Here is a 57,671-nt window from a genome sequence, read left to right as displayed (position 1 = left end):
GAGGATGTCGGCACGCAGGGCATTCAGCCCACGCACCGTGAACTGTTGGATTGGCTGGCCGTCGATTTTATGGAAACCGACCGCTGGAGTGTCAAAAAATTACTGAAGAAAATCGTGGTTTCGGCCACCTACCGCCAACGTTCCGACGTGTCACCGGCGCTGCTGGCCAAAGATCCCTACAACAAACTGCTGGCCCGCGGGCCACGGGTCCGGCTGGGAGCCGAGCAGGTGCGGGATCAGGCGCTGGCGGTTACGGGCCTGTTGAGCAACAAGTTATACGGCCCCAGCGTGATGCCGCCCCAGCCCGATGGCATCTGGCAATCGCCCTACAGTGGCGAGTCCTGGAAGTTGAGTCAGGGTGAAGACCGGTATCGACGGGCGTTGTACACCTACTGGAAACGGACGGCCCCGTATCCGTCGATGATTACCTTCGACAGCCCGAGCCGGGAGTTCTGCCAGCTCCGCCGACTCCGCACCAACACGCCTTTGCAGGCCCTGGTGACGCTCAACGATCCGGTCTATGTGGAAGCCGCTCAACGGTTGGCCGAGACGATGATCTTGCAGGGAAAAACACCGGAACAGCAAATCCAGGCCGGTTTCCGGCTGATTATGCTCCGGAATCTGACGCCGAAAAAGCTGGCGATTCTGACTAAACTTTACCGAAATACCGAAACGTATTATCGCCAGCATCCGGAAGATGCCCATCAATTAGTGTCCTGTCAGGAAGCGACGCCCCAACTGGCGGCCCTGACCGTGACGGCCAATACGATGCTGAACCTGGATGAAGTGATTACGAAAGAATAAAATCCGATGAACAAACTCCTTAAAGAACTCCAGGAAGCAGCTTTGCAGCGCGAAACCCGGCGGCATTTTTTGCACACCTGCACGACCGGACTGGGCGCTATGGCGCTGGGTTCAACCCTGACCAGTTGCGGTTTTTTCGGTAAAAACGACGATAAAACGGCGCTCAACAACGCACCAGCCTCCCCGGGCGAGCCCATGACCCCGCGCCCGTCGCAATTTTCGCCGAAAGCGAAGCGGGTGATCTACATCCACATGGCGGGTTCGCCGTCGCAGCTGGAGCTGTTCGATTACAAGCCGGAACTGGTCAAATACAACGGCAAAGATTGTCCGCAGGAGTTGCTGGAGGGGAAGAAATTTGCCTTCATCCGCGGTGTGCCGAAGATGCTCGGGCCGCAGGGCAAGTTTGCGCAATACGGTCAGTCGGGGGCCTGGCTGTCGGATTACCTGCCGCACCTGCAAACCGTGGCCGACGAGATCACGTTCATCAAATCGATGCACACCGACCAGTTCAACCACGCCCCCGCGCAGTTGCTGATGCACACCGGCGCGGCCCGGCTGGGACGGCCCAGCATTGGTTCGTGGGTAACCTACGGTCTGGGGTCGGAAAATGATAATCTGCCCGGTTTTATCGTGCTGGCGTCGGGCGGAAAGCAGCCAGATGCGGGCAAGTCGGTTTGGGGGAGCGGTTTTTTGCCTTCGGTGTATCAGGGCGTTCAGTGCCGCACCGACGGCGACCCGGTTCTGTACGTTTCCAATCCGCAGGGCATGAACCGCGATATCCGGAAACAAACCATCGATGCGATCAACGAAGTCAATCAGCAGCAGTATGACGACGTGAAAGATCCGGAAATTCTGACCCGCATTTCGCAGTATGAGATGGCGTTCAAAATGCAGATGTCGGTGCCCGATGCGATGGATATTAAAAGCGAACCCGACTACATTCTGAATGCCTACGGCGTTGATCCGAACGTTGGTTCATTTGCCCGCAATTGCCTCTTGTCAAGGCGGTTGATTGAACGGGGTGTGCGGTTTGTCCAGCTGTTCGACTGGGGGTGGGACACGCACGGAACCAGCAAGGACGGGTCGATTGAAACCGGATTGCGGGATAAATGCAAACAGTCGGATCAGGCCGTTACGGCTTTGCTGAACGATCTGAAACAGCGCGGACTGCTCGACGAAACGCTCGTGGTGTGGGGTGGCGAATTTGGTCGGACGCCGATGCAGGAAAACCGCGACGGCCAGGAGATGCCGTTCATGGGTCGCGACCACCATCTGGATGCGTTCACGGTCTGGATGGCGGGTGGTGGCGTCAAACGCGGTTTTAGCTACGGCGAAACCGACCCGATTGGTTATTACGCGGTGAAGGATAAAGTCCACGTTCACGACCTGCAGGCCACAATTCTACACCTGCTCGGCTTCGACCATTCCAAGCTGACCTACCAGTTTCAGGGGCGCCCCTTCCGGTTGACAGACGTAGCCGGAAAAGTGATAAAACCGGTTTTAGCGTAACGAATAAGAATATAATATAGGAACGCGGATTTAACGGATGGAACGGATTTACACGGATTAATAGCCGTTTTGATCAGTCCAATCCGTTGAATCCGCGTTCCTATTTCTATGCTTCTGGATTCCCTGTTGAAAAAATTAAATTATTTATAGAGTTTAGATAGACACAAAGCCAAAACACGGTATCATTGTGTCGAAAATACATATTAAAAGGAGGTCCGATTGTTCGACCAGCCGGCCAATCCGTTTCACTCAATTGTATATTTTACCAGAATCACCATGAATCGCAGAAATTTTCTTGGAACCTCATTAGGACTTAGCGCCTTGTCGGTGCTGGGCTTAAACGCTTGCGCGGCCAAAGCGAAAAACGTTGGCTTGCAATTGTATACGCTCCGGGACGACATTCAGAAACAGGGCATTGAAACCATCCTGGAGCAGGTGGCCAAGTTGGGATATAAAGAAGTGGAAAATTTTGGGTACGGTGGTGGAAAATTCTTTGGAAAAACGCCAGCCGAATACCTTAAAATACTGAAAGATAATGGGTTGTCGGCCCCCAGTGGACACACGCTGACCGCCCGTTCAACCCAAATGGGCCCGATGGACGGCCTGACTAAAAACTGGCAGCAGGTGGTGGATGATGCCAAGGCTGTTGGTCAGGAATACCTCATCATTGCGTATCTGGCCCCCGACGAGCGCAAATCGGATGATTACAAACAACTGATCGATCTGCTGGGAAAAGGCCAGGAAACGGCGAAAAAAGCCGGACTCACGCTGGGCTATCACAACCACGATTTCGAATTTAACGAACGCGTAGACGGTCAGATGCCGTATGAGCTGATTCTGAAAAATACGACGGTGCAGATGGAAATGGATTTGTACTGGATTTCCAAAACCGGGCAGAAGCCGACGGATTATTTCGCCAAGTATCCCGGTCGTTTTCCGCTCTGGCACGTGAAGGACATGGCCAAAACGCCGGAGCAGGAATTTGCCGAAGTGGGCACGGGTTCCATTGACTTTGCGGCCATTTTTGCAAAAGCCGGCGAAGCCGGGATGAAGCATTATTTTGTCGAACAGGACGTTTGCAAGCGCCCACCGCTGGAAAGCATCAAGATCAGCATCGACAATATCCAGAAAGCAAACTGGGGTTAAGAAGCAGTCTGCGGTTTTTCGGTTGCCTGGCGACCGAAAAACCGCGACCCAATGAAAGGTACCAACCAAAACCGTTCCATGATTCGTCATACCGTTGCCTTCAAACTCAATCATCCCGCCGGTTCGGAGGCAGAACAAAACTTTCTGGACGAAGCCCGGAAACTGGCCGCCATTCCCGGCGTACAGAATTTCGAATGTTTGAAACAAATCAGCCCGAAAAATCCGTATGACTTTGGCTTGTCGATGGAGTTTGCCAGTCAGGAACGGTACGATCAGTATACGAACCATCCCGACCACGTTCAGTTCGTCCGGCAAGTCTGGAAGACTAACGTAGCCGAATTTCTGGAGATCGATTATACGCCCTATGCGGAATAATCATCAAAAACAAGTCTGCTAAGGCCACAGTGTCTGTTGCGATCAGGGCCCTGTGCAGTAGGCCATTTGCGATGGAATACCCACGCTTCAGGAAGGGTTTACTAAAAAAAAGCCCGAATTGAGGTCCGGGCTGTTCGAATAGAGATGGTAAGTAGAACCGAATGGCTTGGGTATCCGGCGCGTCCCCATCCTTCGACGGGCTGGGTTCGCAACGCTAAAAGCTGCGGTGAATTAATTCCTACTGACCCGGGTTAAAATTCGGCCAAAGCGACCGGATTGAGCGGCAAATAGACGTGGAAACTGGCCCCCTGATCGGGCTCGCTCGTGGCGATGATGGCTCCGCCGTGATTCTCGGCTACTTTTTGGCAAATTGCCAGGCCAATGCCCGTGCCTTCAAACTTACTGCGGGGGTGCAATCGCTGAAACATTTCGAAGATGCGATCGGCGTTTTTAGGCTCGAAACCAATCCCGTTATCGGACACACTGATTTGACAATACCGGGTCTTCCGGAGTTTCGTTTTTACCGATTCGGGTAATTCATGGGCTTCGATTACCAGACAGGTAATTGCAATAACGGGCGGAATGGTCGGGCGACGGAATTTAAGCGCATTGCTGAGCAGATTTTGAAACAATTGCCCTAATTCCAGTTCGTCGCCGGTAATCACGGGCAGGGTTTCGACATCAATAGTCGCGCTGGTTTCCTGAATGATCAGATCCAGATCTCCGATCACCCCGCTGATTACGTTGGAAAGCGAAACCGATTTTTCCTGCCGCGGTTGCGTCGTGATACGCGAAAAAGCCAGCAGGTCGTGGACGAGGGTTGCCATGCGCCGGGTAGCGATCTTCATGCGCTGAAGGATATCGAGCGCTTCCGGTTTTAAATCCGTTTGGTAGTCATTGGTCAAGATATCACTGAAAGCCTGTAGTTTCCGCAAGGGTTCCTGTAAATCGTGGCTGGCAATGTAGGCAAACGATTGCAGGCTTTGATTGGAACGCTCCAGTGCTTCATTCTTCTGCTGCAGTTCACTTTCAATTTTCTTCTGTTCGGTAATGTTCATAAACGTAACCACGACCCCATCGCCCTGCTTGACTGCCGACACTTCAAACCAGCCTTCGAGACCCACATCATCCCGGTAATACCGGGTGCTGCGCTCCGGTTGACCGGTTTCCGTAACGCGGACGTAGAGGGCAAAAAAGCCGTTTTCAACATTTCCCGGAAAGACTTTCAACAGCGGCTGGCCTTCCACCTGATCGGGTGTTCGTTTCGTACTCTGCATCACTGCCTGATTGGACATTACCATCAGAAAATCAACGATTTGGCCTTGCTCGTTTCGGATGGCCGTCATGTAAAAAATACTGCTGATGGAAGCATCCAGGGTGGTTCGCAACTGCAGGGCCTGGGCCTCGAAGGTGAGCTGGCTCCGTTTGAATGCGGTAATGTCGTTGTAGGTTAAAACGAGCGCATTGCCATATTTGCTGACCCGCAGATCGAACCAGGCGTTGATGCCATCGGTATAACACGCTATTTCGGGTAAGTGAAGATCCTGACCGGTTTCCAGCACCTGACGGTATACGTTCCAGTAACTGATGCTTTCAGCCTCAACAAAATGAGCCAGGTAAGGATGACCGGTGAGTTGCTCCGGAGTTTTCCCCAGAATGGCGGCCCCCACCCGATTGATAAAGACAAACCGGAAGTCGAGAAATTCGCCGGCATCATCCCGAATGGCTTCAAATACGATAACACCCGTCTGGCTATTCGCAACGATCTGATAAAAAAGAGGGGAAGTTTCACCGTAACTCGTATAAGAAACGATCATATTATCAAGAGGCTGATTTTCGGTGCTACAACTCCCGTACTAACCTTTTTGTTAGCAATGGAGGGCGGATAATATTTTCCACCCATTCCCGGCGTTGGCAGTGCACGTTTTTAAGCCTTCGTTCACCGAAAAAACGGCTGACTTTGGGCCGTTCAGTTCGGTGAAGAGTTGTGATTCCGTGGCCCGGATAAAAGCACAAACGCCGGGCCTGTCCAACGCCCGAGATCGCGAAGAATCTGAAACACGGTTCGGTCGATTTCCGGAAACAGTCAGGCCGGGCACGAACGGTCTTCTACGTTCGTGCCCGGCCTGTTCAGTTACCAAAAGCGGTTTTTCGGAAAATAGAGTTCGGACTGTTTAGTAACCGGGATTTTGCGGAAAAGCCGTCAGATCGTTGTGGACGTCGATTTCGCGCTGGGGAATTGGGTAGAGCAGCCGATTGGCGGTCAGAACCGGCGTCGTTAACCCGTATTCAGTCGCCAGATGCGTTTGCAGGATCGACAACGCCTTTGGATTCCGGACCAGATCGAACCAGCGGTCGTTTTCAAACGCCAGTTCCACGCGCCGTTCCTTGAAAATCGCATCCCGCACCGCACCCTGATCCGGTAAATCCGCAGCGGTTTTGGCCGTCAATCCGGCCCGAATCCGGACTTTATTTAAATAGCCAAGCGCACTGCCCTCCGCCGTTGCGGCCGAATAACTCTGCTCGTTGAGTGCTTCGGCCAGTAGCAGCAGCACATCGGCATACCGCAAAACCGGGAAGCTGTTGCCTTCATCGCCGGTGGTTGCGGGCAGATCGAAGTATTTTTTGACGTAATTCCCCTTGACAACGGTCGTGGCCGTCCGGTTATACAGCGTGTCCATCGAGGCCGCAAACCGCTTGTCACCCGGTTCGTAGGCCTTCGCGATGCTGGCGGTCGGGCGGTTATTGCCCGCTCCGGAATAGGATGTGCCATTCACAAAAATGAGCGGCATCATGTCGTTGAAATACAGGTTTCCTTCCGACGGGCTTTGGCCTTTCCGGAAGCGAACGGCAAAAATCGTTTCCGCCGTAATTGGATTTTCGGCTTTGAACAAATCGGCATAATTAGGAAGCAGCGAATACGTGGGCAGCACGGTTTTCAATACCGTTACGGCATCGGCCCATTTTTTCTCCGTCACATACACCTTCCCCAGCAACGCATTGGCACTCCCGCTGGTGGCCCGGCCCAGATCCGTGGCTGCCGTGTAAGAAGCCGGCAATAAACCAGCCGCCGTTTTGAGGTCGGTTTCAATTTGGGTGTAAATCTCGGTTACCTCATTCCGTTTGTCATTCAGCGTTTCGTTGGGCGTTTCCGTTTTGATCACCAGCGGCACTTTTCCGTATAACCGCACGAGGTTGAAATAGGCCAGCGATCTCAGAAACAGGGCTTCGCCTTTAAATTGTTTCTTCGCCGTTTCGTCGATGGTGGCCCCGTCAATCCGATCCAGCACCGCATTGGCGCGGGCAATGATGACGTAGGAACCGGCGTAGGCATCGAGCACAAACGGATTGCTCGTAATTTCCGTAAACAGATCCACCTGCGAAGCCACCCCGGCATTCGCGCCCCGGTCGCCAATATCGGTGTTGTCGCTGCGAACTTCCATCAGGTAATAATAGGCTTTTCCGTACGTCTGCTGGCTTTGCAAACCGTCGTAAATGGCATTGACACCTTGCTGAAAATCAGAGGCCGACTTGAAAAAAGTGGCGCTGGTCTGGTTGGAAATGGACGCCAGGTTAATGAAATCGTCTTTGCAGGAACCCAGCATTCCGGCGGTTCCGATCAGCAATAGCAGGCGAATGAGTTGGGTATAGTTCATGATCGGTTTCGTTAGAATGATAGATTCAGGCCCAGCGTATAGGTTCGCGACAGCGGGTAGGTTCCGTAATCTTCGCCCTGCGACAGCGGACTTTCCGGGCGGGCGTTCACTTCCGGATTGTAACCGGTGTATTTGGTCCAGGTGTGCAGATTCTGGGCGGTGAAATAAAGCCGCGCCGTGCTGATCTTGTTGGCGAACCATTTCCGGTTGAGGTTGTAGCCCAGCGTTACATTCCGCAGCCGGACGTACGAGCCGTCTTCAACGTGGAACGAACTGATCTGGCCGCTGTTGGCGTTGGTCACCCGGTTGGCCCGCGTCGTGTTGCCGTCGCCCGGATCGGTCGGCGATTTCCAGTAGTTCTGCGCTTCGACCATCTGGTTGGCGTTGCCTTCCAGGTTGTAGATATACCGCCGTTGCAGGTTCAGGATTTTGCTGCCCTGAACGGCTTGCAGCGATACCGACAGATCGAAGCCTTTGTAGCGGAAGTCGTTGGTCAGGCCCCAGATAAATTTGGGAAAATAACTGCCGATGATGGTCCGGTCGTTGGCGTCGATTTTGCCGTCGCCGTTCACGTCGATGAACTTCCGGTCACCCGGTTTGGCCGTCGCGTAGTGCGGATAGGCGTCGATTTCGGCCTGACTTTTAAATACCCCGCCGTTGACGTAGCCGTAATAATTGCCGATCGGTGAGCCGATTTGCGTAATGAAAATACTCGCCACCCCGCCGTCGGAGATGATCGGTGCCCCGTTCGGGCCGAGTTGCAGAACTTTGTTGCGGTTGGCCGAAATGTTGAAATTCGTGTTCCACTTCAACGCACCTTCCAGGTTGTGGGTGGTCAGACCCAGTTCAATACCGGTATTCTGAACGCTGCCCACATTGCGCAAAGCCGTTGCAAAACCGGAACTCAGTGGTACGTTGACCGACAGCAGCAGGTCTTTGGTGACGCTTTTGTAGAAATCCGCCGACAGGTAAATTCGGCCCCGGAACAGCCCTAAATCGAGTCCGGCGTTGAATTGGGAGGTTTTTTCCCAGGTCAGATCCGGATTGGCGGGCTGCGACAAGCCAACGCCGTTGTTGGTGGTTCCCGTACCGGCACCCAGCACGTAATTATTGGCGCTCAGCAGGTCGAGCGAGCCGTAGTTGGCAATCTGGAAATTGCCCGTCAACCCGTAGCTGGCCCGCAGTTTCAGCTCGGTAATGACCGGAACGTTGAAGAATTTCTCCCCGCTGATCAGCCAGGCCCCCGAAACCGACGGAAAATAGCCCCATTTGTTGTTAGCCCCAAACCGCGACGACCCATCCCGGCGCAGGCTGGCCGACAGAAAATACCGGTCCGAAAAATTGTAGTTGATACGCCCGACATACGACAGCAGCGACCATTCGGACGCCGAAGAGGTTCCGCTGGTGATGGTCGCGGCATTGATCGTCTGAACCGCATCGTTGGGAAAACCCGTGCCGTCGACCTGGCTGGCGTCCGTCCGGTTTTTCTGGGAGGTATACCCCAGCAGAAGGTTGAATTTGTGAGCGTCGTTGAGGGTGAAATTATACGTCAGCGTATTCTCCCACAGCCAGTTCCGGGCGCTGGCGTTCTGCGCCGAGCCTTTGGGAATGGTGGGGGCGTTTTGCTGAATCGGGCGGTAGGCGCCGAGCGTGGACGGGCGGTAGTAATTTCGGCCGAAATAATTGAGATCCGTTCCGAAATAGGTCTTGAGCGTCAGCCCGTTGCTAATTTCGTATTCTCCGAAAATATTCCCCAGCAGCCGCACGTGGTTGAGTTTGTCCTTGATCTGCGTAGCCAGCGCAACCGGGTTTTCACCACCGGAAAAACCGTAGGCAATGGCATTTTGCTTGTTGATGGCAACCGATCCGTCGGGATTATACACCGGGAAAATGGGCGCGGCTTTCAGCGCATTGTCGATAATGCCGTCGTAGATAAACGGCCCTTCGGTGTTCACCAGGTCGTAATGATCGACCGTCGGGTTGAAACCCAGGCCCACTTTTAGTTTGGGCGTCAAATTGGCCGTCAGGTTGGTGCGGACGCCGTAGCGTTGATAACCGGACGCGATGACAATGCCCTTCTGATCAAAATAATTACCCGAAATGTAATACTGAACTTTGTCACTGCCGCCCGTCGCCGACAGCGTGTGGTTCTGGATGGCCGCGTTCCGAAAAATGGCGTCCTGCCAGTTGGTGTTGGTCAAACCGGGTGTTTTAGACAAATAGGGGAGGATTTCTGGCGGAATCTGGTACGTACTGTTGTTCCGGACGGCATTGTCATCGTTGATGCTGGCTTTGGGAAACGCATCCAGATAGGCGTTGTTTTTGCCATCCAGAACGAGTTGCGACCACTGGTAGGCATCCATCAGTTTGATCTGGTGACTCGCCTGCTGCACCCCGCCGTACGAACTGTAACTGAACGACGGTTTTCCGTCCTTTTTGCCCCGTTTGGTAGTCACCAGAATAACACCGTTGGAGGCTCGGGAGCCGTAAATCGACGCCGAAGACGCATCTTTCAAAACCTCGATCGACTCGATGTCGTCGGGGTTGAGCGTGCTCATCGGGTTCGGCGATTTCTGGAAAGACGAGATCCCGGAAATATTGATCAGATCCGTGCTGCCCTGGAGGTTTTTCAGGTCGTTGGAGATCGGAAAACCGTCGATCACGTACAACGGATCGGTGCCCGCGGAAATGGAATTGAGTCCCCGAATCCGGATGCTCATGCTGCCGCCGGGCGCACCGGAATTTTGCAACACCTGCACGCCCGCCAGTTTCCCGGCAATGGCCTGTTCGAGGTTGGCAACGGGCTGGTCTTTCAGTTCGGCGGCTCGCACGGAGGCAATGGCGCCGGTAATTTCGCGTCTCCGCTGGCTGCCGTAGCCGATAACGACGACCTGTTCCAGAACAGAGGCCGATTCTTTGAGCCGGATGAGGAGTGGCGTGGTCGTGCCGGGCCTGACATCCGCCAATCGCTGGGTTTCGTAGCCGATAAAGGAAATGACCAGGTTATACGACTCGCCAAAAATTAAGTTGTTGATTTTGAACACGCCATCGGCATCACTCAGCGCGCCCGCGGTCAAACTGGTCTGATTGCTTTTGGCAACAACCGAAGCGCCCGGAATAACATCGCCTTTTTCGTCCCGGATGACGCCCGAGAGGGTGCGGGTTTGGGCCTGAACCAGTAGCGGCAGTAGCCAGGCTACCAAAAACCAGAACTGCCTGGGGAATACACGTCGTTTCATAAGTAACAGGGTTATAAATGGATATAGAGTGCCAGTAAGTCAAATTCCGGGTTTACTATTTAATTTCTATTGACTTAATGGATTAGCAAATAAAAGTGAACTTCCTGTAAATGACTAAATCAAATGCATACAAACTACTCACCCGCTCCACATTGTTGCTTTTCTCTTACTTATTCTTGCCAATGTATAACGTCTCGACCCGTTTTTCCACTCGTCGTTTTTTCCGTTCCATCGGGGTGCATGGCCGGCTTCCATCGGGCTGCGATTGCTGCTTTCTGCTTCCATTAAATTATCCATCTTTTCCCAAATAAACTCTATGGTTTATCTTATATGAATTTGTGTTTTTTGCATGATGATTAAGCGTCCCGAGTACTGGAAAACCGCTTGGTCAGGTACGCAATGCAGAAAAACAGGTTGCTTCTTCTGGTATTTTCGATTGGAAGCTGGTTGGCCAATCCCACGCAGGCCGTTAGTCAAAATAAACTTTCGCTGGCCGGAGAGTGGCAACTTCGTCTGGATCCGGACAATCTGGGCCTGCGGGAACATTGGTGGCAGGCGGCCTATCCTGACCGGGTCAAGCTACCGGGTTCACTGACTGAAAACGGCAAAGGCAACGACGTAACGCTGCAAACACCCTGGGTGGGCGACGTCATCGACAGCACGTATTTTTTCGCCGACAGCTACAAAAAATACCGGGAGAATCCAATCAAAATACCGTTCTGGCTCAAGCCCGTCAAGTATTACGCCGGTCCGGCCTGGTACCGTCGCCAGGTCGATGTGCCCGCGAACTGGGCGAAAAAACGGGTCACGCTGAATCTGGAACGTTGTCACTGGGAAACCATGGTCTACGTCAACGGCCAGTATTGCGGCACCCGCAACAGCCTGGTGGCTCCTCATCAGTTCGATCTGACTAAATACCTGCGCCCCGGCAGCAATACCATCGCCATCCGGGTCGATAACCGCTACAAAATTCACGTCGGCCCCAACTCCCACAGTGTTGCCGATCATACGCAAACCAACTGGAACGGTCTGGTGGGCGACCTGTCGCTGACCGCCGAAGCATTGACGTATATCGACGACGTGCAGGTGTTTCCGAACCTCGCTGCCCGGGCCATTAAAGTCGCGCTTTCGCTCCACCAGCCCCGGCGACAGACTTTTCGGGGAAAGATTATTTTACAGGCCCGCAGTCGGCAAAAAGGCGGGGCGGTTCTGCCAGAACTCGAACAGCCGGTTCGTCTCACCGCCGAAGAAACCACGATTACGCCGACCTACGCCGTGGCAAATCCGCAGCTTTGGGATGAATTCAATCCGAATCTGTATAGCCTGACCGCCCGGTTGGTCGATGAGCAGGGGCAGTTGCTGTCGGAAAAGGAAGTAGCCTTCGGGATGCGCGAAATGAGCACGATTGGAACCCGCCTGGCCATCAACGGGCGGCCCATTTTTTTGCGGGGCGATGTCGAATGCGCCACATTTCCGCTGACGGGTTATCCGCCAACGACGGAACCGTACTGGGAAAAAATCATGAAAACCGCCCGGCAATACGGCCTGAATCACCTCCGGTTTCACTCGTGGTGCCCGCCCGAAGCGGCTTTCGACGTGGCCGACCGGCTTGGGGTGTATCTGTACGTGGAGAGTCCGCTCTGGGCCAACCAGAGCAGCGCCGTCGGAACCGGTGGCGTGGTGGATGATTTCATTTATCAGGAATCGGAGCGTATCCTGAAAGCCTACGGCAACCACCCGTCGTTCTGCATGATGTCGTACGGCAACGAACCGGCCGGACCCGATCAGAACGAGTTTCTGGGCCGCTGGGTCGACCACTTCAAACAAAAAGACAGCCGACGGCTCTACACCAGCGGAGCGGGCTGGCCGATGATTCCCGAAAACCAGTTTCATATTCACTCCGACGCCCGCATTCAGCGGTGGGGCGAAGGGGTAAAAAGCATTATTAATCAGGGCACTCCGCGAACGAGCTACGACTGGCGGGAGATCACCAAAACGTCGACGGCGCCCTACGTCAGTCACGAAATTGGACAGTGGTGCGTTTATCCGAATTTCAAGGAAATTGCCAAATACACGGGCGTGGTTCGGGCGACCAACTTTGAGATTTTCCGGGAAACACTGGAAGCCGCGGGCATGGGCGATCAGGCGGAAGCGTTTCTGCATTCATCCGGTCGTTTGCAAACGCTCTGTTACAAAGCCGATATGGAAGCCGCGCTGCGTACGCCCGGTTTTGCCGGGTTTCAGTTGCTGGGCCTGCACGATTTTCCGGGACAGGGTACGGCGCTGGTTGGTGCGCTGGATGTTTTCTGGGATTCGAAAGGGTATACGACCCCGGAAGAATACCGCACGTTTTGTGGTCCGACGGTGTTGCTGGCGCGGATGGACAAGCTCCTTTACGAAAACAACGAAACGCTCCGGGCGGCTCTGGAAATGGCCCATTTTGGCGCGGGCGAGTTGACCAACCAAACCGTCGTCTGGCAGGTACTGGATGCCGCCGGAAAGGTCAAACGCAGCGGGTCGCTGGCGAAAGATAAAGTAGTCCTTGATAATCTCCAGTCGATTGGGAATATTCAAATACCGTTAGCGGGTTTCAAAAAGCCGGAAATGCTCACGCTGAAAGTAATGTTGAAAGGAACCGATATTACGAATTCCTGGAATTTCTGGGTGTATCCGGCGGGCGTCGATGCCGATGCGGCAGCGGGCAAAGTCATTGTGGCCCACACGCTGACGCCCGATGTTGTGAATCAACTGCAAAATGGAGCCAACGTGCTGCTGTTGCCGTATGGACACGTCAAAAAAGGCAAAGGCGCGGAAGTGGAGATCGGGTTTTCCAGTGTTTTCTGGAATACATCGTGGACCAAAGGCCAGGCTCCCCACACGCTGGGTCTGGTTTGCAATCCCGCGCATCCGCTGTTTGCCGCCTTCCCGACTGAAGCGAGCAGCAATTACCAGTGGCAGGATCTCGTCAGTCATTCCCAAACCATCATCCTGAACGAGTTTCCGAAAAACCTCCGTCCGCTGATTCAACCGATCGACACCTGGTTCGAAAACCGCCGGTTGTCGCTGGCTTTCGAGGGCCGGGTCGGCAAAGGGAAACTGATGATTTGCAGCGTTGATCTGGAAACCGATCTGGCCCGGCGACCCTCGGCGCGGCAGTTGAAATACAGCCTGCTGACGTACATGAACAGCAACCGGTTTCAGCCCGCCAGCGAACTGAACATCGATCAGGTGAAAAACCTGTTTCAGGAAGAAACGTCGATGATTGTCCCGGCCGGCAACCACTAAAAGCCTTGAGTAACTACCACCATCTATGATAAAACAGGTATGAATTTGCAGGAAGTAAGCGTTTGGGAGGAAAAAGTTTTCATTCCGACCTACGGCGTGGGGGCCCCCGAAAAGAATCCGATGTTTCTGGAAAAACGGGTTTATCAGGGCAGCAGCGGAGTGGTATATCCGCACGCCGTGATTGAAAAAATTGAAGACCACAAGGAAGATCGCCCGTATCAGGCGCTGTTTCTGGAAAATCGTTACCTGAAAATCATGATCCTGCCCGAGTTGGGCGGACGGATTCAGATGGCGTATGATAAAATCAAAAACCGCCATTTTATCTATTACAACCAGGTGATCAAACCGGCGCTTGTGGGGCTGACGGGGCCGTGGATTTCGGGCGGTATTGAGTTTAACTGGCCCCAGCACCACCGACCGAGCACGTTTGAGCCGGTGGATTTTACGACCGAAACGCATCCTGATGGCTCCAAAACGGTTTGGGTCAGCGAAGTCGAGCGGATGTTTCACACCAAAGGCATGGCCGGTTTTCGGCTCTATCCCGACAAAGCCTACCTCGAAATTCAGGGCGTTTTGTACAACCGGACTCCGCTTCCCCAGACGTTTTTGTGGTGGTCTAATCCGGCGGTAAAGGTCAACGACCAGTACCAATCCGTCTTTCCACCGGATGTCTACGCGGTTTTTGACCACGGAAAACGGGATGTATCTTCGTTCCCGATTGCCACCGGAACGTACTACAAAGTGGATTACTCGCCCGGAACGGACATTTCGCGGTATAAGAACATTCCGGTGCCGACGTCGTATATGGCCATTGCGTCGAAGTACGATTTCATGGGCGGCTATGAACACGACAGCCGGGGTGGTTTGCTGCACGTGGCCAGTCACCATGTGTCGCCCGGCAAAAAACAGTGGACCTGGGGAAATGGCGAATTTGGCTACGCCTGGGATCGCAACCTGACCGACGAAGACGGACCGTATATCGAGTTGATGACCGGTGTTTTTACGGATAACCAGCCCGATTTTTCGTGGATCATGCCCAACGAGGAACGGACGTTTGTGCAGTACTTCATGCCGTACAGCGAAATTGGGATTGTTAAAAATGCTACCAAAGAAGCCGCTGTTAATCTGGAAGTTACCGAAAATGCCATCAAACTCAGTGTGTATTCAACCGCCCAGTATGCCCGAGCGGCCATCCGGTTAACGAACGATAATACGGTTATTTTTGAGCAACGGGTCAACCTTGCGCCGGAGCAGCCGTTTCTGCACGAGGTGTCGTCTCAAATTGACAATCAAACCCAGCTCCGCCTGAGCGTAGAAACCGCCGACGGCCTTGAACTGGTGGCGTATCGACCCGACCAACCCGCCGAAACCACCGTTCCGGAACCGGCGCAACCTGCCCGAGATCCGGCCGATGTTGAAAATAACGAGCAATTGTATCTGACGGGTTTGCACATCGAGCAATACCGCCACGCGACCTACGCGGCCACCGATTATTACCGGGAAGCCTTGCGTCGCGATCCCGACGATGTTCGGTGTAACAATGCGCTGGGGCTGTGGTACCTCAAACACGGGCAACTGGCGCACGCAGAGCCGCATTTCAGACGGGCCATTCAGACGCTGACCAAGCGCAACCCCAATCCGTACGATGGCGAACCGCATTACAACCTCGGACTGTGTTTACAACTGCTGGGGCGGTATGACGAAGCGTTCGACGCGTTTTTCAAAGCCACCTGGAATGCCGCCTGGCAGGACACCGGTTTTCTCGAACTGGCCCGGATTGCGACCCGGCGGAAGGCCTACGCGCAGGCCGTGGAGCTGGTCGGGCGGTCGCTGGTGCGCAACTGGCACGGCCACTCGGCCCGCCATCTGAAGGTGGCGCTGCTCCGTAAAACCGGTAAAACCGACGAGGCCTGGCGGCTCATCGACGATACGCTGGCGATTGACCGGTTTCATTTTGGCTGCCTCTTCGAAAAATCGCTCATCGAGCAAACCGCCGACCCGGCAACTGCGGCCCAGACGCGGCAGGAGCTCAACCGGTTGATGCGGCATTACGTCCATAATTACCTGGAATATGCGCTGGATTACAGCCGGGCCGGTTTGTACGACGAAGCCATCGACCTGTTGACGGAACTGCTGCAACCCGGCAAAGCCGTTTATCCGATGGTGTATTATTTTCTGGCCTTCTTCCACGCGCAGTCCGGCCGGGCTGATTCCGCGACTGATTTTCTCAGAAAAGCAACGGAGGCCAGTCCGGATTTCGTGTTCCCCAACCGTCTGGAAGAGGTAGCGGTTTTGCAATGGGCGGTTTCGTATCATCCCGAAAATCAGACTGTTAATCATTCGCACACCTGGTATTTTCTGGGTAATTTCTGGTATGCCAACCGGCAATATCCGGAAGCCATCGACGCCTGGGAGCAGTCGGTTCGGCTGGACGATACGTTCCCTACGGTGCACCGGAACCTGTCGCTGGCGTATTACAACAAGCTGCAACAACCCGACAAAGCGCGGACGGCCCTGGAAAAAGCGTTCGCGCTCGATCCCGGTGATGCGCGGGTGCTGATGGAGCTGGACCAGTTGTACAAAAAGCTGAATTATCCCCACGCCGGGCGGCTGGCATTGCTGGAAAAACACCTCCGCATCACCGAAGACCGCGACGACCTTTATTTAGAGCGGGTTACGCTGTATAATCAGTTGGGGGATTACGAAAAAGCCCGGCAGCTGCTGGCCGCCCGGCAGTTTCATCCGTGGGAGGGTGGAGAAGGCAAAGTGGTGAGTCAGTACCTGATTTGCCACCTCGAACTGGCGAAACAGGCGCTGCTCGAAACCAGGTATCCGGCAGCACTGGCGCTGCTGACGGCCGCCGAAACGTATCCGGTGAATCTGGGCGAGGGCAAACTTTTCGGGGTGCAGGAGCCCGATATTTTTTACCTGAAAGGACTCGCCTACGAAGGCCTGGGGGAAACGCAAACCGCCCGGGCGTGTTTTGAACGGGCATCGGTGGGACTGGATGCGCCGGTGCAGGCGGTTTTTTACAACGATCAGCAGCCCGACAAACTGTTCTATCAGGGCCTGGCCCGCAAGAAACTGGGGCAGACACAGCGGGCCGAACGCATTTTCAACCAGTTAATTGAGTACGGAGAAACGCACCTGAACGACGTAGTCAAGATCGATTATTTCGCGGTATCGCTGCCCGATCTGCTGGTTTTCGATGCCGACCTGAACGAGCGGAACCGCATCAGTTGCCAGTACTTAATGGGACTGGGGCATCTGGGTTTGGGGAATGGGCATATCGGGCGGGCAATTGCCTGTTTCGATGCCGTGCTGGCGAGCGACCACAACCACCAGGGGGCGGCTTTGCATCGAAAAATGGTCGAGTTTCTAACGACGCAGGAAGTGTCGGGTTAAGATTTCCGGAGCTTGCGGAAGTCGCGCGGAGAAACGCCCATGACGTTGGAAAAAACCCGGCTAAAATGGTACGGGTCGCCATAGCCGATCTGATAAGCGACTTCCTTGATGCGTAAGCGGGTGTTTTCGAGCAACCGACACGCTTCCTGAATCTTTAAAAACGTAAAAAAATTGATGGGCGCACTCTGGACTTTGGTCCGAAAAACCGTCGAATAATGCGAAGCCGACATCCCCGCGACCTGCGCCAGTTCCTCCAGGCTGAGGGTTTTGCTCAGGTTCTCTTTCATGAACGCAATGGTGCGGCTAATGGGGTCGTTTTCGGGTTCGGTGAGTGGGTTGGGATTGTAAACCGCGTTGTTGAACGTGGCCAGAAACCGGGATAAACTGCTGTTGGCGTAGACGATGTTATCCAGGTTGAACGACATCTCCACGTGCGACAGAATGTCGTCGAAGAGTTGAAAACGTTCGGGCTGGGGCGACACCGTCACCGGCGAAGAATCGGCCTCCTGCCGGATAAAGTCCAGAAAATGGTGCGCCCGGGAGCCGGTAAAATGCAGCCAGTAAATGGTCCACGGATTCTGGGCGTCGGTACCGTAGCGGTGGGCAACATCGGCCGGCAGAATAAACGCCTGGTTGGGCTTGACGACGTATTTCCGGTCGTTGAGAAAATACCAGCCTTCGCCCTGGATGCAGTAAATAAGAATGTGTTGCGGGCTGCCTTTCCGGCGTTCCCGGTCATGAAAGGCGGCTTTCGGATAATACCCAATATCGGTAATGTATAACGACTCACAAAGCGGATGAACGGCAATCACTTTTTTCAATTCACCGGGGAGCACATAACTGCGCTGTCCCGCAAAGCCTTCTTTCTTTTTGAGCATATCGTATTTTTATCTAGGTAATGCGAAAAAACCGATGCGTAAACATACGCATCACTCCCGTTTTTATTCAATAAAACACTCGAATACTTTACGAAAACCGTCATGGCAACAACTGGGCTTAACGCCAACTACATTTTCGGTATTGCCTTTATTTCGGCATTGGGCGGTTATCTTTTTGGCTTCGATTTTGCCGTCATCTCGGGTGCCCTCCCTTTTCTGCGGGGGTATTTTGGACTGAATGCCTGGTGGGAAGGATTCCTGACCGGCTCGCTGGCCCTGGGTTGTATGGTGGGCTGTGTCCTGGCCGGAAACCTCGCCGACCGCTACGGCCGAAAGCCGGGGTTGATGGTGGCCGCGCTTATTTTTGCGCTCTCCTCGCTGGGCATGGCTTTCTCCAACAGCTTACCGGTTTTCATCGCGATGCGGTTTGTCGCCGGGATCGGCGTTGGCATGGCGTCGACGCTGAGTCCGCTCTACATTGCCGAAATTTCGCCCGCTGAAGTCCGGGGGCGCAATGTTTCCATTAACCAGTTGACCATCGTGATCGGGATTCTGATTACCAATCTGGTCAACTACACCCTGGCCGACAACGGCCCCGATGCCTGGCGCTGGATGTTCGGTCTGGGCGCGGTTCCGGCGGTCTGTTTCCTGCTCGGCGTGTTCTGGTTGCCCGAAAGCCCGCGGTGGCTGGTGCAAACCGGAAGGGTTGCGGAAGGGGAGACGATTTTGCGCCGGATTGGGGGCGAATCGTTTGTGAAACAGACCGTTACTGCCATAAACCGGTCGATGGAAGGGGCCGAAAAACCGTCGTTATCCATGCTGCTGGAGAAGGGCGTTCGCCCGGCCATTGTGGTCGGAATCGGGCTGGCGGTGCTCCAGCAACTGTGCGGGATCAACGTGGTTTTCAACTATACGTCGACCATTTTCGAGACCGTTGGCGCCAACCTGGACCGGCAATTATTCGAAACCGTAGCCATCGGTGTGGTCAATCTGGCGTTCACGCTCGTGGCGATGTGGCAGGTCGACAAACTCGGTCGAAAACCGTTGATGCTCATTGGCACACTCGGGCTTTCGGTACTATACGTGGTGATTGCGCTGCTCCTGAAAACCGGGGCATCGTCGGGTTTGCTTTCGGTATTTGTCCTGCTGGCGATCAGTGTCTACGCAACCTCACTGGCTCCCATCACCTGGGTTTTAATTTCGGAAATATTTCCCAACCGCGTCCGGGGTCTGGCTTCATCGGTCGCCATTCTGGCGCTTTGGGGTTCTTATTTTATTCTGGTTTTCACCTTTCCCATTCTCGCCGAGCAGTTGGGAACATACGGACCTTTCTGGCTGTATGCGGTGATCTGCTTCGCCGGATTTTGGTTTGTTCGCCGGAATGTGCGTGAAACGAAAGGAAAAACGCTGGAAGAACTGGAAGATAATTTCGTGGCCCACTGATTCCGTAAGATTATCCATCTTAATCGAAATTCCCTCTATTGATTTAGCAAGCGAAGCCTTTAATCTTTGTAGTTATGGAATTTAGCAAATAATCATTTGCATTTTATTGGGCCTTCTATCCCACCTGGCTTCTAAACCCTTAACTGTCAACTAAACCCTTAACTCCTTCTTCCGTATGAATTATTATTTACGGTGTTTGCAAACCGCCCTGGTGCTGGTTTGCCTGACGCTAACCAGCTTTGCCCAGAGCCTGATTACGGGCAAAGTGGTGGATGAGCAAAACAGTGGCATACCCGGCGCTACGATTACGATCAAGGGCACGACCCGGGGAACAACAACCGACGCTTCCGGCGGTTTTCAGATCAATACCACACCGACCGAAACGCTGGTTTTCAGCTACGTAGGCTACGTGACGCAGGAAACTGTTGTCGGCAGCCGCACCAGTCTGACTATTAAAATGCTGACGGATACGCGCAGCCTGGAAGAAGTGGTCGTGGTGGGGTACGGAACGGTAAAAAAGAGTGATTTGACCGGTTCGGTATCGACGATCAAGGCCGACGCCATTAAGGAAATGCCGGTTATTTCGGTCGATCAGGCCATTCAGTCGCGGGCACCGGGGGTGCAGGTCACCCAGAGTTCGGCCGCGCCGGGCGGTGGCATTTCCATTCGCGTTCGGGGTGCCAACTCCATCAACAGCGGGAGTGAGCCGCTGTATGTCATCGACGGTTTTCCCATGTATCCCGACAATGGGGCCATGGGAACGTCGGGAAACCGGCAGGCCAGCAACGCCATGGCGACCATCAATCCCAACGAAATCGAGTCGATCGAAATCCTGAAAGATGCCTCCGCAACGTCCATTTACGGGTCGCGGGGTTCCAACGGGGTCGTTCTGATTACCACCCGACGCGGGAAAGAAGGCCAAAGCCGGGTCGATTATGAAGGATCGTATTCGTTCCAGAAAATTGCCCGCCCGATCGAGGTGCTGAATGGCAGTGATTATGCCCGCTACCTGAATCTGCTCGAGAAAAGTCAGGGTGGCAGTCCGCGTTTTACCGATGCGCAAATTGGTCAGATCGGGGCCGGCACGAACTGGCTCGATGCCATCTCGCAAACCGGTGCGCTGTCGAGCCATCAGCTTTCCTTTACGGGCGGTAATAAAGCGATGCGGTACGCCTTTGTCGCCAATTACCTGGACAATAAAGGGGTGGTTCAAAACACCTTTTTCAAACGCTACGGTTTTCGCCTGAACCTCGACAACGACTTCCTCAATGGCCGGGCTACGCTGAGCAACAGCTGGTCGTATAACCGGACGGGAAGCAGCAACGTCGCCACCGACCGGGGCGGTCCGGGTGGTATCATCATCACGGCCCTGGGCCTTGACCCAACCGTGGCGGTTTATGACCAGAACGGCAATTACAACTACCCCAGCTACGATCAGCGCTTCAACATCAACCCGCTGGCCGAAGCGAAAGAAGGCTACGACCGCGATAACATCAACCGCTTATTCGGAACAACGGCGCTGACGATCAACATTCTGGAAGGGCTGAAATTCCGGACCAGCATCGGGGCCGACGTGGTGGGTGCCAACCGCACGACGTTCTACAACAATTACACCTACACCGGTCGTCAATATGGCCGGCAACTGGAACGCGCCAACCGCAACGTCAGCAGCTTGCTGAACGAAAATATTCTGAGCTATAACAAGCAAATCCGGCCGGGTCACACGCTGGATTTGACCCTGGGGTATACGTATCAAAAGGAAAATAACCAGATCAACGCCGTCGCAACGCGCGGCTTGCCTTCGGACGATCCGATGTCGGTGAACATGCAGAACGGTAGCAAACCGCAGATCCCGACTTCCGGGCGGCTGGACTGGACGTTGCGGTCGTTTTTGGGCCGCGTCAATTACAACCTGAAAGACCGCTACCTGTTAACCGTAACCGTCCGTCGCGATGGGTCGTCCAAATTCGGGCCGAGCAACAAATGGGCAAACTTCCCATCGGCGGCCCTGGGCTGGCGTGTGGTCAACGAAGGATTTTTCCAGAATTCGGGGTTGAGCAAGGTGTTCGACGACTTCAAATTCCGGGCCAGCTACGGCTTGACGGGAAATTCACAAATTCCGGTATACCGGTCGCTGGGCGGTTTGGTTCCCTACAATTACGTGTTTGGAAACGGGTTGGTGGCCGGCTACGGTCCCGACCGGATTGCGAATCCCGACCTCAAATGGGAAAGCACGGCGATGTTGAATCTGGGTCTGGACATGTCGTTGCTGAATAACCGCCTGTCGATGACGTTTGATGTTTTCAACAACAAAACCACCGATTTGCTGCTGGATGTTTCCATTCCGCAGAGCACCGGTTTTAGCACCATCATGCTGAACTCGGGGTCGCTGTCGAACAAGGGAATCGAGTTCTCCACGAACTACAAAATCATCAACCGCTCGGCGTTGAAATGGGACGTAAGCGGTAATATTTCCGTATTGCGGAACAAAATCCTGGATCTGGGCAAGAGCACGCCTTTCTTCGCCAACAGCACGAGCGGTCACCTCGGCGTGTTTGGTAGCTGGGTAGAAGCTGGCAATCCGATCGGCGTCTGGAAAGGCTACAAATACACCGGACTGTTTCAAAGCGACGACGAAGGAAAAAGCTTTGCGGCCTTGGCCGGTTATCCCAAATACGAAGACGTAAACGGCGATGGCAAATATACGGATGCTGATTACCAGATCATTGGCAACCCTAATCCGAAATTTACCTGGGGGTTGAATTCGAGTGTCAAGTTCAAGAACTTCGACTTCTCGATTTTCTTCCGGGGTGTTCATGGCAACGACGTTCGCAACCTGCAACAATCGGAAATGGGCGATGGCGTTCAGAAAATCAACCAGATTGGCAACATCCTGACGGATTCGTGGACGCCGACCAATACCGGTGCAAGCCGCCCGGTGATCGACGGTCGCCGGGATTTTATCTCCTTCCGCCGGTCGTCGTTCTTTATTCAGGACGGCTCGTTTGTTCGGCTGCAAAACCTGGCCCTCGGCTACACGCTGCCGCTCAAGAGCAAGTATGTTCGTACGGCGCGGATTTACGCCAGCGGTCAGAACCTGTTCCTGATTACGAAATACAAAGGGTTCGATCCGGAAGTGAACAACCAGGGACAGAACAACCTGAACCGGGGTGACGACTACGATGCCTACCCCCGGGCGCGGATGTTTACGATGGGTGTCAATCTTGGAATCTAATTCGGTCAACTTTTCAATCTTCGCAAAACACATGAATCGTACTATAAACTCCAGAATTAAAGCCCTGCTGCTGGTGTCAGTCCTGGCCACGGGCGTCGGTTGTTCGGATTTAAAGGAGACGCCTGACTTCATTAATCCCGATACGTTTTATAAGTCCGCCACCGAACTGCAACTGGGCGTCAACGGGATTTACGACGACCTGAACTCCGGGTATTCCGGTTATTTCTACGACCGCTACGTTTTTGAATGCCTGACGGGTGATCAGATCGGTTGGGAAAAAGGGCCGTTGCAGTATAACCAGGGCAATGTCGGTTCGGGCGACGAATACATCGAAGCCTACTGGTCGATCAGTTACCGCTCCATCAACCGGGCCAATGCCGCCATCGAAATCGCCGATGCGATGAAAGATCCGACCAACGACGCGCTGGTGAAACGGCTGAAAGGGGAAGCGCTCTTTCTGCGGGCTTTCTATTACTACGGCCTGCTGAGCTACTTCGACAATCCTCCGCTGACCATCAAATCGACGAAAGGAATCAGCGAATTGCCGACCAATGCGGGTGGAAAACGCGCCGTAATCGACCAGATTTACGCCGATGCCAAAGCCGCTGCCGAAGCGTTGCCCGCAGCGTATACCGGGGCGGATGCCGGAAGAGCCACGAAATGGGCCGCAAAATCGATCCTGATGAAAGCCCAGCTCTGGGATGAAAAATGGGCCGAGGCCAAAGCCACGGCCGAAGACATCATCAACAACAGCGGGTTGCAACTGTATGAAAACTTTGGCTACAACTTCGACCTGGCACACGAAAACCAGGGCGAACGGATTTTTGAAGCCCAGGTTTCGGCAGCCGCCAACGCCAGCGAATGGGATGTGCATTCGGCCCACTTCAACCCCGAAGATTACCCGAGTGAACTGGGTGGGGCGGGCTGGAGCTGGCTGAGTGCCACACAGGAATTCCGGGCTTCGTACGACAACAAGGACAAGCGCATCGACGCGACCTTTATCGAATCGTATCCGACTGGTCGGTTGGGCAAAATAAACGGTCAGTATCCCATTGTGAAGTGGAGTCCAACGGCCGACTTTAACCTGTCGCGCTTCGGCGGTATTGTCAAAACCGATGCCAATCCGAACGATCCTTCGCAAATGGTTTTTGGCAAAGCGTGGGCGGGCAAACTGGTGGAGTTGGGCATTAATTACAACAATACCGAGAAGAATACGATCTACATCCGGCTGGCCGACATCCTGCTCGGTCACTCCGAAGCCTGCAACGAAAGCAATACGGGCGACAAATTTATGGGCATCAACAAGGTGCGAGCCCGGGCCGGTTTAGCAGCCCTGAGCGGGTTGAGCCAGTCGGCGCTGCGCGACGCCATCATCGACGAACGCGAGAAAGAGTTTGTTTTTGAGCAGGTTATGTATCCGGAACTGCGCCGGAAAAGCAAACCGGGCGGACAACCGGATTACCTGGGGGCTCACATCAATCATTACATCACGAAGTATAAGGTGGGCCGAACCCTCAAACCGCGTGATTACGTGTTGCCGCTGCCGCTGAAAGAAATTCAGGGCAACCCGAATGTGAAACAGAATCCGGTGTGGCAGTAAACTAATACCCAAAATAAATCAATCAGAAAGGGGCTTTAACGAGCCCTTTTTTGATTTTTGTTTTTTCGCGACCTTGCTCTTATGAAGTACCTGTTCGTCCTGCTGATTTTTCTGGGCCTGATGGCCTGCGAGCAAAAGCCCAAAACGCTGTTTACGACGTTGTCAGCCGCCGAATCGGGCGTTCGTTTTCAGAATACCGTTACCGAAAACGACTCGTTTAATCTGGTCGATTATTATTACGTCTACAATGGCGGGGGCGTAGCGGTTGGCGATCTGAACAACGACAACCTGCCCGATTTGTATTTCACCGGCAATCAGGTGGGCGACCGGGTGTATCGGAATACGACGAAAGCCGGGTCGGGTTCGCCCACCTTTCAGGACGTGACCGCCAGCGCCGGTATTCAGAAAAGCGGCTGGTCGACGGGCGTGACGATGGCGGATGTGAACGCCGACGGCTTGCTGGATATTTACGTCTGCAAATCGGGGAATTACGAAGGCAACCGCCGGAAAAACCAGCTTTACATCAACAAAGGCAACTTTCGCTTTGAAGAAAGCGCCGAACGATACGGGCTGGCCGATACCAGCTACACCAATCAGGCTACTTTTTTCGACTACGACAAGGACGGCGATCTGGACGTGTATCTGCTGACCAGCACGAACCGAATTCGCAACCCGAACCAGGTCACGCCGGTTATCACCGATGGGTCCGGGCTGGCCAACGACAGACTGTTTCGCAACGATTCGGACGCGTCCGGCCCCCGGTTTACGGACGTCACCCAATTGGCGGGAATTCTCCACGATGGTTTCGGTCTGGGACTGACGGTTTCGGATTTCAACCAGGACGGCTGGGAGGATATTTACGTCGCCAACGATTTTCTGGCGAATGATTTTCTGTACGTCAACAACCGGAACGGCACGTTTAGCGAAGTCGGCAAAACGTATTTCAAGCACCACAGCCAGTTTTCGATGGGGTGTGATGCTGCCGACATCAACAACGACGGCTTGCCGGATCTGGTGGTGGCGGATATGCTCCCGGCCGACAACGAGCAGCGCAAAAAAATGGCGGGTCCGGCCAATTACCAGCAGTTTGAAAGCACCATCCGGCAAGGCTACCACCCGCAGTTTATGCGGAACATGCTCCAGGTGAACGAGGGAAAAGCCCCCGACGGCCGAATGGTTTTTTCGGAAATCGGGCAGTTTGCCGGTATTTCGGCCACCGACTGGAGCTGGTCACCGCTGCTGGCGGATCTGGACAACGATGGCTGGCGGGATTTGATGATCACCAACGGCTATCTGCGCGATATTACCGATCTGGATTTTGTGTCATTCAATGATTCGTTTGCGCAGGGAAACCGCACCCCCGAAGAAATTAACGCCTATTTGCGGCAGGGCGCGCCCAAAATGCCGAGCATCAAAAAGCCGAACCGGTTTTTTCGGAACCACCGGGATCTGACGTTCGACGATGTGACGGCTTCCTGGTTTGGAGCTGAACCGTCGCTGTCGAACGGCTCGGCCTACGCCGATCTGGACCGCGACGGTGATTTGGATTTAATCGTCAACAACATCAATCAGGACGCCTACATCCTGCAAAACAATACCGCCAACACCCATTATCTGCAACTGAAATTGCAGGGACCAAAGCAGAATCCGTTTGGGCTGGGAGTCGATGTGACGCTTTATAGCAAAGGACTGACGCAAACGCACCACCAGGCGGTTACGCGCGGGTTTCAATCCTCCGTCGATTACATCATTCATTTTGGATTGGGTTCAGGCAAAACCGTTGATTCGCTGACGGTGGTCTGGCCGGACGGCAACGCCCAGACGCTGAAAAAACCGGCCATCGACCGGCTGTTGACCGTCGATTACCGTCAGGCTTTCCCCACCGTTAAGCAACCGGAAAACCGCCCGGCCACGCTGCTGACCGACGTAACCCGGGCCTCCGGGATTCAGTTTGTGCACCAGGAAGAATCGTATCTGGACTACAATCAGGAGCCGCTTTTGCCCCATAAGCTCTCCCAGCAAGGCCCCAAACTGGCGGCTGGTGATGTAAACGGCGACGGTCTGGACGATGTATTCATCGGCGGTTCGTTTCGGCATTACGGAAAACTGTTGATCCAGACACCGGCGGGGCGGTTTGTCGAAAAACCGTATACCGACGAATCGCTGCCGAAAGACGAAGAAGACGTCGGGGCGTTGTTGTTCGATGCCGACGGCGACAACGACCAGGATCTGTACATCGTCAGCGGTTCCAATGAATATTACGACGGTTCCGAGTATTACCAGGACCGGCTGTATCTCAACGACGGAAAAGGAAACTTCACGAAGGTAACTGACCGGTTGCCCGCCATCCGCCACAGCGGTTCGTGCGTTATGGCCCTTGATTTTGACAAAGACGGCGACCTCGATCTGTTTCGGGGGGGACGGTTGAAGGCGTTGCAGTATCCGCTTCCCGGCGAAAGCTATCTGCTGGTCAATGAAAAAGGCCGCTTTCGGGATGCAACCGATCAACTGGCTCCCAACCTGCGGAACATCGGCATGGTGACCGATGCGGTTTGGGCCGACATCGACCAGGATTCGTGGCCGGATCTGGTGGTGGTGGGCGAAATGATGCCGATTACGGTTTTTAAAAACAACCGCGGGCGGCTCGCGCCAGCCTCATTCGATGCGCTGAAAGGGTCGGAAGGGTTCTGGAATTGCATTCGTTCGGGTGATTTTGATCAGGACGGCGACGTAGATTTTGTGATCGGCAATCTGGGGTTGAACAGCCGCTACCGGGTGTCGTCCGGCGAGCCGATGCGCATTTACGCGGCCGATTACGACGGCAACGGGCGGCTCGATGCCCTGGGTTCGTATTACCTGGGCGGCATCGAATACCCGATTGCGTCCCGCGACGAACTGGGCCGGCAATTGCCCGTCATCAAAAAGCAGTTTACCAATTACGCCCTGTACGCAAAAGCCAAATTGACCGACCTGTTGCCTGACGACAAACGGCAGGCCAGTACGGTTCTTCAGGCGTGCTGGCAGCAAAGTGTGCTTCTGGAAAATACCGGGGGCAATTTTCGGCTGCAACCCCTGCCCGCTCCGGCGCAGTGGGCTCCCATTCAAAGCCTGCTGGTGGAAGACATCGATCAGGATGGTCAGCTGGATGTGCTGGCGGTGGGCAATGCCTACGAAGCCGAGTCGGTGGCCGGGCAGTACGATGCCCTGACGGGTCTGGTGCTGAAAGGAAACGGGAAAGGCGGTTTTCAGCCGTTGCTTTTTCCACAAACCGGTTTTCTGGCCGACGGCGATTGCAAATTCATCATCGGATTGAACAACCCGGCCAAACGCCTGATTGTGGTTTCGGCCAACAAGGGCGCGTTGCAGGTTTTTCGACCCCGGAGAAAATGAGCTAAAACCGTAAAATTATCCATGAAATGCAAAATTTGCTCCATTCCGCTTAGGACTATTACTGACTAAATTTGTGTTGGATCAATACCGTCCGGTTGGGCAGCGTATGAACACAAAAGTAATCATAGTCAGTGGCGCGGTGGTGGGAATGGGCTTGTTGCTGTCGTCGTTCCTGGGTTTGTTCGAAGACCGCATCGATTTCAACACGCAGGTTAAACCACTGCTGAATAAAAACTGCATTGCCTGCCACGGGGGCGTCAAAAAAGCGGGCGGATTTTCCGTGCTGTTCCGGCACGAAGCGGTTGCGCCCACAAAATCCGGCAAACCCGCCCTCATTCCCGGCGATGCCGAAGCCAGTGAAATGATTCGCCGGTTGACGCTCACCGACCACGACGAACGCATGCCGCTCGACGCGCCACCCCTGAAACCGGAAGAAATTGAAATGCTCCGAAAGTGGATCGATCAGGGGGCCGAATGGGGTGATCACTGGGCGTATACCCGCATCGAAAAACCGGAAATCCCGCCGGTTGGTACGTTCTGGAGCCGGTTAGGAGTTTCCAAAAATGACGAAACTGACTGGGTAAAAAATGAAATCGACCCGTTTGTTCTCGAAAAACTCCGGGGCCAATCCCTGAAACCCTCCCCGGAAACGGACCGGGTGACGCTCATCCGCCGGGTTTCCCTCGATCTGACCGGTTTGCCGCCTACGCAGCAGGACGTGGCGAATTTTGTAAACGACCCATCGCCGAATGCCTACGAGAAAGTAGTGGACCGACTGCTGGCCTCACCGGATTACGGCGAACGCTGGACCGCGCTCTGGCTCGACCTGGCCCGCTATGCCGACTCGAAAGGCTACGAAAAGGATACCGAACGAAAAATCTGGCGCTACCGCGATTGGGTCATCAACGCGTTCAACTCCGATAAGCCCTACGACCAGTTCACGATTGAGCAACTGGCGGGTGATTTGCTGCCGAAACCGACTGACGATCAGCTCATTGCGACCGGTTTCCACCGCAACACGATGACCAATGACGAGGGCGGAACGCAGGATGAGGAGTTTCGGACGGCCGCCGTTATCGACCGCGTCAACACGACCTGGGATGTTTTTCAGGGAACGACCTTCGCGTGTGTGCAGTGCCACAGTCATCCGTACGATCCGTTTGTGCACGACGAATACTACAAATACCTGGCGTTTTTCAACAACACCCGCGACGAAGACGTCCAGACCGATACGCCTACGCTCCGGTTTTTCAAGGATCAGGACTCGGTGAAAGTGGCCGAACTGAAAACCTGGGTGGCGTCGCACACGGCTCATCCTCAGCAGGTTCAGGAGTTGGTCAACTTCGTTCGGTTGACCGAACCCAAGATCAATTCCCACGATTTCGATCAGTACGTCAACGCGTCGCTGCTGGATGCCAAGTTTTTCGGCGTGCAACACGGCGGCTCGGCCCGCATCAAAAACGTGGCGCTGACGGGTGCAAATCGCCTGATTATTTCCGTCGGAACCAATGCCGAAAAGGCGGTTTTAACGCTCCACCAGAACAGCCCGACCGGTCCGAAACTGCTGACGATTCCCGTACCGAAAACCGGTAGTCAATGGCGCGATACCGTGATGATCTACGCGCTTCCGGCCGTTTCGGGTCGCCATCATCTGTACCTGACGATGGACAGCCCGAAGCAACCGAAGGACTGGACGATGATCAAGTGGGTGTCGTTTCGGCCCGCCATACCGGGCACATCCGCTACGGTTTTGGGCGAAATGGATGTGAAACTTCAGGCTTTGTTGAACGCCAAACCGGAATCGACGCCGGTCTTGCTGGAAGGGACCGGCGATTTTGCCCGGAAAACCCACGTCTTTGAGCGGGGAAACTGGCTGGTAAAAGGAAAACCGGTGCAACCCGACGTGCCCAAATCACTGCCTCCCTTGCCGACCGATACCAACGGAAAACCCGTACCCCGCAACCGCCTGGGACTGGCGAAGTGGATGGTCGATCGGGAGCATCCGTTAACGGCGCGGGTGGCCGTCAACCGTTTTTGGGAACAACTTTTCGGAACCGGTCTGGTCGAAACCGTAGAAGATCTGGGAACGCAGGGAATCCCGCCCACCCACCGCGAACTGCTGGATTACCTGGCTGCCGAATTCATGGAAACCGATCAGTGGTCGGTGAAACGCCTGCTCAAACGCCTGGTTCTGTCGGCTACCTACCGCCAGCGTTCGGAAGCTTCGGAGGAACTGGTGGCCAAAGATCCTTTCAATCGCTGGCTGGCCCGCGGCCCCCGCGTTCGGTTAACCGCCGAACAGGTTCGGGATCAGGCCCTGGCAACCAGCGGCTTGTTGAGTCACAAACGGTTTGGACCCAGCGTGAAACCCGTTCAGCCCGACGGCATCTGGCAGTCGCCCTACAACGGAGAAAGCTGGAAACTGAGCGAAGGAGAAGACCGCTACCGCCGGGCGTTGTACACCTACTGGAAACGAACCTCGCCGTATCCGTCGATGATTACGTTCGATAGTCCAAGCCGCGAGTTTTGTCAGGTGCGACGAATCCGGACAAACACGCCTTTACAAGCCCTCGTCACCCTGAACGACCCGGTTTTTGTGGAATCGGCCCGGATGCTGGCGGAGTTGATGCAGAAGCGGGGAAAAACCGCCGACCAACAAATTCAGGCGGGTTTCCGGCAGGTTATGCAGCGTAATCCGGCGCCCCAAAAGCTGGCGGTGCTGGTGGGATTGTACCGCAAATCGGAGCGTTATTACCAACAGCATCCGACCGATGCACAGAAGTTACTGGCCGCCGAAAACGCCACGCCCCAACTGGCCGCGCTGACGATTACCGCCAATACGATGTTGAATCTGGACGAGATTATTACGAAAGAGTAGTATGAAAAAGCTCATTGACGAATTACAACAGGCTGCAGCCCAGCGCGAAACCCGGCGGCATTTTCTGCACACCTGCTCAACGGGACTCGGCGCAATGGCCCTCAGTTCGGTGCTGTCCAGTTGTGGTCTTTTTGGAAAATCCGATGAAAGCTCGTCCGTTACGAGTACGCAACCGCAGGGGAACGACGGCCGGTCGCCGACGGCGGTGCGCCCGGCGCAGTTTCCGGGGAAAGCCAAGCGCGTGATTTACATCCATATGGCGGGTTCGCCGTCGCAGTTGGAGCTGTTCGATTACAAACCCGAACTGGCAAAATACAACGGCAAAGACTGTCCGCAGGAGTTGCTGACGGGCAAGAAATTTGCCTTCATCCGGGGCGTTCCCAAAATGCTGGGGCCGCAGGGCAAGTTTGCGCAACACGGGCAGTCGGGCGCGTGGGTTTCCGACTATTTACCGCATTTGCAGGGCGTGGTGGATGAAATTACGTTTCTGAAAGCCATGCACACCGACCAGTTCAACCACGCGCCGGCCCAGTTGCTGATGCACACGGGAGCCGCCCGGCTGGGACGGCCCAGTATGGGTTCGTGGGTGACCTACGGACTGGGAACGGAAAATGACAACCTGCCCGGTTACATCGTGCTGGCGTCGGGCGGAAAACAGCCCGATGCCGGGAAGTCGGTTTGGGGGAGCGGTTTTTTGCCCTCGGTCTATCAGGGCGTTCAGTGCCGCACCGAAGGCGACCCGGTTTTGTACGTGTCCAATCCGGATGGCATGTCGCGCGATATGCGAAAAAATACCATCGATGCCATTTCAGAAATCAACAGGCAGCAATACAACGATGTGAAAGACCCCGAAATTCTGACCCGAATCGCTCAGTACGAACTGGCTTTCCGGATGCAGATGTCGGTGCCCGACGCGATGGATATCAAGGGCGAACCGCAGTACATGCTCGATTTGTACGGCGTCGATCCCAATAAAGGATCTTTTGCCCGAAATTGTCTGCTGGCCCGGCGGCTGGTGGAGCGCGGTGTTCGCTTCGTACAGTTGTTCGATTGGGGCTGGGATTCGCACGGGACGGATACCAGTACGGCCATCGACGTGGGTTTGCACGAAAAATGCCGGCAGTCCGATCAGGCCGTAGCGGCTTTGTTGCAGGATCTGAAGCAACGCGGCCTGCTGGACGATACGCTCGTGGTGTGGGGTGGCGAATTTGGCCGGACGCCCATGCAGGAAAACCGGGATGGCCAGACGTTACCCTTCAAGGGTCGCGATCACCACCTGGATGCGTTCACGGTCTGGATGGCGGGTGGTGGCGTCAAGCGCGGTTTTTCGTTTGGCGAAACCGACGACATTGGCTATTACGGCGTTAAGGACCAGGTTCACATTCACGATTTGCAGGCCACGATTCTGCATTTACTGGGTTTCAATCACGAAAAACTAACCTATCAGTTTCAGGGCCGACCGTTCCGGCTAACGGATGTGGCCGGAAAAGTAGTCAAACCGATTCTGGCCTAGCAGAAGGGTCCGGTTTGGCGGGGCTTCTAAAAACTCTTCGTAGCAAGGGCTATTCACATCCGTGAATGGTCCTTGCTGCGAAGAGTTTTTATCTTTCAAGTTTATTTTTTTCTAGATGCAGTGACTTTGTGGGATGACCTTCGTCTTACTGAAGGCGGGCAGAGGATGAAAATACATCCGTTTGCCCCTGAAAATTATTCCCTATCGTCGTTTTAACGACATTACGTAAACAACCCGTTGAAAAAGACACTTCGCTCCCTATTGATTCTGACGTTCATCATTACCTCCGTAATCATCGCCAGTCCGGCCAGCATCCGCGGAATCCTGATCGCTATCGGTAGCTTCGAGATTGTGGGCATTAGTATCCTGGCCTGGATGGCCGCTTCGGCCCGGTGGGTAGTTGAGAATCACCAGGCCGTGCTACAATCCACAAGGGAAGTGCCATGCCCGTAAGCGACCGGTCTGGTGAAACCCTTCTAGTTGACCGCGACGAGTCGGGGAGCCGCTTTGGTTTGCCGGGTGGCCAGCGTTAGTTCCTGCGTGGTGGTCTGGACCCCATTGCTGATGGATACCTGATAGACGCCGTCGGGCAGGGCACTGACATCCAGCCGCAACCGGGCGGCTTGCCGACGTTTTCCAATCTGTTCGGCGAAGAACTCCGTGCCGGCCCGATTGGTGAGTCGCACCAGAACTTTACCACTGGTTTCCTTGTGCAACGCAATCTGTATTTTGCCTTCGGTAGTGGTATACAGGCTACTCTGGAAGGCGGCTATTTTTTTGGGTTGACCGTTGGGTTGGTTGGTTTCAGCCTGAGAAACAGCGCAGGTAACAGCAGTCAGGGCAAAGGCAACGAGCAGGGATTTGATAAGCGTTTTCATGGCGTATGATGGTTGAATTTTTGTCCGTTTGAATGAATCAAAGGTCGGTTTCAACGCCCGAAAAGGCTGTCACAAATGAGTCAATCCCTGCTACTTTTGGGAAAAGTGCAGAACTGGCTTCGACAGCGAAGCAACCGGGTTATTTTTTCTGATACACCCGTACATAATCATAGGCTACGTCGTCAGGCAATACCGCCAGGGCCGGGTCACCTCCCCAGCCGGTGAGTTCGAGGCTCAGCAGCAGGTACTCTTCGGCCGTGGAAACGGCGGTGGTGGTGCGCCAGGTTTCCTGGTTATCCACGAAAAAAACGTATTCTTTTTCTGTCCAGAGGAGGCCAAAGGTGTGAAAGCCGGTTTCGATGGCAGGCACGGTTGTTTTTTTACCCGCAGTTTTATGATCACTACCGTACCCGTCCCAGTGCAGGTTGTGGTGAATCGTCGCGGGTTCTTTCCGGTGGTATTCAAAAATGTCAATTTCAACGCCGGAACGAACCGGATCACCCACAATCTTCCCCATCGTCGGGGTTTGCAGCCAGAACGCCACGTGCGGACCCGGTTGGTGGTTCATCCGGGCTCGGCATTCAAAATAACCGTACGTCGTTTTGTAGAATTTCTCCGTACCCAACTGGCCGATTTTGTATTCATTGCCGACCTTCTGCAACGCAATGAGGAGGTTGCCCTGGCCGTCGAGCCGAATGGTTTCTTTTGCCACCCGCCCCAGGTTCCGGACCACCCCCAACTGACGGTATTCCCATTTGGTCAGGTCCAACGCCGTGCCATCGAACTCATCCCGCCAAACCACCTGATAGCCTTCGTTTAGCAAACGTTTGGCCAGTGGACTGTCGTCGGCGGAGGTTCCGGAAACAAGTGGTCTTGTGCCATGATTCGCACAAGACCACCCGAGAAACGCAAAAAGAAGGATTTTCTTCACGGTATTGCCTACCAGCCGGGGTTCTGGGTCAGTTTGGGATTCATTTCAATTTCCGTCTGCGGAATGGGCCAGACGGTGATGTTATCTTTCCAGGTATACGGAATGGTGATGCTGCCCCAGATCTGATTGACGCCACTTCCCGGCGTAAACACCTTGTCCTTCAGCGACCCCCAGCGGAGTTCGTCGAAATAATTGATGCCTTCATTGACAAACTCAACCCGGCGTTCGTTGCGGATTCGCTCGCGCAAATCGGCCTGACCGCTCACCGTCGTGGCCGCGGAGGAATTCAGCAAACCAATTCCGGCCCGGCCGCGCACTTCATTGACCAGCGCAATGGCTTCGGCGGTTTTATTCTGCTCGTTGAGCGCTTCGGCCCACATCAGCAGCACGTCGGCGTAGCGGATGAGCGGAAAGTCGATCGGGCCGAACTGGCGGTTCAGCAATTCGGTGGAACCTTCGTAGACAAACTTGCGGTGCAGGTAAAAGAACTGGCTCCGCGAATCGGTGAATAAGTCGAGAACCGGCGGGGTTTCGCTACGCGATGGCCAGCGGTTGGTATACACCTGATCGGCGCCGTTCTGCGGGCGGCCCAGGTAGGTGGCGTAGGGCACAATGACGTTGCTGAGCAGCCGGGGATCGCGGTTCTGATACGCTTTCGCGATTCGTTCTTCGTTGCCCGTCGGCAGATAAAGCGCCATGTTGAGGCCCTTGTTGGTGCCGGTGGTGATTTCGGCCGCCGTCAGTCCGTTCCGGTAAAAGAAAACCTCGCGTTTGTCAGCGGGCATGCTGCTGAAGCCGGGAATGACGGCGTCCCAGTTGAACTTGCTACCGTCCTTGTTTTCGTACAAATCCACGACGGAGGTCGAAACGTAGTAGTTGTTCCAGCACGAACCGAACGACGACCGGGTGCCGCAATACCACTGGGTGGTGGAACCGTAGGTGTCGACGCCGGTATTCTGGATGGAGAAAATCATTTCGTCAGACTGCTCGTTGGCTTCTTTGAAGAGCTTGCTGTAATCGGCAAAAAGCTTATAACCCGCGTCTTTCACTTTGGCAAAATCCGCAGCGGCTTCAGCGTATTTTTTCTGATACAGATACGCTTTACCGCGCAGGGCATAAGCGGCCCCTTTCGTGACGTGGCCGTAATTGGCGGCTTTGGCCACGTATTTGTCCGGCAGGTTCGGTTCGCTGATGGCTTCCGTCAGATCCTTGATAACCTGTTCCCAAACCTTCTCCTCGGTTTCGCGGGGGCGGTTCATCTCGGCAACGGTGACGGGTTCGAGGTAGATCGGAACACCTTTAAAAACCTGATTCAGCCGCAGATAGAAATACGCCCGCAGAAATTTACACTCGGCAATCAGCCGCGCCTTTTTCTCCGCTGCCGAGGGCGACTTGGCCGCAATATTGGTAATGGCATCGTTGGCCCGGTGGACGCCTTCGTAGAGTTCTTTCCAGGTGTTGAGAAACCGGGTGCTGGAGGTGGTGGAGGTACCATTGATCATGTCGTTGCCACCGCGGCTCGAGGAGGTAAAGCCCATGCCGTCCATCTGGTACAGTTCCCGGTCGGATGCTCCCCCGGTTTGAATCCCCAGCCGCAGGGCGTTATATACCCCGGTCACGCCGAGGTCGGTCAGGTTGTCGCTCACCCACATGTTGGCCGAGCTGATCGAGCCGTAGGGCGTGGTGTCCAGCAAATCGTTTTCGCAACTGCCGAGACTAAGCACCACCATCAGGCCAAGGCCCGCTTTGTTGATGCCCGTGTTTCCAATAGTCTTTATCAATCGAAGGAAGTTCATAGTCTTGGAGGGTATCAATTAAAAGGTTACGTTCAGGCCCACGGCATACTGCTTCATCGTCGGATACGAGACGTTGGCTCCCACTTCCGGATCGAGGCCCGGGTATTTGGTGATCATAAAGACGTTCTCGCCCGACAAAAACACCCGCGCGCGGCTCATCCCGATTTTAGAACCCCAGGCGGTCGGAATCGTATAGCCGATCTGGAGGTTCTTCAGTTTGATGTACGAAGCATCATACAACCAGTAACTGCTTGGAATATTGGTCTGGTTGTCAGCGTTGTATTTCAGGCGCGGGAAGGTGCCACCAAGGTTGTTGGCCGGGTCGTTCGGGTTGGCGTCGTTGTAATAATAATGATCGTCGGCAATCCGCGTGCCGATGGAGTTGGTCAGCGTGGTGCGCGTTCCGTTGACGCCCGTCTGGTTATACAGGTATTTCATGCCCGCGCTTCCGGCCCACAGCATCGAGAAGTCGAACCCGTGCCAGGACGCACTCAGCGAAAGGCCCATGATGAATTTTGGCGTGCTGCTCGCGCCCGAAAACCGCTTGTCGAAGTTATTGCCGTAGGTGCCGTCGCCGTTGCTGTCGGCATAAATCAGGTCACCGTAGTACAGCTGCCCTTTCCCGATGGTGCCAACCGGCTGAAACTTATACCCTTTGGCTATCATCGCCTGCACCCACGCCAAATCTTCGGGCGTACGGATCATGCCGTCGGTTGGTCCGCCGTTGATATTGACCGTTCCGTCTGCATTGGAATGGCTGCCACTGCCCTTATAAACGTCCAGAAGATAATACTCGTCAATCGGGTGGCCTTCCAGAACGCGGGTATCGGCCCCACTCGACACCTGTCCGATGTTGGAATTATAGACCTTATTCCCAGCCGCATCCGTCGTGTAGCCTTCAGCCAGCGTCCCCCGGTAATTCGTCACCCGGTTGATGTTGTAGGCCACGTTGCCACTCACGGAGAAATCGACCTGACCGATTTTGTCACGCCAGCCCAGCGTTAACTCCAGCCCTTTGTTCAGCACCCCCGCCGTATTCTGCGTGGGAGCCGCTTTGGTTCCGGCGGTGAGGAAAATGGGCGGGGTGGTCAGAATACCGTCGGTCAATTTGTGGTACCAGTCCAGTTCAAAATTCATCCGGCCCTTGAACAAGGCCCCTTCCAGACCAATGTCGGTCAGTGCCGTCGATTCCCACAGCAAGAGCGTATTGGCGTATTTGGCCTGCACCAGCCCGGTGGTGGCTACATTGTTGAACGAGTAAGGTACTTTGCCGTAGACGGCCTGGTAGTCGTAATCGCCCGATGTGCCAGGGGCATAAATCCGATTGTTATTCGCACCATTGTTGCCCAATTTACCCCACGACGCCCGCAGTTTCAGGCCCTGAATTTTTTCATTCAGACCCCGCAGGAACGGTTCTTCCGAAAGCCGCCAGCCCGCTGAAAATGAAGGGAATACGCCCCAGCGGCTTTCGGGCGCAAACCGTGACGAACCGTCGTACCGCAAATTGGCTTCAAACAGGTATTTCGACTGATAGGCGTAGTTGACCCGTCCGAAGTAGGACCGCATGGCGCGGTTATACTCCTGTCCGCCAGCGGTATTCGAGGTTTCTCCGGCCGAACCGAGCGTCGTCGTCGTGTAATCGATCAGGCCGCGTTTCGAGGCATTGAAGTCATAATACCGGAAATTGAACTGGTTGTAGCCAGCCAGGGCACCAAACTCGTGATCGTTCCCGAAGGTGGTGCTGTAGCGCAAAACGTTGTCCAGCGTCAGCAGGTAATCCCGGTTGAAGGCGTACCCGGTCGTCAGCTGGTCGGCGGGCGTCAGCTGCACTTTCAGCGTATTGGTCGAAAAATCCCAGCGTTCGGCCGGCCCGGGCAGGGCGTAGGAATTGCTTTCGTTGAAGCGGGTCTGGTAGTTCACTTTCGGCTCCAGCGTCAGTCCTTTCGCCAGGGTCACCACACCATACAGGGTGGTATTGAACCGCGTCGTGCGGTCGAGTCCGCCGGTTCCGTCCAGGTACGAAAAGATGTTGTTGACCGTCGTCGGCTCTTCCACCGCCACCGGAAAACCGTATTTCCCGTTGTAATAAGGATAAATACCGGGATTGGTCTGCCACAAATACTGAAACGCCAGATCGGTATTGGCTTTCCCGGCATTTTGCGTCGAAGCAAACGTCTGCGCCCCCAGCGTGAGGAACTTCGTTACTTTCGACTCGATGTTGGCCCGAAGCTGGAAGCGTTTGATCCCGGTATTCTGCATCACACCCCGGTTATCGAGGTAGCCGAGCGACATGTTATACAGCGATTTGTCGCCACCGCCACTGACGGCAATGTTGTGGTTCTGAACAATCTCGTTCCGGAAAACCCAACTGGCCCAGTCCGTATTGGGATAGGCCACGGAGTTGGGAACGCCCCCGGCGCTGATGCCATTGGGATCCTGGTTGGCCTTTTCCCAGGTCTGGATCGTGTTGGCCGAATAGACTTCCGCCACGCCCACATTCCGGTTGCTTTCGTTGAATAACCGCATGTACCGAACGTAGTCCGAGATAAATTCGGGTATATTGCTCGGGCGGGCCGACGATAGGATACCGGTATACGTAACGGTCGTTTTCCTGGCCGACCCTTTTTTGGTCGTGATCAAAATTACGCCGTTGGCCGCCAGAGAGCCGTAGATGGAAGCCGAAGCCGCATCTTTCAGGATCGACATGGACTCGATGTCGTTCGGGTTGACGGCGTCCATCGACCCCTGAACACCGTCGATGATCACCAGCGCGTCGCTGTTGTTGAGCGTGCCCGTTCCCCGAATCCGGATCGTGGCTCCGTCGGAACCCGGTTTGCCCGACGACTGCCGCACAAAAACGCCGGGGGCCAGACCGGCCAGCGAAGAGGAAACGTTGGTAACCGGCCGGCTTTCGATGTTTTTCGACGTGATGGTTGCCACCGAACCCGTCAGGTTGACTTTCTTCTGGGTCCCGTACCCCACGACCACCACTTCGCTAAGGGCCTGCGTATCGGGGGCCATCGTTACGTTGACCGTCGTTTGAGTGCCTACTGCGATTTCCTGCAAAGCATAACCGATAAACGAAAACACGAGTGTTGCGCCTTTATCGACGGCAATGCGGTAGTTGCCGTCGGCGTCGGTCGTGGTGCCGCGCGTGGTACCTTTCACCTGGATGCTGACGCCGGGCAGCCCTTTCCCGGTTTCGTCGGTGACGGCGCCGGTGATGGTTTCCTCGGCAGCCGACGACCGGGTGATCAGCGGGCTATTTGTCGTTGGGACACCCGCAACTGATCCTGCCGTCAGGCAAAGACTCAGAAAGGTGCCCAGTATACCGATTGGTCGGCCATACTGCAAAATCAGAGAGCGTACAAATTGCTTCATATGGGATGGGTTTATTGGTTTCAGGGTACAGGGTCATTCGTTCACTGCGGCTTGATCCGGAAGCGATGGGGTGCGGTTTTTTGCCGAATGCGGAGGCAGATACCGGTGCTGGAATGCCGGTAGAGGACGTGCGCAGGATGGTTGCGGCAATGCGGCTCGGATGGGGAAGCTGGCGGCAGTTCATGGGGATAGGATTCAAGGTTTCGGAATCGATACAGAATCCTGAATTACTTTAGGATTATACCGTATACCAGCAAAATACGGTGATTGTAAGGCATTTTTATGATAAAGAATTTGCAGAATATGTTGTTTAATTTGCGGATTTCGATTTCAACCTTCATTGATCAGCAAATAGTTAGCTATAAAAACAATTCGCTGCCTTCCGATCGCTCAACCGTTTCGAACCCGCTTGAAGACCCGTTCGATGACCATCGCGGGTCGCGGGTCTGCGTCATGACACCGTGGTATTTTTGCCCGGAGCGAAGCGGAATACCACGCCATTTTTACGAAAGCGCAGGCTCGATCCGTACGCTACGCCCGTGTACCGGCAAAGTCCCGCCTGACATAATCCATAAATTTTGTTTTATATGTACTATTATTGTATTCTATATGCGTAGCATTAATCAATGCCAAAGCTGTCGACTCTCTGTATCATGCGCTCCTACTGGCTCCTACTGCTGATAATAACGCTATTGCAGGCACACGCGCAGTCGAATCAGACCCCGAACAATCCCGAAAAATATCCCATTGCCAATCAATTTGAGCACCTTTCGGTGGAAGATGGGTTGTCCAATGATTACATCACGGCTATTCTTCAGGATCGGGACGGTTTTATGTGGTTTGGAACGGGGGATGGGGTGAATAAATACGATGGCGCTTCCTTCGTCGTGTTTAAACACAATGCCAGCCAGCCAACCCGTAGTTTTCAAAATGGCTTCATCATGGGTCTGTGCGAGGGCGACTCGACCCGGATATGGGCGATAACGAAAGGGGGTGGGTTGCACGAAATTAACCGAAAGACGGGGCTGGTTACTCCGCATCCCATTCAGGCCGTTCAGGCCAACCGGTGGAATAACCAGCATTCCATTTTTGAAGACCAGCAGCACATCGTATGGATCAGTACGTATGCGGGTCTGGCGCGCTATGACCCGGCCAGGCATCACTTCACCCTCTATCCGTCACCCGTTGCCGACGTGCCGGTTATAACCGCTTTTGAAGACCGGCAGCGCCGGTTCTGGGTCGCTACCCACCAGGGACTGTACCTCTTCAACCGTTCAACCGGCCACTTTACGCTGGTAGCCGTTCAGGGGATGAAAGGCCCCCAGCCATCTTTTCAATCTTTTTACCTCGATCAGAACGATGTGCTCTGGCTGGGGACCGCAACGGCCGGCTACAGCCTGTTCAAGCTTGATCTGCGCCACCAGCCGTGGAAGCTAATCCCCTATAACCCACGCGGACAGCTTAATCCCTATGTGTGGCGAAATACCATCCACCGGGATTCTACGGGAATAGTGTGGCTGGGCACCACCAACGGATTACAGGGCATTGATCCGGTGAGTGATCAGGTTTATACCTACCAGTCCGATCCAAACCGCTACAAAGGACTGAGTAGCAGCGGAGTACAGGTGGTTTATCACGACCGGTCGGGGATGCTCTGGGTAGGAACCGATAACGGGATCGACCGGCAGGCCGTGAATACCAAACCCTTTACCACCTACCAGGTGAAGCCCAATGAGCGCGGGGCCAGTATGCCCGAAAACCGGGTATTTGCCGTCATTAAGGATGATCATGGTCAGCTTTGGTTCAACAATTCACCGTATCTGTACCGACTATCCGCCGATCAAAAACGGCTCGACCGGATACCGCCCGAAAGCCTGGGAGCTACGGGAGAGCACTTCAACGAGGTGATGTCTTTTTTACCCGACGGCCGGGATGGCATCTGGCTCGGGTCGTATGATGGCTTATACCACTACGATCAGGCATCCGGCCAGTTTACCGGATATCCATCGAACGTACCGGCGCAGTATATTGCGGCCCGCCAGAAAGATCGGAAACCGCAGGGCGACATCTGGGTTGGGGGAGATGGCGGTTTTGCTTCCTTCAACATCCGGACTCACCGATACACCTATTACCGGTATCAACCAGGGAAGCCGGATGGAATTCCCGACAAGTACGTGTATGGGCTACTGGTGAGCCGCACCGGCGAGGTTTGGATCCTGATCCACCGGTTGGGGCTCTGCCGGCTGAATCCTGAAACGGGACGAATAACCCGCTATTCGGCCGGACCCAAAGGCCACCTGAGCAGTAACGACGTTCGAACCATCTACGAAGACAAGGACGGGGTGATCTGGATTGGTACGTACCTGGGCGGCTTAAACCGGTTTGACCCCGGAACGGGCCTGTTCACGGCGATAACCCACCAGGACGGAATCCCGGGCAACGCAATCGTCGGGATTACCGGTGATGCGTCGGGGCATCTCTGGCTGAGCACCAACGAGGGCCTTTGCAGGGTCAATCCGCGCACCAAAGCCGTGCGCGTCTACCAGGTTTCGGATGGGTTACCCAGTAATAATTTTAAGCAGAATACCGTCTTTCGGCACACGAATCAGCTCATTTTCGGCAGTGAAAATGGCATTGTTCAGTTCAATCCCGACCAGATTCTCGACGATACGCGCCCTTTTCCGGTATATATCACCACTCTGACGGTCATGGATAAGCCCCGGGCGATCACCGGGAGCGTTATTCGACTGAAGCACGATGAGAACCTGGTGTCGATTGGCTTTGCGGCTTTAGCCTACGAGCAACCCGCAAAAAACCAGTATGCCTACCAGCTCGTTGGGGTGAATAAAGACTGGGTTCCGAACGGCAATCGAACGGTGGTCAACTTCACCAGCCTGCCACCCGGCAGCTATACGTTCCGGGTAAAAGCCGCCAACAGCAATGGATTCTGGACCCAAAACATAGCTTCCATCCAGCTTATTGTCCAGCCGCCGTGGTGGGCCACCTGGTGGGCCTACGCCTTGTACGGACTGATCGCGGTTGGGGCCATCTGGGGCTACATCCGGTTTTCGACCAACCGAATCCGGCAACGCCAGGAACTTGAACTGAACCGCCGGCAGGCCGAACAACTGAAAGCCGTCGATGAACTGAAGACGCGGTTTTTTTCCAACATTACCCACGAGTTTCGTACACCCCTGTCGCTGATTATTGCGCCGGTGGAGAAAATGCTCCAGCAAGGGCGTTTCGACGGTCCGATGCTAACGCTGGTTCACCGGAACGCCGAACAACTCCTCCGATTGATCAATCAATTGCTCGATCTTTCCAAACTGGAAGGGCATTACATGGCGGTTTCTCCCATGCAGGGCGAGGTGGCCGACTTTATTCACCAGATCGTAGCGGTATTCCAGCGGGCGGCTGAACAGAAAGGCATTGTTCTGACGTGTAACCTGGACCGTTTCCCGGCCAGCGAGCACGTGTTCGACGCCGATAAATGGGAAAAAATTCTCACGAACCTCCTCGCGAATGCCCTCAAATTTACCGAAGCGGGCGGACGCGTAACGCTGACCCTGGTACCTGTTGGAACCGCGGAGGAAATGACGGCGGTTGAATTTCAACTGGTCGATTCCGGCATCGGTATCGCACCGGAACAGCTCCCGTATATTTTCGACCGGTTCTACCAGGCCGACACTTCCACCACCCGCGCCCACGAAGGAACGGGCCTTGGGCTGGCGTTGGTCCACGAATTGATTCAGTTACTGGGCGGCCGCATCTCGGTAGAGAGCCAGGTGGGAGTGGGCACTACCTTCCGCTGGACGCTGCCCGTCGGGCCCGTGTCGAAGGCCGTTGACCTGCCCCGCATTAGCCCGGCCAGGTTTCAACAACCGGCCGCTGGCCCAGTGGTTTCACCAGAACCGGCTTCCTTATTAAATGCGGCTCAGGAGGCACTTCCCCGGCTTCTGATCGTGGAAGATAATGACGAGTTGCGGGAGTTTCTGGTGGGAGAACTGGCCTCTTCGTACCACATTCTGCAGGCCGTCGACGGCCTGCAGGGCTGGGAAATTACGCAGGCTGAACTGCCCGATATTGTCCTGACGGATGTGATGATGCCCCGCCTGGATGGCCACGAACTAACCCGGCTCATCAAAAACCATGCGCATACCGATCATATCGCCGTGGTGATGCTGACGGCCAAAGCCGCCCAGCCCAGCCGGATAGAAGGATTACAACACGGAGCCGATGAGTACCTGTCCAAGCCCTTTAGCCGGGCCGAACTGCACCTGCGGCTTCAAAACCTGATGATCCGGCAGCAGAAACTAGCCGACTATTACCGCCAGCAGTTTAGCCTGCCCGGACGATCTGAGGGTGCGGTGGATTCAACCGCCGGTCTACCGGCTCCCGGCCCGGCAGAAAATACCGATCCGTTTCTGGTCCGGATTTATGCCCTGCTGGATCAGCACCTGGATGATTCCACGATCAGTGTCGACTGGCTGGCCGACCAACTTACCATGAACCGCAAGACGCTGTATCGCAAAGTCCAGAGTCTGATTCAACTGGCACCGGCTGAGCTGATCCGGCAGTATCGAATTCGAAAAGCTGCCGATTTGCTGCGGGCGGGTCATAATGTGGCCGAGACGGCCGACCTGGTCGGTTTCAATACACCCTCTCACTTCACGCTGGTTTTTAAAGAGATTTACCAGCAAACGCCTACCGAGTTCATCGCCGGCCGCCAGAAAAATTCCTGATTCGGGCTTTTTCCGGCTTCCGGGGGTGAAATGCCCCCAATTTGACGATATCTGCCCCCAATCTGACAGCGTTTTAGGGTGCAAAACGGCACCTTTGTACTGTTACCACTGTGTGCTAAATACTATCCACACCATTTTTTTAATACCCGCCGTACGATTCGGGGCTGTGCCGCCATCGCGAAACCGCAGACCGTAATCAACAGATTGCCCGGCTACGGCCTGAAAAGTGATCTGCCAATCCGTAAAACTCAACCGAAAAAAAAACCGATTTCATTCACCTTTTTCAGTCGATTCCGATATACATCCGGAATCGACTGAAAAACTGTCTGGAATTCGGTAACAGTCGTTACGGATCGTTGGGCGTCATTCCAGATTCGGAAGTGTAAACAACAAATAAACTCATTATTCCATGGAGGAATCATCGGCCTATTTCCCGTTGATCAGGGCGCCCGCCCGGATAGGATCAACCCAAGCGCTCTTTTACACGACACACCTAACTTTAACGGAACAAAATGTATGAAAACATCTCCTTTACTTCGAGGATTACTTGGCCTACTGGTTACAGTTGCTTCCATCAGCTGCGACGACCATCGTATCCCGGCGGTTACACCGGGTTCAACGCAAGAACATTTACGGGTTAAATCCATCACCCAGGAGTTGACAGAGGTGACTAGCCGGGCCATTCCGGTCAAAAATACCAGTGAATTCAGTTACGACGCGCAGGGACGGTTGCATTCGATTCTGACGTATGCGTTGCCCGACAGCACGGTTGCCCCGGCTGAAACCAGCGTCTATACGTATGATGGCCAAAACCGGCTTACCCAGATGCGCCGGGATATCCGACGGGCAACCACGCCGGGGCTTTACGAAATCTATACGTATACGTATAACGGTGCCGGGCAGCTGTCCAAACTGGACTACGCCAACAATTTAGGCGATGGGGATAATGTCTGGGCCGTGACGCTTCAATACAGCCCGCTTAATCAGCTAGCCAGTAGTCATAAATCCTTTGCCACGGGTGGCGTTTCGTACACGGATTATAGTGTTTACACCTTCACCGGGAAAAACCTGACGGAACTTGTTTCAACCCGGACGTTAACCCGCAATGTCCCATCAACGAATACGATCACGACCGACTTTACTTTTGATACAAAAACAAACCCGTTCTATGGGGTCTACATTATCCCGTCGCCGTTTGTAAACGGTTTTTCCAATCCCCATTCGGGCAATCTGGATTATTACACCTATTACGGCGGAATTGACAATGTGTTCAATTTGAGCCGGAACAACGTGCTGACGTCCGTGGCCTCCAACCGGACCATCACCTATGCGTATACCTACGTCGGGGATTTGCCAGCGACCCGCATCAAAACGGAGCCCAACAGCCCTCAGGAAACGTTGACCTACGCCTACGAGACCTATTGAACCTCCTGCCTGTAGCTGATTTTCAGTAAGTTAAATCCTGTTAAATGCGCAACGGCCCGTTCCGGATTGGATGGGGAGCGGACGGTTGCGTCAATTCCAACCGTCGGCAACGTACGAATCAAATCAATCAACTCGTGTATGGATGTGTCTTCTAAATATTTCGCACTGCTCAGAGCCCCCGGTCCCGATGTGATCAGGCATATGTGGCGGTTTCTGCTCGACATTCACCGGGTCGGCAAACTCAGGGAACTGGCTTCTTTTATTTTGTGGGAAATCAGCCATCGGCTTTATGTCTACCAGGTTAGCAATCGGTATATCAAATTTACCGACCACGCTTGTCTGTCGATCACAAACGAGTGTACGAGTTCGACCGGCGATCTGATTTCCAGTCCCTTTTTAACGGAAAACGGCCTGTGTTTCCGGGCGGTAGCCATCGACTGGAAATATTGTCTTCAGACCACGGACGGTTTCTGGTTGGGATGCCGGTATTCGCACCTGAACGCGCTGTATGGCAGTGATGACGAGAGCCAGTCGGCGGTTCTTGTGTATGAGTTTCCGCATCCCATTACCTCGCTTTTTATCAGTCGGCAAAACGTCCTGTTCGTCTGTTCCAGCGGAATGGTTTACAAGAGCGATGACCGGGGTGCCAGCTTCAAACCGGTTTTACAGCTTTCCTCCACCATCAGTTATTTCCTGTTCAATAACGGCATGACCGAACTGCCCGACGGTTCACTGATGATTGGCGAATACGGTTCCATATGGCAGGGGCGGACCTGGCAGAACCTGGCTTTTTTATATTCCTCGACCGATGGCGGTAATGCGTGGGAAAGCTCCGATTTTCTGATCCGGCAGGGGGTCAATAAACACGTCCATCTGGTGAAATATTGCGCGCTTCTCAATTCCGTTCTGCTAACCGATGGGGACAATAAAAAGCAGTTGTGGATGAATGCGGCTTTGGCCCAGCCGGAGCCTGATCAGCCGGAAAATGGCTGGCGCTTACTGACCAAATACCATCACCAGACGGGCGGTTACACCTCCATGGCCGAAACGGCAACGGGCGTTTTATTCGGGAGTGATTATTTAGGCGGAACTAATTTTATTGTCAAAACAACCGATGCCAGGCGATTTGAGAAGCAGGTGTTGCCCGACCCCTACCGGCGTAGCCCCGTCATGAACATGGTAACCCGGCATTCCCCTGCCGGAACCGAGATCTGGGCCGCTTCGTACAGTTGCCTTTCCGACAACGCCAGGAGCTTGATCATGTGTACCAAAGATGCCGAAAAGACCTGGACCCGCGTGCTGGATTTCGACGGTACCAAAAATGAAGTTCGATTGGTTAACTCCTCCCGCGATCGGTCCGATGCGCTCTTCATTTCCGTAACGGAGTTCGGGGGCAACGAAGCCCAGCACCGGCACCGGGTTTACAAATTAGAACGCACCGGCCGGAACGCGCCGTGTTAAAGACCATCGATGCTTGATCGCCCGCTGCCATATTCTCTATCCATAATTCCACCATCACCTCCCTTCAACATGTTATCGTCTCCTGTTTACCACCGTCCGTTGTCCAACCCGCTCGGCAGGCTCATTAACGCCCGGATCGAGAGCCCGGCTCCCAAGTATAGCTTTGTGGCGCTGCTTTTATTATTGACCTTTCCTTACCTTGATTTTGTTCATATTCCGACCGCCGGCATCGATAATTCCTGGCGGATTGCCCTGGAACTGATCCATCAGAAAAACCTCACCTGGGGGCAGGACATCATCTTTACGTATGGTCCCCTGGGGCGGTGGCTGCAGCGCTATGTGATTGTCACGAATCCGGTTGAGCTTTTGCTGGTCGACACGTTCTTTGCTCTCAATGTGGCCTGTCTGCTATACAGTTTCCTCCCCAACCCGCTCAAGGGATGGCATTTGGTCGTGTTCTTTCTGATCTGGGCCATTGTCAACAGCATGTGGGGCGAATGGATCCATTTTACCTGGTTTTACATCGTGATCTATTGGGGCATCCGGTCGATCTATCAGCCTTCGCCCAACCTCGGTTTGCTCTGTTATCTGGCAGTTGTGTGTGCGATCAATTTTTTCATGAAAGTAAATTTTGGTCTCATCGCCATTGGTTTCATGATTTCTCTGGTGAGTTACCTGTATCTGAGCAAAGGGCTGAACCCGCGCCAATCCGCAGCGATTCTGGGTCTGTTGGGTCTGTTGCTGGTTTTGGGGGCCACCTGGTTGCATACCGATTTGATCCGGTATACTATTTCCAGTTTCTATGTGATCGATGGGTACAATGAATCGCAGGCTATTTATCCCGAAAACAGGATGCGCCTGGTGCTGCTTTCCTACGGCTCCTATCTTTTGCAGTTCCTGACTGCGGTAATATATCTGATAAAACAGCTTGCGTTGCCGCCTAAACCTGGAAAAGAGAAATTCAGGACCATTTTTGTCCTTTTCTGGCTGTTACTCCTTTCGTTTGTTTTGCTTAAATATGCCTTTACCAGAGCCGATGAGGGGCATTTGACCGCCTTTGTCAAACAATCCAGTCTGTTGCTGTTGCTCGTCGTGATCTGTGTTCAGGAAGAATGGCTTCGAAAAACGTTCTTTGTTTATCTCCTTCTAAACTGCTGTTTCTACCTCCTTTTTTATGCACCCATCTTTGGGAAAATACCCGTCAATTATGCCGCGCTCTTCTCCCGGCAATTACAATTGGTGGCGCATTATTTTCAAATGGCGGCTACGGAAACCTACCCTGATCCGCAGCCAACCATTCGGGCTTCGATCCGGCAAAAGATCGGTCAGCAGACCGTGGATGTGATTCCCAATGGGATTTCGGACATCTATTTAAATCGATTGAATTATAATCCCCGTCCAACTCTGCAGTCGTATCAATCGTATAACGGCTACCTGGACCGCAAAAACCGGGAAAAATACATGTCAAAAACCGCCCCCGACTGGATTCTTTACAAGTACGAATCGATTGATGGAAAGTACCCGCTGGCGGATGAAACCCAGACCTTGCTGGCGGTTTTGCAACGGTATCGCGTTGCTGACCAAACGTCCCGTCAGCTTTTTCTGAAAAAGAACCGCGACACAAAATCCTTACAACTCGTTAAGCAGGCAACCGTTCAGGTTCGGCTGGGAGAGAAGCTAGCCCTGCCGGGCCCCGATTCCCTGTTGCACGTCCTGTATGTGAAAACCACCTATACGGTTTATGGAAAACTGCTGCATGTGTTTTTTCAGCCACCCCAGCTTTCGATGACGCTAGAGGCCGAAAATAACACGTCGGTGAGCTATCGGGTGGTGCCGGCCTTGCTGGAGAAAGGAATGCTTGTCAATGCCAGAGTTGATAACCTGGCGGATGCCCGGGAGTTTCTGTCCACGCAGCAGGTCAGCCATAAGCGGCTGAAACACATTACCTTTCACCAAAAAGTCCGCTGGCAAGCCGGTTTCGATCCCTCCATCGAGGTCATGATTCAGTCGTATCAACTAAAATGAGAATACCGCAGGAACGATCAAAACCGCCTTGGGCTTTACACCGTGAAAAGGTGATTTTTAGGCCGTTGGTCAAGTAATTCCGGCTTGTTGTCATTCTATTTTCCGTACCAGCTCCAGCACTGCGTTCTTTGAACTGATCCTCTATGTCGGAGTCGACCAAAAGAACGAAATGAAAAAAAATAGCCCGATCAATCGCCGGGATTTCCTCAGGACCGGTTCACTGCTCAGTGGTGGCTTGTTAATCGGTTTTGCTGTTCCGGCGAAGGTTGTCCAACGTGCCTTGGCACCAGTCGCTACGGAACTCAACGCGTTTCTGCGGATCAGTACGGATAACCGCATTCATATCATTCTGTTGAAAGTGGAGATGGGGCAGGGCATCTGGACAACCTTATCCATGCTGATTGCGGAAGAACTGGACTGCGACTGGCAGACCATACAGGTTGAACCCCGGTCCTCGGGAAAAGGGACGGATTTTGCCCAATCGCTCGCCATCCAGTCGACCGGCGGGTCCGATTCCACCCGTTCCGAATTCGACCGCTGTCGCCAGGCGGGGGCAACGGCCCGGGCGATGCTGGTGCGTGCTGCCGCCAACCGGTTTGGGGTGCAACCCAGTGACTGCCGAACGGAAAATGGCTATGTCATCGCCGGCCGGAAGCGGATCAGTTATGGTGAAGTCGCCCGTGAGGCTTCGGCGCTGCCGGTACCTTCGGTGACCTTGCGCGAACCGAAGGACTGGAAATACATCGGCACATCGCCGAAGCGGCTGGACAGTCCTGACAAGATCAACGGAAAGGCCAAATATGGTCTGGATGTTCAGTTTCCCGGTTTGCTAACGGCCGTTGTGGCTCGTCCACCGGTTTTCGGCGGGCAGGTTAAATCCGTGGATGCAACGCGGGCGCGAGCCCTGCCGGGCGTTCGTGCGGTGGTCCGGATTCCGACGGGCGTTGCGGTGCTGGGAGATCATTTCTGGGCCGCCAGTCGCGGACGCGATGCCCTGAAAATCGAGTGGGAGCCGGGCGCGCTGGTTGCGGTCGACAGCACCACACAACTGGCGGAATACCGGGCTTTAGCAGACACCACCGGCATCGCCAGCCAGCAAAAAGGGGATGTTGTCACCGCCTTGGCGAAAGCCACCGGAAGGATCGAAGCCGAATTCCGTTTCCCCTACCTGGCCCACGCTCCGATGGAGCCGTTGAACTGCACCGTCCGGATTCTGAACGACCGCTGTCAGCTCTGGACCGGCACGCAATCGCCCTTGCTGCACCAGGCCGAAGTGGCCGCATTTTTAGGCTTTAAACCGGAGCAGGTCGAGTTGAATACGCTTTTTCTGGGCGGGAGTTTTGGGAGACGCGGCTCCTTCCAGGACGACTGGGTGATGGAAGCGGTTCATATCGCTAAAGCCAGTGGCAAACCTATCAAACTAGTCTGGACGAGAGAAGACGATATCCGGGGAGGCTACTACCGGCCGGTGTACGTACACCGGGCCCGGATCGGTATTGGTCCGGACGGTTTTCCCGTTGCCTGGCAACACCGGATCGTTGGGCAGTCGCTGTTTGAAAATACACCCCTGGCGTCGGAAATTGTGCAAAACGGCATCGACTATAGTTCGGTGGGGGGCATACACGGTTCACCGTATCTGGCGCGCATTCCCGATCAGGCTGTTGAACTCCACACCACGGTCTGCGGGGTTCCGGTTTTGCCCTGGCGCTCGGTCGGCCATACACACACTGCTTTTGTCATGGAAACGCTCATCGACGAGCTAGCCAGCCTGGCCAGCCAGGACCCGGTTGATTACCGGCGGGCGTTGCTGAACGATCAGCCCCGGTATCTGGCCGCCCTGACGCTGGCGGCTGAAAAAGCCAATTGGGGAATGCCCTTGCCCCCCGGTCATTTCGGCGGTGTTGCCGTCCATGCGGCCATGGGAAGTTACGTTGCCCAGATTGTCGAGGTGTCAGTCGACCGGCAGCAGATCCGTATCCACCGGGTGGTCTGCGCCATTGACTGTGGACTGGCCGTAAATCCCGATGGCGTGCGGGCACAGATGGAGAGTGGTATCGTGTATGGCCTGACTGCGGCCTTATACGGCGAAATCACCCTCAAGGAGGGGCAGGTGCAGCAGAGCAATTTTCATGATTACCGCATGCTGCGCATCAACGAAACCCCGGTCATCGACGTCTACCTTGTACCCGGCACGGGCCCTATGGGGGGAGCGGGTGAGCCGGGTGTACCGCCCGTTGCGCCGGCCCTTGCCAATGCTCTTTTCGCAGCCACGGGAAAACGGCTTCGTCGGTTACCCCTGCGCCTGGTAGACCTGACAAAACCGGACTAGCTTTAACAAGTGACCTGTCGGTCCATGATACTGATCTAAAATCAATGCCTATGCCTACGTACACGTTAACAGTCAACCAAAAAACCTACACGGTTAAGGCCGACGCGCAGATGCCTTTACTCTGGGTCATTCGCGACCTGATTGGCCTGACAGGCACCAAATACGGATGCGGTATTGCGCAGTGTGGCGCTTGCACAATCCATCTCGACGGGGCACCGATCCGGTCTTGTTCGTTTCCGGTTTCGGCGATAACCCATCAACAGATCACGACCATCGAAGGGCTATCGCCGACCCATACGCATCCGGTCCAAAAAGCGTGGATTGACGAACAGGTGCCCCAATGCGGTTATTGCCAAAGCGGGCAAATTATGGCGGCAGCGGCCTTGTTAAAAACCAATCCGCACCCCACCGACGAGGCTATCGATGCGGCCATGCAGGGAAATATCTGCCGCTGCGGCACCTATCCGCGAATCCGGAAGGCCATCAAAAAAGCCGCAGGCCTTACGCCATAAAATGGGCTGCTGATGAAAACGAACAAAGGGAGTTTATCCCGCAGACACTTTATCCGCCAGACTGGTCTTTCAGGAATTGCCCTGACGGTGGGGGCTTCGCTGTCGGCTTCGGGCAAAACGGTCGTGACACTGATCGGCGGGCCAGCGCCGGCTCAGGAACTCGTCGCCTGGATTTCCATTGCCAACACCGGGCGGGTGACAATCATGAATCACCGCTCGGAAATGGGGCAGGGAACCTCCCAGGCGATTCCGCAGATGATCGCGGAAGAACTGGAAGTACATCTGGATCAGGTTTCGGTTTTATTTGCCCCGGCAAATCCTGAGAAATTTGGCCCTCAGCCTCAGGAGGGCAGTTTCTCGGTTCGGGGGTGGTACGAACAACTCCTGCGTATCGGCGCATCGGCCCGGGAAATGCTCATCCGGGCAGCCGCAAACCAATGGAACGTTCCGGTTTCAGACTGCCATGCTGCTGGTGGAGAGGTGATCCACCGCCCCACCGGCAGGAAGCTCGGCTATGGCGCCCTGGTTGAAGCGGCCTCCGCATTAAGCCCGCCCGAAAACGTAGTTTTAAAGAACCGCAAGGCGTATACATGCATTGGAAAACCGTTGCCCCGGCAGGATATTCCGGCCAAAACGAATGGCACGGCTTTATTTGGCCTCGATAAAAAATTGCCCGGTATGCTGTATGCCGTGGTGGAGCGCAACCCCCGGTTTCGGGGGAAAGTAAAGCATTTCGACGACTCGAAAGCAAAGGCCGTACCGGGCGTAAGGCAGGTCCTGACGGTGCAGAGAGCCGTTTTTGCTCATCTTTACGAAGGCGTGGCCGTTGTGGCCGATTCGCTCTGGGCTGCGATGCAGGGCCGCAAGGTGCTAACGGTCGAATGGGACGATTCGGGATTCGACCACCTTGACAGCGACCGGCTAGCCGCCCAGATGCGGGAAAATCTGACGAAACCCGCTTCGTCAGAAACCGTTGAAACGGCACTTCGGGGGGCGGCCAAAAAAATCGAGGCCGTTTACGAAACGCCTTATCAGGCTCATAGCTGTATGGAACCGCTCAATTGCATCGCCCATGTTCAGGAAAACGGCATCGAAATCTGGGGGCCAATTCAGGAAGCAAACTGGATACAGGCCGATCTGAGCGAACGGATGGGCGTTCCCAAAGCGCAGGTCACCGTCCACATGACTTTTCTCGGCGGAGGCTTTGGCCGCAAGGCATTCACCGACTATCCGCACGAAGCCGCTCTGATTTCCAGAGCCGTCAAAGCGCCCGTTCAGGTCGTATGGACCCGGGAAGATGACATGCGGATGGGGCCGTTCCGGACCGGTGCTTTTTATGCCTGCAAAGGCGGTATTGACGAGAACGGCCGTATAATCGCTTTTCAGGCCCTGACGGCCGCGCAGTGGATTGGACAGGACTGGACCCCGGAACCCTACCCCGACCCTAAACCGCTGGGCGATAATACCGGTACGATGGAAGGGCTGTCGAGTCCTTATTACAAGTCGATTCCGCACTACAGTTTTGGTGGCGTAGGAACCCGTGCGCCCATACCGGTGATGTGGTGGCGTTCGGTTTATGCCTCCACGAATGCCTTTGCCTGCGAGAGTTTTATCGACGAGCTGGCCCATGAAGCCGGGAAAGACCCGTTGGAATTTCGGAGAAACCACCTCGATGACAAACGGTACCGGGCTTTCATCGATCAGCTGGAAGCGGTGAGCGGCTGGCCGACGAGGGACAAAAAAACAGGATGGGGTGTGGCCCTGACCGAATGTTTCGGCAGCATTGCCGGCCACATCGTTGTGGTAGCGCGGAAACCGGATGGCAACGTAAAGATCGACCGCGTAATCGCCCTGATCGATTGTGGCTGGTACGTAAATCCGGACATCATCCGGGCGCAGGTGGAAGGCAGCATCGTCATGGGGCTGGGTGCCGCCACCAAGCACGCGATCACCTTTAAAGACGGCAAGGCCGTTGAGCAGAATTTCAACACGTACCCAATGCCGCGGATAACGGACATTCCCCGTATCGAGGTGCACATCATGGAAAACGACGAAAAAGCCGGTGGGGTAGGAGAGCCAGGTTTGCCGCCTTTTGCCCCGGCCCTCTGCAACGCCATTTTTGACCTAACGGGTAAACGGATCCGGACCTTGCCGTTCAATCTGGATGCGGTGTAAGGGTTTAGCATGGCGACCGGTTTACACGCGTGCCGGGCGGTTTTGAAAAGGTGAACAGGCGTTCCTTTACTACTGGTCAACGAGCTTTAGGCAGATGGAGCAAGTACAGGAGCACGTGATTGTTGTGCCTAAAACTAATTAAACTGACTAGATCGGCCAATTTGCTTACCTTCTTCATGGGGTGTAACCGAAACTACTTACTTTTGAACCCCATAGATCGAATTAGCCTGAAAATCAATGGTCACTACTAAAGATATGATCAAAAAAAATCGTCTTCTCTTTATTCTAGTCAGCTTTCTGTTCCTTTTTACCAGTTGCAAAAAGAAACCAGTGATTGAAATTGCGCCATCTATCACGGCCTACTTCACTAACTGGGGGAATATCATAGCCCTGAATACAACGACAAATACCAGGCAGTGGACGTTTAAAATGGGGGAGGTTAGCTTTGGTACCGCAATGATTGCTGAAGGGATTCTTTACCTGGGCAGTTATGACCATAATTTGTATGCGATCGATATAAGTACAGGCCAGGAAAAATGGACGTATAATACGGGGCGAAATGTTACTTCGAGCCCCACGGTTGCCAATGGGGTGGTTTATGCTGGAGGAGCTGCGTTGTTAGCTCTCGAATCAAAGACCGGAAAACTGTTATGGACGTTTGAGCCAAAAGAAGCCATCTATTCAAGCCCTGCTGTCGCCAACGGGGTGGTTTATGTTGGCAGTTACGATTATAATCTTTATGCGATAAAAGCGGCCACTGGAGAAAAGCTTTGGGAGTTTTCGGCAAATGACATGATTTATTCAAGCCCCACGGTTAATAATGGGACGGTTTATTTCGGCAGTAACGACAAGAAACTTTATGCGGTAGATGCCTTGACAGGAATGAAGAAATGGGAATTTGAAGCCGGTTATATTATCTTCAGCAGTCCTACAGTTGCCAATGGCATCGTTTATTTTGGTAGCCATGATGACCATTTATATGCCTTAAATGCAGTAACGGGTCGCAAGCTCTGGAGCTTCGCTACAAAGGGAACGGTCGTCAAAAGTCCAGTAGTAAGCAACGGAGTAGTGTACTTCAGTGATAATTTCGAAAAGTTGTATGCTCTGGATGCCGCGACCGGACAAGAGCGTTGGTCCTACAAAAGTTCGATTCGAACAGACCCCATTATCGCTAATGGACTGGTTTATGTAGGAATTGATGACAAACTCTGCACCTTCGACTGTCTGGATGGTACCAAAAAGCAGGAGTATGAGATTGTCAATGGAGTCACGACAACGCCTGTTCTTACTGCCAATGGACGCGTCATCGGTGATTATCCCTCCGTTTCCGGTGTCAGGCAATAAAGAGTAAGGTCGTACAACCACCCTCCTAAAAACAAAACCCGGCAAAAAATACCGGGTCCTGTCAAACTACTATCTCTAAGCGACGCAAAATACACCTCGTTAGGATAGACGGAATTGGTGTCAAATACCCTACCTATACTTTCATTTTCGTGAAAATAAATCGCCCAAATCAGAGCCCCAGATAGGATCCTATCCGGGGCTCTGACATTCAGCAGCCTGTCTGGCCAGTGGAAGTAAGATGATGGGACAACGGGAAGTTACCTATTCTATTCTCCATAATTGCTCTATCCATTCGAATAGGCTATTTCACTGACAGAGTCAATTCCGTGATGGCAGGGATGTTGGAACTGTTTTTTCCACTTACATAGAGCTTTTGGCCATTCGAGAACAGATTGCCGTAGCCAGGAACATTTTCCAATTTAATGGGATCAGTTGCCCACGTGTCCTTGATAAGATCATAGATGTAAATCGACTGATTTTGAAGGAGAAACAAATAATCCCCCAGGACGGCCGAATAAACATTCTGGTAACTGCTGGCCACTTCAAAGGGAAGGTCTTTCAGGGGCGTCCAGGTGTTGTTGGTCGTCGAAAAGTAAGCCATTTTTTGTTTAGCTCCCTGCCCGCCGAGGGCATAGATTCTTTCTTTATAAGCGACCAGTTCACTGCTGGTGGTTGCGTAGAGGTAATTCGGAACGGTGAACCATTTGTCCTGACTGACGCTGTAATATTTAAAGAGCGTGCTGGGCGTACGGCCACCCAGAAAATAAATATTGCCATTATAATACGTGACGCCTGCTTCTCCGGCATTATCCTTCGCCGTTGCAGGATAAGTAACTGGTTGCCAGGTGTTTGAGGAGGCTATGTATTTAGTGGCATCGTTGGCAATAAAAAAGATATTGGTGCCATCCGACACCAGCTTACTGGAGTAGCCACACCCGCAGACATTACTCGATTTAGCCAGAGCCGAAGAAAATGTATTGTTGGCCAGATCATAGCGAACAAAGAACTGGGGCTTGGCGGTATTCGAATAATTCCCAAAATAGATCGAATTGCCAACCAATACGGATTGAACGGGATAGCCACCGATATCATAGCTGCTAAGCGGCATACTGAGTTGTTTAGCCGTCAAGACAACATCGTTGACGGTTTTTTCGGGTGTTGCAGATTCTTCGTCGTTACTTTTACAACTTCCCACCAGAATGAGTAAAAGGCAGCAAAATAGGGGTTTCATAGCTTTATAAGGTTAATGTGTGTTTACGAATTGAAATTAACCAGGTGAAAAGGGCGGTCTTAGCGTAGAAGTACGGTTTTTAGCATACGGGAGCAATACCTGAGGGAACGGCAAGGCTGAACGCCGTAGAAATCCTAGCCTGGATAAAACCAGGTTCTTCGGGAACGTCTGATTAAGCCGAAGCAGCTATAATTGCTGACTAGAAGCTCATTATGTACGGAAATGGGAGTGTTCCGTAAACTGTGGGAGAATTTTTCTGGTATAATCTCTTTTGGTCAAACCCATCAGGTGGGATTCGATCTCCGAAATTAATCACCAGTTGGGATCAGATCGCCTTCCAATTAAAAACGGTTTTCTGCCGCCCGAGCGGTGGCTTAGGAAGTGCTTTGTTAGCGGCAGACTTCCTTCGTGGGAATGCCATTATCCTGCTGCTTGCGGATCTTGACAATTCGGGATTCGGCGAATCGGACGATCGACCGCAGCGGTCTTTTTCATAGGAATCAGTTTAGAATTAGCATTTTTCTCTAAGCTTAAACCGTCCGAATTTTGGGGATACTTACAATGTTAGAAGTTGTTGGGGATTTTATAACTGGGTGAAAAAAGTGGGTGTCTGCTTACCTTTATGTTGCAACACAATAGAGGTATGATTACTCAATTTAATGAGCTTACAGACACCCAATGGCAAGTTATTGAAAACTACTTGCCCACACAACGGAAACGTCGGCTTTGCCTGCGTCAAGTGACGAACGCTATTTTTTATATCCTTCGCACGGGTTGTCAGTGGCGTAATTTACCGGTCTGCTATCCACACTGGCAAGCCGTTTATTATTACTTCACGAAATGGAAGCGGGAAGGTTGTTTGAATCGACTCAACCAAGCTCTAAATCGGAGAGATCGTATTACTCAGGGAAGAGAACCAACACCTTCCTTGATTTGCGTTGATAGCCAGAGTGTTAAGCTAGCCCCTTTACTCTCTGAACAGCGAGGAATAGATGCAGCTAAAAAGGTAAATGGACGGAAACGACAGATCATCGTTGACACCGGGGGTAGGCTTTGGAATGTGTATGTTCATGCCGCTAATCAGG

General features: G+C 53.9%; 31 protein-coding genes (1 of these 31 running past the window's edge). 22 read left to right on the top strand and 9 right to left on the bottom strand.

Annotated elements, in window-relative coordinates:
* The 4 genes from EHT87_RS30535 to EHT87_RS30520 form a co-directional block, all read left to right on the top strand.
* A protein-coding gene (locus EHT87_RS30535; protein WP_124910601.1) for a DUF1553 domain-containing protein crosses the window boundary here: on the top strand, positions 1-804 show its final stretch. The gene continues 1,941 nt to the left of window position 1, outside the view; the window shows 804 of its 2,745 coding nt (coding positions 1,942-2,745); its start codon lies beyond the left edge, outside the window; the stop codon is at positions 802-804.
* Between the two features lie 6 nt (positions 805-810).
* Positions 811-2,313, top strand: a complete 1,503-nt coding sequence (locus tag EHT87_RS30530; protein WP_124910600.1) for a DUF1501 domain-containing protein — start codon at positions 811-813, stop codon at positions 2,311-2,313.
* A 276-nt stretch (positions 2,314-2,589) separates the two neighbouring features.
* Complete coding sequence (locus EHT87_RS30525) at positions 2,590-3,459, top strand: sugar phosphate isomerase/epimerase family protein (RefSeq protein ID WP_124910599.1); 870 nt, start codon at positions 2,590-2,592, stop codon at positions 3,457-3,459.
* A 51-nt stretch (positions 3,460-3,510) separates the two neighbouring features.
* Positions 3,511-3,834, top strand: coding sequence for a Dabb family protein (locus tag EHT87_RS30520; RefSeq protein WP_229321496.1), 324 nt, complete (start codon positions 3,511-3,513; stop codon positions 3,832-3,834).
* 251 nt (positions 3,835-4,085) lie between these two features.
* Here the strand turns inward: EHT87_RS30520 and EHT87_RS30515 are convergent, their stop codons facing one another.
* From EHT87_RS30515 to EHT87_RS30505, 3 genes are all read right to left on the bottom strand, one after another.
* The gene (locus tag EHT87_RS30515) at positions 4,086-5,651 is read right to left on the bottom strand and encodes a sensor histidine kinase (protein WP_124910598.1); all 1,566 of its coding nucleotides are present in this window, start codon (positions 5,649-5,651) and stop codon (positions 4,086-4,088) included.
* A gap of 357 nt (positions 5,652-6,008) precedes the next feature.
* On the bottom strand, positions 6,009-7,490 hold the full coding sequence (locus EHT87_RS30510) for a RagB/SusD family nutrient uptake outer membrane protein (RefSeq protein ID WP_124910597.1): 1,482 nt from the start codon (positions 7,488-7,490) through the stop codon (positions 6,009-6,011).
* 11 nt (positions 7,491-7,501) lie between these two features.
* A complete protein-coding gene (locus EHT87_RS30505; RefSeq protein ID WP_124910596.1) occupies positions 7,502-10,729 on the bottom strand; it encodes a SusC/RagA family TonB-linked outer membrane protein in 3,228 nt (1,075 codons plus the stop codon).
* Positions 10,730-11,143: 414 nt separating this feature from the next.
* Here EHT87_RS30505 and EHT87_RS30500 point away from each other — a divergent pair, with 414 nt between their 5' ends.
* Together EHT87_RS30500 and EHT87_RS30495 are read left to right on the top strand one after the other, a co-directional pair.
* Positions 11,144-14,014, top strand: coding sequence for a DUF8487 domain-containing protein (locus EHT87_RS30500; protein WP_221622100.1), 2,871 nt, complete (start codon positions 11,144-11,146; stop codon positions 14,012-14,014).
* Between the two features lie 39 nt (positions 14,015-14,053).
* A complete protein-coding gene (locus EHT87_RS30495) occupies positions 14,054-17,419 on the top strand; it encodes a tetratricopeptide repeat protein (protein ID WP_124910594.1) in 3,366 nt (1,121 codons plus the stop codon).
* Here the strand turns inward: EHT87_RS30495 and EHT87_RS30490 are convergent.
* A complete protein-coding gene (locus EHT87_RS30490) occupies positions 17,416-18,297 on the bottom strand; it encodes an AraC family transcriptional regulator (RefSeq protein WP_124910593.1) in 882 nt (293 codons plus the stop codon). The genes EHT87_RS30495 and EHT87_RS30490 overlap by 4 nt on opposite strands.
* A 102-nt stretch (positions 18,298-18,399) precedes the next feature.
* Between EHT87_RS30490 and EHT87_RS30485 the strand changes: the two genes are divergently transcribed.
* From EHT87_RS30485 to EHT87_RS30455, 7 genes are all read left to right on the top strand, one after another.
* Entirely contained in the window at positions 18,400-19,740 is a 1,341-nt protein-coding gene (locus tag EHT87_RS30485; RefSeq protein WP_124910592.1) for a sugar porter family MFS transporter, read from the top strand.
* 175 nt (positions 19,741-19,915) lie between these two features.
* Positions 19,916-22,975 (top strand): SusC/RagA family TonB-linked outer membrane protein, encoded by a 3,060-nt coding sequence (locus tag EHT87_RS30480; protein ID WP_124910591.1) that lies wholly within the window; start codon positions 19,916-19,918, stop codon positions 22,973-22,975.
* 31 nt (positions 22,976-23,006) lie between these two features.
* Positions 23,007-24,575: a RagB/SusD family nutrient uptake outer membrane protein gene (locus EHT87_RS30475; protein WP_124910590.1), complete on the top strand. Its 1,569-nt coding sequence runs from the start codon at positions 23,007-23,009 to the stop codon at positions 24,573-24,575.
* A gap of 81 nt (positions 24,576-24,656) precedes the next feature.
* Positions 24,657-27,965: a VCBS repeat-containing protein gene (locus EHT87_RS30470; RefSeq protein ID WP_124910589.1), complete on the top strand. Its 3,309-nt coding sequence runs from the start codon at positions 24,657-24,659 to the stop codon at positions 27,963-27,965.
* Between the two features lie 106 nt (positions 27,966-28,071).
* Positions 28,072-30,843, top strand: coding sequence for a DUF1553 domain-containing protein (locus tag EHT87_RS30465; protein WP_124910588.1), 2,772 nt, complete (start codon positions 28,072-28,074; stop codon positions 30,841-30,843).
* Between the two features lies 1 nt (position 30,844).
* Positions 30,845-32,356, top strand: coding sequence for a DUF1501 domain-containing protein (locus EHT87_RS30460; RefSeq protein WP_124910587.1), 1,512 nt, complete (start codon positions 30,845-30,847; stop codon positions 32,354-32,356).
* A 237-nt stretch (positions 32,357-32,593) separates the two neighbouring features.
* Positions 32,594-32,809, top strand: coding sequence for a hypothetical protein (locus tag EHT87_RS30455; RefSeq protein WP_124910586.1), 216 nt, complete (start codon positions 32,594-32,596; stop codon positions 32,807-32,809).
* 23 nt (positions 32,810-32,832) lie between these two features.
* On the opposite strand, the gene EHT87_RS30450 is transcribed toward EHT87_RS30455, so the two are convergent.
* The 4 genes from EHT87_RS30450 to EHT87_RS30435 all read right to left on the bottom strand — a co-directional run bounded on the left by EHT87_RS30450 (position 32,833) and on the right by EHT87_RS30435 (position 39,342).
* The gene (locus EHT87_RS30450) at positions 32,833-33,234 is read right to left on the bottom strand and encodes a T9SS type A sorting domain-containing protein (RefSeq protein WP_124910585.1); all 402 of its coding nucleotides are present in this window, start codon (positions 33,232-33,234) and stop codon (positions 32,833-32,835) included.
* A gap of 139 nt (positions 33,235-33,373) precedes the next feature.
* Positions 33,374-34,165: a glycoside hydrolase family 16 protein gene (locus EHT87_RS30445; RefSeq protein ID WP_185716393.1), complete on the bottom strand. Its 792-nt coding sequence runs from the start codon at positions 34,163-34,165 to the stop codon at positions 33,374-33,376.
* An 8-nt stretch (positions 34,166-34,173) separates the two neighbouring features.
* Positions 34,174-35,961, bottom strand: a complete 1,788-nt coding sequence (locus tag EHT87_RS30440) for a RagB/SusD family nutrient uptake outer membrane protein (RefSeq protein ID WP_221622099.1) — start codon at positions 35,959-35,961, stop codon at positions 34,174-34,176.
* A gap of 18 nt (positions 35,962-35,979) precedes the next feature.
* Positions 35,980-39,342: a SusC/RagA family TonB-linked outer membrane protein gene (locus EHT87_RS30435; RefSeq protein WP_124910583.1), complete on the bottom strand. Its 3,363-nt coding sequence runs from the start codon at positions 39,340-39,342 to the stop codon at positions 35,980-35,982.
* A 626-nt stretch (positions 39,343-39,968) separates the two neighbouring features.
* Here EHT87_RS30435 and EHT87_RS30430 point away from each other — a divergent pair.
* The 8 genes from EHT87_RS30430 (at position 39,969) to EHT87_RS30395 (ending at position 55,355) form a co-directional block, all read left to right on the top strand.
* Positions 39,969-44,084 carry a hybrid sensor histidine kinase/response regulator transcription factor gene (locus EHT87_RS30430; RefSeq protein WP_229321494.1) on the top strand — a complete coding sequence of 1,372 codons (4,116 nt, stop codon included), beginning with the start codon at positions 39,969-39,971 and terminating at the stop codon, positions 44,082-44,084.
* A gap of 516 nt (positions 44,085-44,600) precedes the next feature.
* Entirely contained in the window at positions 44,601-45,509 is a 909-nt protein-coding gene (locus tag EHT87_RS30425) for a hypothetical protein (protein ID WP_124910581.1), read from the top strand.
* Between the two features lie 138 nt (positions 45,510-45,647).
* Entirely contained in the window at positions 45,648-46,970 is a 1,323-nt protein-coding gene (locus EHT87_RS30420) for a WD40/YVTN/BNR-like repeat-containing protein (RefSeq protein WP_124910580.1), read from the top strand.
* Positions 46,971-47,039: 69 nt separating this feature from the next.
* Positions 47,040-48,995, top strand: a complete 1,956-nt coding sequence (locus tag EHT87_RS30415; protein WP_124910579.1) for a hypothetical protein — start codon at positions 47,040-47,042, stop codon at positions 48,993-48,995.
* Between the two features lie 169 nt (positions 48,996-49,164).
* Positions 49,165-51,324, top strand: a complete 2,160-nt coding sequence (locus EHT87_RS30410) for a xanthine dehydrogenase family protein molybdopterin-binding subunit (protein ID WP_124910578.1) — start codon at positions 49,165-49,167, stop codon at positions 51,322-51,324.
* Between the two features lie 50 nt (positions 51,325-51,374).
* Positions 51,375-51,836 (top strand): (2Fe-2S)-binding protein, encoded by a 462-nt coding sequence (locus EHT87_RS30405; RefSeq protein ID WP_124910577.1) that lies wholly within the window; start codon positions 51,375-51,377, stop codon positions 51,834-51,836.
* Positions 51,837-51,848: 12 nt separating this feature from the next.
* Entirely contained in the window at positions 51,849-54,011 is a 2,163-nt protein-coding gene (locus EHT87_RS30400) for a xanthine dehydrogenase family protein molybdopterin-binding subunit (RefSeq protein WP_124910576.1), read from the top strand.
* A gap of 237 nt (positions 54,012-54,248) precedes the next feature.
* A complete protein-coding gene (locus EHT87_RS30395; RefSeq protein WP_124910575.1) occupies positions 54,249-55,355 on the top strand; it encodes a PQQ-binding-like beta-propeller repeat protein in 1,107 nt (368 codons plus the stop codon).
* Positions 55,356-55,656: 301 nt separating this feature from the next.
* On the opposite strand, the gene EHT87_RS30390 is transcribed toward EHT87_RS30395, so the two are convergent.
* Positions 55,657-56,586, bottom strand: coding sequence for a Kelch repeat-containing protein (locus EHT87_RS30390; RefSeq protein WP_124910574.1), 930 nt, complete (start codon positions 56,584-56,586; stop codon positions 55,657-55,659).
* A gap of 622 nt (positions 56,587-57,208) precedes the next feature.
* Between EHT87_RS30390 and EHT87_RS31925 the strand changes: the two genes are divergently transcribed.
* The coding region (locus EHT87_RS31925; RefSeq protein ID WP_124910573.1) for an IS5 family transposase at positions 57,209-57,671 on the top strand (463 nt) is incomplete at its 3' end.

Origin of the sequence: Larkinella knui, assembly GCF_003858645.1 — a bacterium.
In the GTDB taxonomy this organism is placed as follows: domain Bacteria; phylum Bacteroidota; class Bacteroidia; order Cytophagales; family Spirosomataceae; genus Larkinella; species Larkinella knui.
This window is presented reverse-complemented; position numbering and strand designations above follow the sequence as displayed.

Bases quoted from the DNA above. Each gene is read 5' to 3' on its own strand.
- EHT87_RS30480 (WP_124910591.1), top strand. From the start codon at position 19,916: ATGAATTATTATTTACGGTGTTTGCAAACCGCCCTGGTGCTGGTTTGC.
- EHT87_RS30470 (WP_124910589.1), top strand. From the start codon at position 24,657: ATGAAGTACCTGTTCGTCCTGCTGATTTTTCTGGGCCTGATGGCCTGC.
- EHT87_RS30440 (WP_221622099.1), bottom strand. From the start codon at position 35,961: ATGAACTTCCTTCGATTGATAAAGACTATTGGAAACACGGGCATCAAC.
- EHT87_RS30410 (WP_124910578.1), top strand. From the start codon at position 49,165: ATGAAAAAAAATAGCCCGATCAATCGCCGGGATTTCCTCAGGACCGGT.
- EHT87_RS30400 (WP_124910576.1), top strand. From the start codon at position 51,849: ATGAAAACGAACAAAGGGAGTTTATCCCGCAGACACTTTATCCGCCAG.
- EHT87_RS30390 (WP_124910574.1), bottom strand. From the start codon at position 56,586: ATGAAACCCCTATTTTGCTGCCTTTTACTCATTCTGGTGGGAAGTTGT.
- EHT87_RS30430 (WP_229321494.1), top strand. From the start codon at position 39,969: ATGCCAAAGCTGTCGACTCTCTGTATCATGCGCTCCTACTGGCTCCTA.
- EHT87_RS30525 (WP_124910599.1), top strand. From the start codon at position 2,590: ATGAATCGCAGAAATTTTCTTGGAACCTCATTAGGACTTAGCGCCTTG.
- EHT87_RS30510 (WP_124910597.1), bottom strand. From the start codon at position 7,490: ATGAACTATACCCAACTCATTCGCCTGCTATTGCTGATCGGAACCGCC.
- EHT87_RS30395 (WP_124910575.1), top strand. From the start codon at position 54,249: ATGGTCACTACTAAAGATATGATCAAAAAAAATCGTCTTCTCTTTATT.
- EHT87_RS30435 (WP_124910583.1), bottom strand. From the start codon at position 39,342: ATGAAGCAATTTGTACGCTCTCTGATTTTGCAGTATGGCCGACCAATC.
- EHT87_RS30530 (WP_124910600.1), top strand. From the start codon at position 811: ATGAACAAACTCCTTAAAGAACTCCAGGAAGCAGCTTTGCAGCGCGAA.
- EHT87_RS30450 (WP_124910585.1), bottom strand. From the start codon at position 33,234: ATGAAAACGCTTATCAAATCCCTGCTCGTTGCCTTTGCCCTGACTGCT.
- EHT87_RS30460 (WP_124910587.1), top strand. From the start codon at position 30,845: ATGAAAAAGCTCATTGACGAATTACAACAGGCTGCAGCCCAGCGCGAA.
- EHT87_RS30520 (WP_229321496.1), top strand. From the start codon at position 3,511: ATGAAAGGTACCAACCAAAACCGTTCCATGATTCGTCATACCGTTGCC.
- EHT87_RS30515 (WP_124910598.1), bottom strand. From the start codon at position 5,651: ATGATCGTTTCTTATACGAGTTACGGTGAAACTTCCCCTCTTTTTTAT.
- EHT87_RS30425 (WP_124910581.1), top strand. From the start codon at position 44,601: ATGAAAACATCTCCTTTACTTCGAGGATTACTTGGCCTACTGGTTACA.
- EHT87_RS30465 (WP_124910588.1), top strand. From the start codon at position 28,072: ATGAACACAAAAGTAATCATAGTCAGTGGCGCGGTGGTGGGAATGGGC.
- EHT87_RS30405 (WP_124910577.1), top strand. From the start codon at position 51,375: ATGCCTACGTACACGTTAACAGTCAACCAAAAAACCTACACGGTTAAG.
- EHT87_RS30420 (WP_124910580.1), top strand. From the start codon at position 45,648: ATGGATGTGTCTTCTAAATATTTCGCACTGCTCAGAGCCCCCGGTCCC.
- EHT87_RS30475 (WP_124910590.1), top strand. From the start codon at position 23,007: ATGAATCGTACTATAAACTCCAGAATTAAAGCCCTGCTGCTGGTGTCA.
- EHT87_RS30495 (WP_124910594.1), top strand. From the start codon at position 14,054: ATGAATTTGCAGGAAGTAAGCGTTTGGGAGGAAAAAGTTTTCATTCCG.
- EHT87_RS30490 (WP_124910593.1), bottom strand. From the start codon at position 18,297: ATGCTCAAAAAGAAAGAAGGCTTTGCGGGACAGCGCAGTTATGTGCTC.
- EHT87_RS30415 (WP_124910579.1), top strand. From the start codon at position 47,040: ATGTTATCGTCTCCTGTTTACCACCGTCCGTTGTCCAACCCGCTCGGC.
- EHT87_RS30485 (WP_124910592.1), top strand. From the start codon at position 18,400: ATGGCAACAACTGGGCTTAACGCCAACTACATTTTCGGTATTGCCTTT.
- EHT87_RS30505 (WP_124910596.1), bottom strand. From the start codon at position 10,729: ATGAAACGACGTGTATTCCCCAGGCAGTTCTGGTTTTTGGTAGCCTGG.